Below are 54,450 nucleotides of genomic sequence, written 5' to 3'. Positions count from 1 at the left end.
CCTCGACCTCGTGCCGCTGGTCGGCGTGGAGCACACCGAGGGCGTACGCGGTGGCCGGTGCGATCCGGGGCGTACGGGCGGCAGCCGCGGCCGCCTCGGACGCCTCGGCGGCGTCGCGGTGGTGGTCCAGCACCAGCCCGGCGTGGCACAGGACCGGGGCGGCGGCGGGGTGCAGTACCTCCTGGGCGTAGCGGTGCAGCCGCACCAGCCTGCGGACCTCGTGCCAGGGGGCGTCCTGCTCCTCGCCGGCAGTGGCGGCCGCGAGGCCGTTGACCAGGGCGTCCGCGTTGTACGGGTGGGCCGCGCGGCCCAGGGGGAGCTGGGCGACGGCGTCCAGCAGGCGACGCTCCGCGACCTCGGCGAGCAGGCCGAGCGTCTCGGCGGCCGGGCCGGCGGCTGCGGGGGCCAGCGGGAGGTCGGAGGCCAGTAAGGCGACGGCGTCGGCGACGGCGTGGAACCGGGAGGAGCCGAGGGCCTGCAGCGCGGCGGAGTGCGCCCTCGTCCGGGCGAGGGTGAGCTGCCGCTCCAGCAGGGCGCCGGCCCGCGCGGCCCCGACGTTGAGCACGCCACCGCGCGGGGCCTGGGCCCCGCCGCGCGCCGGGCCGCCGGGGCTTCCGCCGGCCCGGGCAGCCTCACCTGCGCCGAAGGCGTCGTCCGGGGACCCCCCGCCGCCCACGGCGCTCGACCCCGGGCTCCCCGCCTCGTTCACGCTGTGCCCGGCGGCATCGCCCGTGCTCGGCGCGGTCGTCGACGAGCAGGGCCCGGTGCCCGTGGCGCCCGGTCCGGACCCCGTGGTGCACCGGCCGCCCGGGACGGCGTAGCGCGGGAAGAGCTCCGTCCGCGCCGGCGGGAGCGGGGACGTGCCCGACAGGCGGGACAGGGCGTCCAGCAGGCGGGACAGGCGGGCGGTGCAGGCGTGTTCCAGCGCCAGCGTCGAGGAGAGCCAGCCCAGCTCCGTACGCAGGCTGTCCGCCCACGCCGAATCCAGCAGCGGACGGAAGGTGTACAGCGTCCCGCTGATCCGGCGCGACGCCGCCCGCAGGGCGCGCGCCGCCTCCGAGGCGCCCGCCGTGTCCGCACCGCTCTCGCCGTGCAGCCGCAGGCTGCGCAGGAAGTCCCCCGCCTGCGCGTGGAGGTAGTGGGCCACCGCCTCGCCCGCCGTGGCGGTGTCGCGGGATAGTTCAGGGCTGTGCACGCCGGCGCCTCCGGGCGTCTATGAGCATCTCCTGTACGTGCCGCAGCGGCTGACCGTCGGAGTCCGTGGCGTGCCGGGTCCACGCGCCGTCCGGGCCGAGGTGCCAGGACGACGTGGTGTCGGACATGCCCGTCTCCAGCAGCCGGGTCAGGGCCGCGCGGTGGGCCGGGTCGGTGACCCGTACCAGTGCCTCGATACGGCGATCGAGGTTGCGGTGCATCATGTCGGCGCTTCCGAACCACACCTCCGGCTCGCCCCCGTTGCCGAAGGCGAAGATGCGGGAGTGCTCCAGGAAGCGGCCGAGTATCGAGCGCACCCGGATGTTCTCCGAGAGGCCGGCCACGCCGGGGCGGATCGCGCAGATGCCGCGTACCCAGATGTCGACCGGGACACCCGCCGTCGCCGCCCGGTAGCAGGCGTCGATGATCGCCTCGTCCACCATGGAGTTGACCTTGATGCGGACGTAGGCGGGGCGTCCGGCGCGGTGGTGGGTGATCTCCTTGTTGATCCGCGAGATCAGCCCGTCCCGCAGCGACTTGGGCGCGACCAGCAGCCTGCGGTAGGTCTCGCGGCGCGAGTAGCCGGAGAGCCGGTTGAAGAGGTCGGAGAGGTCCGCGCCGACCTGCGGGTCCGCCGTCAGCAGCCCCAGGTCCTCGTAGAGCCGGGCGGTCTTGGGGTGGTAGTTGCCGGTGCCGACGTGCGAGTAGCGCCGCAGCGTCTCGCCCTCCTGGCGTACGACGAGCGACAGCTTGCAGTGCGTCTTGAGGCCCACGAGCCCGTAGACCACATGGCAGCCGGCCTCCTCCAGCTTGCGCGCCCACTTGATGTTGGCCTGCTCGTCGAAGCGGGCCTTGATCTCGACGAGGACGAGGACCTGCTTGCCGGACTCGGCGGCGTCGATGAGCGCGTCGACGATCGGCGAGTCGCCGGAGGTGCGGTACAGCGTCTGCTTGATGGCGAGGACGTCGGGGTCGGCAGCTGCCTGCTCCAGGAAGGCCTGGACGGAGGTGGAGAACGAGTCGTACGGGTGGTGCAGCAGCACGTCCCGTTCGCGCAGGGCCATGAAGATGTCGGGCGCGGACGCGGACTCGACCTCGGCCAGGTCCCGGTGCGTGCCCGCGACGAACTTCGGGAACTTCAGCTCGGGCCTGTCCAGCGCCGAGATCCCGAACAGGCCGGTGAGGTCCAGCGGCCCGGGCAGCGGGTACACCTCGGCGTCGGACACCTTCAGCTCGCGCACCAGCAGGTCGAGCACGTACGGGTCGATGGACTCCTCGACCTCCAGGCGGACCGGCGGGCCGAAGCGGCGCCGCATGAGCTCCTTCTCCAGGGCCTGGAGCAGGTTCTCGGCGTCGTCCTCCTCGACTTCCAGGTCCTCGTTCCGGGTCACCCGGAACATGTGGTGGGCGAGGACCTCCATGCCGGGGAACAGCTCTTCGAGGTGCGCCGCGATGACGTCCTCCAGCGGCACGTACCGCTGCGGGCTGGCCTCCAGGAAGCGGGAGAGCAGCGGCGGCACCTTGACACGGGCGAAGTGGCGGTGGCCGCTGACCGGGTTGCGCACGACGACGGCGAGGTTCAGCGACAGTCCCGAGATGTACGGGAACGGGTGCGCGGGGTCCACGGCCAGCGGCGTGAGGACCGGGAAGATCTGCTGCCGGAACAGGGTGAAGAGGCGGGCCTGCTCCTTCTCGGTGAGCTCGGGCCAGCGGATGAGGTGGATGCCCTCGTCGGCGAGCGCGGGGGCCACGTCCTGCTGGAAGCAGGCGGCGTGGCGGGCCATGAGCTCGCGCGAGCGGGTCCAGATCAGGTCGAGGACCTCGCGGGGCTGGAGGCCCGAGGCCGAGCGGGTGGCGACACCGGTGGCGATGCGGCGCTTCAGTCCGGCCACCCGGACCATGAAGAACTCGTCAAGGTTGGACGCGAAGATGGCGAGGAAGTTGGCCCGCTCCAGCAGGGGCGTGGCCGGATCCTCGGCGAGTTCCAGGACACGTTCGTTGAACGCGAGCCAGCTGCGCTCGCGGTCGAGGAACCGCCCCTGGGGCAGCTCGCCGGCGAGCGCGTGCTCCGCGTCCTCGACGTACGTGTCGAGATCCGCGTCGATGTCGGGTTCGAGATCGGAGACGGTGGCGGCCACGGTGTGCGGCCGGTGCGCGGCTATGGACGCGACGGACGGCTGGGGGTGCTGGACCGGGACCTCGGCGGGCTGCTGGCTCATGGACCCATTCTTCCGCGCGGAAAGAGTCACCGGCGCGTCGGAGAGGGCCGGGGCGAGGGCTTTTCTCCCGTGGGGGGAGTCGGGCACAGCGGGCTGCATTGGCCGAGGGTCGCAAGGGTGTCTGAATGGCCGGTAACGACGACATGACGTGAGGGAAAGCGTGGCGGGGCCCCGGGGCGACGCCGGGGCCCCGCCGGGGCGTCAGCCGTGCCGCCGGCGGAAGATCCCGAACGCGGCCCATGCCGCGACCGCGGCGACGGCCAGGACGATGCCCGTCTCGACGAGCTGGAGCGGCCACAGGTGCGATGCCGGATGGTAGTCGAACCAGCGGCCGACGATGTCGTGCTCGGCGAAGCAGGCGGGGCGGTCGAGGACGAGGCACATGTCGCCGAGGCGCTCGCCGGACGAGGTGAGCAGCCCGGTGCCGGTGACCAGCCAGTCGCCCATGAGCGGGAAGTCGTCCGGGTTGGTCCGGGTGGCGGTCGTGGTCGTCCACAGGCTGCCCCTCAGCGACGACATGACCAGCAGGACGGCTCCCGTCACCGTGCCCGCGACGGACATGGCGACCAGCGTGCGGCGCACCAGCAGCCCGGTGAGCGCGCCCACCGCGACCGCGAGCAGGCCGTACGCGATCACCGTCGGCCCGATGGCGAGGAAGACATGACGCGAGTGCCAGCGCAGGTGCGTGTTCGGGGACACCGGTGCCCAGGCCAGGCGGAAGACGCCGATCAGGGCCGCAGTGAGGGCCGTGACGGTCACGGCGGGAACCGTCACCTTGGCCGCGAACCACCGCACCGGTGTCACCGACTGCGACCAGGCCAGCTTGTACGTCCCGCTCTCCAGCTCCCGGGCGACGACCGGACCCGCCACGGCGGCCGCGACCAGCAGCGGCAGCAGCATGGCGCCCAGGCCCGCGTAGTCGACGATCACCACGAGCGCGCTGCGTACGTCGGAACGCGGGTACAGGTTGCGCTCGAAGTCGTCGGGCGGAGTCGCCTCGAACCAGATCCGCAGGCCCGCGGAGACGGCGGCGGACAGCACCAGCGCCCCGGCCGCGACGCCGATGACGGTGCGGTGCTGGCGGACGACGACCCAGGCGGTGCCGCGCAGGCGCGAGGCGGGAGCGGGTGTGGTGAGCGTGCTCATGCCGTCACCGCCGCGTCCGGCGTCAGCAGGGCGGGAGCCGTGGGGGAGCGGAGATGGGCCATGAGCAGCTCCTCCAGGGAGGGATGAGACGTCTGCCAGTCGGGGGCGAGCGAGCCCTCGGGGCGTATCAGCGCGGTGAGCTGACGCCCCGTCGTACGGGATTCGACGACGGTGTGCGGCGCGAGGTCGGTGACCGGGCCGGTGAGCAGGGTGTGCGCGGCGAGCAGGTCCTCGGTGTCGCCGGCGAGGCGGATGCGGCCGCCGTCGACGAGCAGGACGTAGTCGCAGGTCGACTCCAGCTCGGACAGGATGTGCGAGGAGATCACGACGGTCGTGCCGTGCTCGGCGGCCTCGGCCATGAGGGTGCCCATGAGGCGGTGGCGCGCGAGGGGGTCGAGGTCGGCCATCGGCTCGTCCAGCAGCATCAGTTCGGGGCGCTTGCCGAGCGCGAGGGCGAGCGCGACGCGGGTGCGCTGGCCGCCGGAGAGCGTACGGACACGGGTGCCGGCGCCGAGACCGCCCTCCTCGACGATCCGCTCGGCGAGGGCCTGGTCCCAGCGGCCCGGGTTGAGTTCGCGGCCCAGGCGGAGGGTGTCGGCGACGGTCAGCTTGGGGTAGAGGGGCTTTTCCTGGGCGACGTAGGCGATGCGTTCGCGTACGGACGCGGGGTCGGCGCCGAGCACCCGCAGGACGCCCTCGCCGGGACGCGCGAGTCCCGCGGCAAGGGCGAGCAGCGTGGATTTCCCGGCGCCGTTGGGTCCGGCCACGGCGCACACCCGCCCTGCGGGCACCCGGAACGAGCAGTCGCGCAGGGCCGGGCGGCCCTGTCGGCGGTAGGTCTTGCCGAGGCCGTGCGCCTCGATCGCGGTCGCGGTCATGCGCCGCCCCCCTCGTGTTCGTGCGGTTCCTCTTCCTCCAGCACGGAGGCGAGGAGCGCGGTGATGTCGTCCCTCTCCAGTCCCGTCGCCCGGGCCCTTGCGACCCAGTCGGCGAGCTCCGCGCGCAGCGGTGTGCCGGCCGCCCGGCCGCCGAGGGTCCGGGTCACGAAGGTGCCGAGGCCGCGGCGGGGCTCGACGAGTCCCTCGCGTTCGAGTTCGCGGTAGGCCTTGAGCACGGTGTTCGGGTTGATCGCCGTGGCCTCGACGACCTCGCGTGCCGTGGGCAGGCGGTCGCCGGGCCGCAGCAGTCCGAGGCGCAGGGCCTGTCTGGTCTGCTGGACGATCTGGAGATAGGTGGCGACGCCACTGCGCCGGTCGATGCGGAACTCGACCACGTCACTGCACCACCCTTTCACTAATCGAGTAGTGAAAGGGTGGTGCAAGAAAGGGGGCGGTGTCAACGACGCCGCCCCCTTTGCCCGTTGAGGGGCCGGATCAGGTCTCGGTGCGGTACATGAGGTCCACCTCGTGGGTCACGAAGCCGAGTCGTTCGTACACCCGCAGTGCTGCCTGGTTGTCCGCGTCCACATAGAGCATCGCCGTCGGCAGGCCCTCGGCAGCGAGGTGGCGCAGGCCGGTCGCCGTGAGGGCCCTGCCGAGGCCGCCGCCCTGGGCGTCGGGGCTGATGCCGACGACGTAGACCTCGCCGAGCTGTTCCTCCGCGTGCACCTTCGTCCAGTGGAAGCCGACGATCCTGCCCTCCCGCTCGGCCAGGAAGAAGCCCTTGGGGTCGAACCACGGCTCGGCCTTGCGGTCGTCCAGGTCCCGCTGCGTCAGCGAGCCCTGCTCGGGGTGGTGGGCGAACGCCGCGGCGTTCACCGCGAGCCATTCGGCGTCGTCCTGCCCCGGCACGAAGGTCCGTACGGTGACACCCGGCGGGTACGTCGGCTCGGGGATGCTCTGGGGGCTCAACGGGCGGCGCAACTGGCGCAGTTCGCGGAAGAGCGTCAGGCCGAGGACCTGGGCCATGTGCCGGGCCGCGGACTTCCCGCCGTGCGCCCACATCCGCAGCCGCTTGCCCGAGGCGTCGAGGAGTGTCGTCCCCAGGGCCCGTCCGTGGCCGCGTCCCCGGTGGCTCGGGTGGACGACGAGCTCGGCGGCCGGGGCCTCGACGGGGTCGGTGTCCTCCAGCTGCGCGTAGCCGACGAGCTGTCCCTCGACGGAGACCAGGAAGTGCTGTACGCCTTCCCGCCGGCCGCCGCGCAGCTGCAGCCGGCCCTGCTCGGACACGGCCTGCATCCCGTCGGACCGGGCGGCCTCGGCGAGCAGCTCGGACACGGCCTCGGCCTGCTCGGCGGTGAGTTCTTCCAGGGACTGGATCTGCCGGCCGGGCTCCGGAATCACTGCGTCGATCGTCATGTGTCGAGGGTACGGCGGCGGATGGCGCCGCGGGCAGCGTCCGCCACGGCATGTGTCACCCGACGGGGGTGGCCTCCGGCCGCGTGGCCCAGTCATGCGCCCGGGCTGGGGCGGCGCAGGCGGCGGCCGTGCCGTCGGGGCCGCCGCGGCCGCCGATGCGGTGCGCCCCGCGACGGGCTTGGCCGCGATGCTCCCGGCCGTGACGCGCCCGCCGTGCGGCATGCCCGGACACGCCCCGCCTGCGAGGCGGGCCCGCCCGTGAACGTGCCACCCCGTGACGCCCGCGAGGCGGGCCCGTCCGTAACGTGCCACCCCGTGGCGCACGCCATGTGCGACGCGCGCCTACTCGCGACACGCGTCCGCCCGGGGCACGCGTCCGCCCGGGGCACGTCGCACGCGCAGGGCTCCGGCCTGCGACGGGGCCTGGCCTCGATGCCCGGGCTGTGACGCGCCTGCACGCGACGCCGCTCGCCCTGCGGCATGCCCGCACACCCCCCGCCCGTCCGTGAACGCGCCACCCAACGACGCACGCCCGCCCGCGACGCGGGCCCGTCCGTGCATGCCACCCCGTGGCGTACGCCACGTGCGACACACGCCCGCCCAGGACGCGTCGCGCCCGCCCGCGCCCCACCCCCGCCCGTGAACGCGCCCCCCGACACCACCTGCGACGCCCACCCGCCCGCGACGCGTCCCGGGCGCCGATGCACCCCGAGTGGGGGGCCGTCGCGGGCCCCGGCAGAGGCAATTCGACCGGTACGTACCGTTCCTGAGTGATGGCAACCAGGTCGTAACCCATACCCCCCTGTCGCGCTACGCGCGTTGACTCTAGGCTGCCGCTCGCCCCTCTCTCCCCACAGGACCTGACAAGGAGACAGATGTCAGCGACACCACCTCATCACCGCGCGGACAGACGGACCCGGCGCGTGCTCGTCGCCGCCGCCGGCCTGGCCACGGTCGGCGCGCTCGCGGCCGCGTTGCCGGCCGGCGCCACCGACGCCGACCGGCAGGGCTCCGGTCACCACCACCCGCGCACCGTCGATGTGCAGCTGCTCTCCTTCAACGACCTGCACGGCAACCTGGAGCCGCCGGCCGGCTCGGCCGGCACCGTCTCCGAGAAGCAGGCCGACGGCACGGTCAAGACGATCCCGGCCGGTGGTGTCGAGTACCTCGCGACCTCGCTGCGCACCGCGCGCCAGAGCCACCCGTACTCCGTCACCGCCGCCGCGGGCGACCTGGTGGGCGCGAGCCCGCTGCTGTCCGGCCTCTTCCACGACGAGCCGACCGTCGAGGCGCTGAACAAGCTGGACCTCGACGTGGCGGGCGTGGGCAACCACGAGTTCGACGAGGGCGCCGTCGAGCTGGCCCGCCTGCAGAACGGCGGCTGCCACCCGACCGACGGCTGTTTCGAGGAGGGCAAGGAGTTCGAGGGCGCGGACTTCCCCTACCTCGCGGCGAACGTCACCAAGGAGTCGACCGGCCGGCCGATCCTCAAGCCGTACACCGTCTGGAAGAAGAACGGTGTCAAGATCGGTTTCATCGGGGTGACCCTGGAGGGCACGCCGGACATCGTCAGCGCCAACGGCATCAAGGGCCTGAAGTTCCACGACGAGATCGAGACCGTCAACAAATACGCCCGCGAGCTGGACCGCAAGGGCGTGAAGTCGATCGTCGCGCTGATCCACGAGGGCGGCTCGCCCGCCTCCACCTCGTACAACTACGACTGCGACTCGCCGGGCGTGGGCGACGGCGTCTCGGGCCCGATCGTCGACATCGCCAAGGGCATCACGCCCAAGGTCGACGCCCTGGTCACCGGCCACACCCACCAGGCGTACGTGTGCACGATCCCGGACCCGTCCGGCAAGCCGCGCATGGTCACCTCGGCGTCCTCGTACGGCAAGCTCTACACGGACACCACGCTCACCTACGACCGGCTGACCGGCGACATCGTCCGCACGTCGGTGCAGTCGGCGAACCACGTCGTCAGCCGTGACCAGCCCAAGGCCCAGGACATGACGGACCTGATCGCGCGCTGGAACAAGCTGGCCGCCCCGATCGCGAACCGCCCCCAGGGCTTCATCTCCGCCGACATCAACGGCCGCGGCGCCACCACCCCGGAGAAGCCGCTCGGCGACCTGATCGCGGACGCGCAGCTCGCGGGCCTCGCCCCGGCCGACAAGGGCGGCGCCCAGCTGGCGCTGATGAACCCGGGCGGAATCCGCTCCGACCTGGTCTACAAGGCGTCGGGCAGCGAGGGCGACGGTGTGGTGACGTACGGCGAGGCCTTCACGGTCCAGCCGTTCACCAACATGATGAACGTGGTGGACCTGACCGGCGCGCAGCTGATCACCGCGCTCCAGCAGCAGGTCAGCGGCCCGAACGAGGCGTCGCCGAAGATCCTCCAGGTCTCGAAGGGCTTCACCTACACGCTGGACCTGACGAAGACCGGGGCCGACCGGGTCGTCGTGAGCTCGGTGAAGCTCAACGGCGAGGCGATCGACCCGGCGAAGACGTACCGGGTCGCGATGAACGAGTTCCTCGCGGGCGGCGGTGACGGCTTCACGGTCCTCAAGGAGCACACCAACAAGCTGGTGGGCGCCTCCGACCTGGACGTCTTCAACGCCTACCTGGCGGCCAACTCCTCGGCGTCGGCGCCGATCGCGCCGCCGGCGGCGGACCGGATCACGGTCATCCGGTAAGCGGTCGGTGGTGGACGGTGGGGCGGCGGGCCGGGGGGCCCGCCGCCCCACCGGCGTTTCCGGGACGCTTTCCGGCCGGTCAGACCTCTGGGCGGAGCGAGGCGTCCGACCCCTGGCCGTCTTGTCGTGAACGCGTCATACTCCGGGCCATGGACCGACGGAGATTTCTCGCGAGCGCGGCGGCCTTCTCCGCCGCCGCCCTCATCGGCGCCCCCCACGCCGCCGCCGCACCGCGCCGCACCCTGTCCGCGCAGGACTGGATGGCCGGCGCGGCCGACTCGACTCCCCTCCAGCGCCTGACGATCCCCGGCACCCACGACTCGGGCGCCCGGTTCGGCGGGCTGTGGACGGAGTGCCAGAACACGACCGTCGCCGAGCAACTGAGCAGCGGCATCCGCTTCCTCGACGTACGGTGCCGGGTGACCGGCGGTTCGTTCGCCGTCCACCACGGGCCGTACTACCAGAACCTGATGTTCGGCGACGTCCTCATCGCCTGCCGCGACTTCCTCGCGTCGCACCCGTCCGAGACGGTGCTGATGCGGGTCAAGCAGGAGTACTCGACGGAGAGCGACGCGACCTTCCGCGCGGTCTTCGACGACTACCTCGACCGCCGGGGCTGGCGTTCGCTGTTCCGCATCGGTGACGGCGTCCCCGCGCTCGGCGAGGCACGCGGCAGGGTCGTCCTGCTCGGCGACAACGGCGGCCTGCCCGGCGTGCGGTACGCGGACGGCGCGCTCTTCGACATCCAGGACGACTGGAACGCGGCGCCGAACACCAAGTACCCAAGGATCGAGGCGCACTTCCGCAAAGCCGTGGAGCAGCCGGGGAAGCTGTTCGTCAACTACGTCAGCACGGCGGCGTATCTGCCGCCGCGGTGGAACTCCGACAACCTCAACCCGCGCGTCCACGCCTTCCTCGACGGCTCGGTCGCGAGCGGCTGGCGCGGACTGGGAATCGTCCCCATGGACTTCCCCAACACCCGTGCGGGACTGGTCGGCTCCCTCATCCGCCACAACGGCTGACGGGGCGGCGGGGACCACGAACGGCCGTCGGCCTACGGAACGGCCGACGGCGGCGGCGTCGCGGCCCCCGGCAGGCGGATCACCGCGCGCGTGCCGCCGCCCTCCGCCGCGGCGAGCGCCACCTCGCCGCCCGTCTGGTGGACCGTACGGGCCACGATCGACAGCCCGAGACCCGAGCCCGGCAGCGACCGCGCCGACGGCGAGCGCCAGAACCGCTCGAAGACGTGCGGCAGTTCCTCACGGGGGATGCCCGGCCCGTGGTCCCGGACGGTGAGTTCGCCGTCCCGCAGGCGCACCTCGATCGCGCCGCCCGTCGGCGAGAACTTCACGGCGTTGTCCAGGACGTTGACCAGCGCCCGTTCCAGGGCCGCCTGATCGCCGCGTACGTACCAGGGCCGGACGTCGGCCTCGAAGCTCAGCTCCGGCCCGCGCAGCCGGGCCCGCTCCAGCGCGCCGTCGACGATCTCGTGCAGCGCCACGACCTGCACCTGGCGGCCGTGGGCCGCGCTGTCCGGGCGGGACAGCTCCTGGAGGTCGCCGATCAGCGACGCCAGTTCCGTCATCTGCGCCTTGACCGACGCGAGCAGGGCCCGGCGGTCGTCCGGCGGGATCGCGCGTCCGGTGTCCTCACTGCGGGCGAGCAGTTCGATGTTCGTCCGCAGCGAGGTCAGCGGCGTGCGCAGCTCGTGACCGGCGTCGGCGATGAGCTGCTGCTGGAGGTCGCGCGAGGAGGCGAGCGCGGCGGTCATCGCGTTGAAAGAGCGCGACAGCCGGGCGATCTCGTCGTTCCCGTCGACCGGAATGCGCACGCTCAGGTCCTCGGTGCGGGCCACGTGCTCGACGGCGCCGGTCAGCCGGTCCACGGGCGCGAGCCCGGTCCGCGCGACCCACAGCCCGGCCGCGCCCGCGCCGAACACCCCGACGCCGGAGACGACGAGCAGGAGCAGGGCCAGCTCGCGCAGCGTGTTCTCGGTCTCGGCGAGCGGGAACGCGTACATGACGGCCGTGTCCTGGACCACCCCGCCGCCCGGCGGGGCCGCGACGGCCGCGACGGTCAGCACCCGCACCGACCTGCCTTCCGTGTCCCTGCCGTTGCGATACGCCTCGACGGCCGGGTCCCCGGCCCTTGCCACGTCCCGGTCGGCCGCGGTGACGCGGACCGTGCCGGCGTAGTTCCTGGCGAAGACGCAGGGCCGGTCGTCGTCGGCACGCGCGAGCTGGAAGTAGTAGTCGGACCTCGGCCCCTGGAAATCGGCCGGGTCGGTGGTCTCCCGGGCGCAGCTGCTCAGCGTGGTGGCGATGTCGATGGCCCGCAGCGGCGTGCTCTCGTTCGCCGCGTGCAGCTTGCCGTCCACCTCGTCGTACAGCTTGCCGCGCACGACGAACCAGCACACGGTCGAGACGACAGCGACCGCCGCCGCGACCGCCGTCGCCACCAGCAGCGCGAGCCGGGAGCGCAGCGGCAGGGCACGGAAGCGTGTGATCACTCCGGACCGCCCGACCGCAGCACGTAGCCCACGCCGCGCACGGTGTGCACGAGCCGCGGCTCACCGGCCGCCTCGGTCTTGCGCCGCAGGTACATGACGTAGACGTCCAGCGAGTTGGAACTGGGCTCGAAGTCGAAGCCCCACACGGACTTGAGGATCTGCTCACGGGTGAGGACCTGACGCGGATGGGCCAGGAACAGTTCGAGGAGGGTGAACTCGGTACGGGTCAGCTCGACGCGGCGGGTGCCCCGGGTGACCTCCCGGGTCGCGAGGTCCATGCGCAGATCGGCGAACGACAGCACGTCCTCGTCGCCCGCGGCCTCGGTCGCGGCGGCGTACGAGCTGCGCCGCAGCAGGGCGCGGATACGGGCGAACAGCTCGTCCAGCTCGAACGGCTTGACCAGGTAGTCGTCGGCGCCCGCGTCCAGCCCGGTGACGCGGTCGCCGACGGTGTCGCGGGCCGTCAGCATCAGGATCGGCACCCGGGACCCGGCTGACCGCAGCCTGCGGGCCGCGGTCAGCCCGTCCATCCGGGGCATCTGGATGTCGAGGACGACGAGGTCGGGGGCGTACGACTCCGCCTTGGCGAGCGCGTCGACACCGTCGACGGCGACCTCGGTGCCGTACCCCTCGAAGGCGAGGGAACGCTGCAGGGCCTCGCGCACGGCGGGCTCGTCGTCGACGATGAGGATGCGGTCGCCTTCAGTCATGGATCCAGCCTCGCACGCGATCAGTTGTCCCCGCCGGAGCGCAGACTGTCCAGGTCGGCCTTGACCGTGTCGATGGGGATCGCGAAGCCGAGCCCGACGCTTCCGGCCGTGGAGTCGGTGGCGGAACTGGGCGCGTACATGGCCGAGTTGATGCCGATGACCTCGCCGTTCATGTCGATGAGCGCGCCTCCGGAGTTGCCGGGGTTGAGGGAGGCGTCGGTCTGGATCGCCTTGTAGGTGGTCCTGGAGTCGCCGGTGTCGCCGTTGAACTGCTGCCCGCCGAATTCGAAGGGCCAGTTCTCGCGGGGGTCCTGCCGGCCCGGGTCCTCCTCCTTGGCGACCGTCACGTCACGGTCGAGCGCGGAGACGATGCCGCTCGTGACGGTGCCGGTCAGGCCCTCGGGGGAGCCGATCGCGACGACCTCGTCGCCGACCTGCACGCTGCCGGAGTCCCCGAGGGTGGCGGCCTTCAGGCCCTTGGCGCCGTTCAGCTCGATGAGGGCGAGGTCCTTGCCGGGGTCGGTGCCGACGATGCCGGCGGTGTACGTCCTGCCGTCGCTGAGACGCACCTCGATCGTCTCGGCGCCGGAGACGACGTGGTTGTTGGTGACGATCTGCCCGCCGGAGGTGACGATCACGCCGGAGCCGGTGGACTGCCCGGCGGCGGAGGTGGCGTCGATCTCGACGATGCTGGGCGAGACGGCCTGTGCGACGCCGGCGACGGTGCCCTTGCTGCTCTGGGCGACGTTGGTGCCTGAGGCGACGGAGCCGCCGGTGGTGCCGCTGCCGCCGCCGGCGAACCGGTCGACGAGGGCGGAGGCGCCGCCGCCGACGACCGCGGCGGCGATGGCGACGGCGGCGATGAGCGCGACGGGCCGCTTGGCCCGGTCCGCCCGATGCGCGGCCGGCGGGAGCGGGGGCACGGGCGGGGGCGGGCCCTGCTGCGCGGGCGGCTCGAAGCCGGGTCCGCCGCCACCGGGCCAGACGGTGACCGTCCCGGCCGGCTGGTGCGGCGGGGCCGGCGGACGGCCTCCGCCGGCCTGGGTGGGGGGCGCTTCGTACGGCTGCTGGGTGCCGGTGTCGTCGTGGACGCCGCGGCGGTAGTGGTCGCTCATGGCATCGACTGTCGCCGGGCCGGATGAGAGCGGTCTGAGACGGCGCTGAGAAGCCCGGCAGAACCGTGTATGCCCGATACCAGGACCCGGGCGCGCACCCTGGCGCCGCACAGGGCAACCCTGGCGGGCGCTCGTCGGTCTGACTGGCGCAGCCATATGCCCCGCGGGGCGTCAGAAGGGGGATCGAATGCACCAGGGGATCAGACGCGTTCTCACCGCGGTGACGGGGCTCGTCACGGCCGGTCTGCTGACGGCCACGCTGCCCGCCCAGACCGCCCGGGCCGCGGACGGCGCCTACCGCTGCCCCAGCGGCTACTTCTGCGGCTTCACCGGCACGTCCGGCGACGGCGAGATGTTCACGACGAACCGGAGCATGGCGACGCTCGGCAGCTGGGACAACAGGATCCGCTCGCTCGTGAACCGCACCTCCGGCTATGCGTGCGCGTACAGCGAGCCCGACTACTCCCTCGCCGCGCCGGACGCCGACTTCCTCCGCGAGGAGCCGGGCGCCGACGCGGGTGAGTACAGCTTCACGCCGTACATGGACCGCAGGATCAGCTCGATCAAGTTCGTCAGGACCGAGCGTGAGTGCCACATGCCGGCCTACCCGCAGTGGGTGGCGGCCCCCGCCGGCGCGGCGCCCGGATTCGGCGACCTCAACCACGACCTGGTCCCGGACGTCCTCGTCCGGGACCTCGCCGGACGCCTGTGGCGCCTGCCCGGCGACCACTCGGGCCGGCTGGTCGGCGGCGGCTGGAACGGCATGACCGCCATGACCCGGCACGGCGACCTGACCGGCGACGGCAACGAGGACCTGCTCGCCCGAGACAGGGCGGGACAGCTGTGGCTGTACCCGGGCACGGGCCGCGGCGGGTTCGGCACCCGCAGGCTGGTCGGCGGCGGCTGGCAGGTCATGCGCCAGATCGCGGCCGCGGGCGACCTGACCGGTGACGGGCGGGGCGACCTGCTGGCCCGGGACTCGGCGGGGCAGTTGTGGATGTACCCGGGGAACGGACGCGCCTTCGGGACGCGCAGGCTGGTCGGCGGCGGCTGGCAGGTCATGAACGCCCTCACCGGGCCGGGCGACCTGAACAGCGACTCCCGGCCCGACCTCCTGGCGCGCGACACCGCGGGCCGGCTGTGGCTCTACCCGGGCAACGGCCGTGGCGCGTTCGGGACGCGCAAGCTGGTCGGCGGCGGCTGGCAGGTGATGGACACGTTCATCAGCGTCGGCTCGTACGACGGAGGCACGCTCAACGACGTCCTGACGCTCACCAACGACGGGTACATGGGCGACAGCCCCGGCTGGCTGCTCGGCTACCGGGGCACCGGCGGCAGCACGCCCTTCCGGGCCGCCGAGTCGCTCAACGGCGACTGGTACGGACTCAACGGCGCCTGGTGAACCGGTGTCCGGACCGGGGGGCGACCCCCCGGTCCGGGCCCGCGCGTCAGGCGTTGCAGCCGCAGGAGCGGCGGATCACCAGGCCCGACGGGAACAGCTTCACGCGCTCCCGGCGCGAGCCCGCCACCCGCAGGCCGTCGTCCAGGACGAGGTCCACCGCCGCACGGGCCATCGCGGGCCGGTCCGAGGAGATCGTCGTCAGCGGCGGATCGGTGAGCGCCGCTTCCTTCACGTCGTCGAAGCCCGCCACCGCCAGCTCGCCCGGCACGTCTATCCGCAGCTCCCGCGCCGCCCGCAGCACGCCGAAGGCCTGGTCGTCCGTCGAGCAGAAGATCGCCGGGGGCCGGTCGGGCCCGGACAGGATCTTCAGCGCGATCTGATACGCGTCGTAGCGGTTGTACGGCGCCTCGAAGAGCCGGCCGTCGATCGAGCGCCCGGACTCCTTCATCGCCCGGCGCCAGCCCTCGACGTGGTCGGCGACCGGGTCGCCGACCGCGGGGGTGTTCGGGACGCCGCCGAGACAGGCGACGTACTCGTGGCCGTGCTCCAGCAGATGCCGGGTCGCGAGCTGAGCGCCGCCGATGTCGTCCGTGACGACCGCGACGTCGTCGATCGCCTCGGGCCGCTCGTGCAGCAGCACGACCCGCGCGTCCCACGCCTCGATCTCGGCCGCGGCCCGCTCGCTCATGCCCTGGCTGACCAGGATCAGACCCGAGACGCGCATACCGAGGAACGCCCGCAGATAGTGGACCTCGCGCTCGTCGCGGTAGTCCGAATTGCCGACGAGCACCATTTTCCCGCGCTCGGCGGCGGCCTGTTCGACCGCGTGCGCCATTTCGGCGAAGAACGGCTGCCGGGCGTCCGGCACGATCATGCCTATGAGATCCGTCCGTCGCGAGGCCATCGCCTGCGCGACCCGGTCGGGCCGGTACCCCAGCTCCTTGATCGCTGCGAGAACCCGCTCGCGCGTGGCCGGGGCGACCGGCCGGGGTCCGTTGTTGATGACGTAGCTGACGACGGCGGTCGAAGTACCCGCCAGTCGCGCAACGTCGTCCCGCGTCACCTTGGCCACGGCGCGAAGTCTACGCGGGGTGACCTACCTCTGGGCAGGGCGTACGGCTGCTTCCTCGATCACAGGGGCGTCCTCCGAGTGGGTGACGGCCGCCGGAGCCTTCGCCTTGGCCTCCTCCGCCGCCCGTTCGACCTTCTCCGGGGCGACGAAGCGGTAGCCCACGTTCCGTACGGTTCCGATGAGGGACTCGTGCTCGGGGCCGAGCTTGGCGCGCAGCCGCCGTACGTGGACGTCGACCGTGCGCGTGCCGCCGAAGTAGTCGTAGCCCCAGACCTCCTGGAGCAGCTGGGCGCGGGTGAAGACCCGGCCGGGGTGCTGGGCGAGGTACTTGAGCAGCTCGAACTCCTTGAAGGTCAGGTCCAGGACCCTGCCCTTCAGCTTCGCGCTGTAGGTCGCCTCGTCCACCGACAGGTCGCCGTTGCGGATCTCCATGGGGGAGTCGTCGGCGGTGATCTGCTGGCGGCCCATGGCGAGCCGCAGCCGCGCCTCGACCTCGGCCGGTCCGGCGGTGTCGAGCAGGACGTCGTCGATGCCCCAGTCGGCGGTGACGGCGGCGAGGCCGCCCTCGGTGACGACCAGGACGAGCGGGCAGCCCGGTCCGGTGGAGCGCAGCAGCTGGCACAGCGACCGCACCTGCGGCAGATCGCGGCGGCCGTCGACGAGGATGACGTCGGCGCCGGGGGTGTCGACGAGGGCCGGTCCCTCGGCGGGGGCCACCCGTACGTTGTGCAGCAGCAGTCCGAGGGCGGGGAGAACCTCCGTCGAAGGCTGGAGGGCATTGGTCAGGAGCAGCAGAGAGCTCATCGGATTCCACCCGTCCGGATCGTCGTGCGGTGCGTGTCTTCGGATCGGTTCTCGGATCGGTGCTCGGTTCGCTCGTCCATGACGTCGGTTCCTCCTCGGTCCCTGCGAGGACGCCTGCGGCACTGCTTCGTACGGCGGCTCTCTCGCGCCCGAGAGCCTTGGTGAGCTTTTGTTCACCAGGCTGTAACAACGCCCGGAAAACACAAAAGGACCCGGGGGCGGCATTGCCCGGATCCTCTGCCCAGCAGAATAGCCCACATGAGTTGCGCCGAAGAGGGCCGATTTCACACTGTGGACGTGTCCTCGATCTCTCCCCGCCCCCAGCGCGCAATGTTGCGAGCTCTCGACGGCGTCCCGATCGAGGCGTTCCACGAGCCGTGCTCGGCCGGTCCGGCCGCGACGGCGATCGTCGTGGCGCACGGTTTCACGGGCTCCGTGGACCGCCCCGCGGTGCGGCGCGCGGCCGGGGTCTTCGCGCGGCGGGCCGGTGTGGTGACCTTCTCGTTCCGGGGCCACGGCCGCTCGGGAGGACGTTCCACCGTGGGCGACCGCGAGGTGCTCGATCTGGCCGCCGCCGTGGAGTGGGCCCGCTCGCTCGGCTACGCCAGGGTGGTGACGGTCGGGTTCTCCATGGGGGGCTCCGTCGTCCTGTGCCACGCGGCCGTGCTGAAGCGCGAGGGGCGCACGGAGGCACGGACCGATGCGGTGGCAGCCGTGAGCGCCCCCGCGCGCTGGTACTACCGGGGTACGGCGCCGATGCGCCGCCTCCACTGGGTCGTCACGCGCCCGGTCGGACGGCTGGTGGGCCGCTACGGTTTCCGCACCCGTATCCACCACCGGGACTGGGACCCGATTCCCCTCTCACCCGTCGAGTCCGTGCCGCTGATCGCGCCCACCCCGCTGCTGATCGTCCACGGCGACAGCGATCCCTATTTCCCGCTCGACCATCCGCGCATGCTGGCCGCGGCCGCCGGGGGCGCGGCCGAGCTGTGGCTGGAAGCGGGCATGGGCCACGCCGAGAACGCAGCGGACGAGGCGCTGCTCCTCCGCCTCGCGGACTGGCTGGTCGCGGCATGACCCATGATGGAGGGCGGCGCGACACGAATGAGAGGAGTGCCGCTATGGCAGCGGGAACCATCCGCTACTGGGCCGCGGCCAAGGCTGCGGCCGGCGTCGCGGAGGAGCCGTACGCCGCGCAGACGCTCGCCGAGGCGCTCGACGCGGTGCGTGAACGGCACCCGGGCGAGCTGACGCGGGTACTCCGTCGGTGTTCGTTCCTCGTCGACGGTGACCCCGTCGGGACCCGGAGCCATGAGACCGTACGGCTTGCCGAGGGCGGCACGGTCGAGGTGCTCCCGCCGTTCGCAGGAGGGTGAAGGGCACAGCATGAGCAGCGATCAGCAGTATCCGTACGGCTCCCACGGACCGTACGAGCCCTACGGGCAGCAGCAGCCGGAGCCGTACCCGGCGCACCAGGACGCGTACGCGCAGCAGCCCTACCCGGACGCTGGCGCCACCCAGACCTGGCAGGGCGACACCTGGGACACCCAGTACCAGCCGGTCGTGCAGCCCGCTGCCGTGACCGGCACCGCCTACCCGCCGCCGCACCCCGCCCGGGCGGCCGCTCCGCTGCCGCCCGAGTCCTCCGCGGCCCCGGCGGCCCCGGCGGCTCCGGCGGGCGAGAGCCGTGACGGAAACGGCGCGACCCCGGACGCTCCCGAGCCTCCGCTCACGGCAGCCCAGCGGGCCCGTGCCGAAGGCCGCTCGCCGATCATCGCGCCCGGTCTGCAGCCCGCCGGGCTCACCGCCCTGCTGGGTCTCCTGGTCGCGGGCGGCGCCGCCCTCGGCACGTACGCGCTGCTCGTACCCCTCGTGCTGCTCCAGGCGGTCACCGCGGCGGGCTGGTTCCGGCTGAACGGTATGTGGCCCGCGCGGCAGGGCATCGCCCTGGCCTTCGCGGGCGGCCTCGCCGCCGACGCCGCGCTGCTCGCGGCGGGCCCCGGCAACGCCCCGGCCGCGATCATCGGCGCGCTCGGCGTGTGGGTGCTGCTCACGCTCGTGCTGCAGCTGCGCAGCCACGCCGGTGCGGACGAGCGGATGGCCGGGCTGATGGCGACGGTCACCGCGGCCGCGCTGGCGATCCTCGCCACGGGGCTCCTCGCGGCGGACGCCGACGCGGTGACGATCGGCGCGATCGCCGTCGCCGTGGCCGTCGTCGCCCGTGCGCTGCCGCTGCCGGGCGTGGTCTCCGTCGTGGTCTCGCTGCTCGCTGCCACCGGAGCGGGCATCGCCGCGGGCGGGCTGACGGGCGCGGGGTCCGGGGACGCGCTGCTCGGGTGCGCGGCCGGTGTCTGCGCGCTGATCGGGCTGCGGGTGGCGAGCTACGACTATCCGTCCCGCTTCGTGCACATGACGGCGGGTGTGGCGCTGCCGCTGACGGCCGCGGCTCCCGTGGTGCATCTGCTCGGCCGCGCCCTGGCCTGAGCGCGCGGCGGCCCGCCGGCGCCCGTGCGCGACGCGGGCCCCTGCGGAACCAATGCCGGGTCCCGGACGTCGATCATTGAGCAGACGGCGTCGTCCGGACCATTCACGCCCGCGGGCGGCCGCGGGCGAGAAGGACAGCGTCAGGACAGGGTGGGGGACTCCGAGCAATGCGTGCACTGCGGATACTGCTGATCGTCGGCGTGATCCTCGGCGGCCTCTTCGTCGCCGCCGACCGGCTGGCGGTCAACCTGGCCGAGTCCGAGGCGGCGGACAGGATCAAGAGCAGTCAGGGGCTGTCCGAGACCCCCGAGGTGTCCATCGGCGGCTTCCCGTTCCTCACCCAGGTGCTGGCCAGGGAGCTGGACGAGGTCGACGTGAGCCTCTCGGGCGTCACCGCCACCGCGGGCGGGCGCGAGGTCAACGTCACCGAGGTGAAGGCCGAGTTGCGCCAGGTGCGTGTCGACGGGAGCTTCTCCTCCGTCGTCGCCGGCCGGGCCGACGGGTCGGCCAACATCTCGTACGCGGACCTGACCGAGGCGGCCCCCAGAGGCGCCACCGTCGGATACGCCGGTCCCGAGCGGGCCGCGAAGGGGCAGGTCAAGGTGACCGGTCCGCTGACCGGGCTGCTGGAGGGCGCGGGCGTCCCGGTGCCCGCCACGCTGAAGGCGCTGCTCGGCGACCGCCAGGTCAGCACGTTCAGCACGGTCGGCTTGAGCGACGGGACGACGGTGCGGCTGAAGGCGGAGGAGCTTCCGCGGCTGCCCCTGCCGGGACTCGACGCCAAGCTGCGCGACGCCGTGGACTACGACCTGAAGATCGACGGGCTGCCGTCGAGCATCACCCTGGACAAGGTCGAGGTGACCGACGAGGGACTGCGGTTCTCGGGCACCGGCACGGACGTCGCGCTGACCGGCTGAGACCGGCACGAAGAGGCCGGAGAGAACGCGCCGGACGGGTCGGCGGCCGCATGGTGAGACGGCTGCGTCCGAGGGGCAGGAGAGGCCGGTCCGCCGTCCTCGGCGACGGCACGGCCGTGTGTCCCCCGGGAGTCTTTCGTCCCGCATAGTGGATGATCGCGTCTCATTATCCGACACACCGGTGACATGGCAGCCGACTCGTCCCTACGATCGGTTCCATGAAGCAGCGACAGGCGGATCTCACGAAGCGGCGGGCAGTAGACCTGTGCCGCGTCGCCGCCATGCTCTGTCGCCCTGTCTGAGCGGGCCCCGACTCCCGTATTCCTCAGGCCCTTCGACCTCTGTCGGGGCCGCCACCGTGCGCCATGCGCCTTCCGCGCACCCGCACACCCTCTCGCGCACAACCCCTCGCGCACCACCGCCGCACACTGCCCCGGAGGAGAAGAAGCATGAGCCGCAGCGACGTCCTGGTAGACGCCGACTGGGTCGAGGCCCACATCGACGACCCGAAGGTCGTCATCGTCGAGGTCGACGAGGACACCTCGGCCTACGACAAGAACCACATCAAGAACGCGGTCCGCATCGACTGGACCAAGGACCTGCAGGACCCGGTCCGCCGTGACTTCATCGACCAGGAGGGCTTCGAGAAGCTCCTGTCGGCGAAGGGGATCGCGAACGACTCCACGGTCGTCCTCTACGGCGGCAACAACAACTGGTTCGCCTCCTACGCCTTCTGGTACTTCAAGCTCTACGGCCACAGCGACGTCCGTCTCCTCGACGGCGGCCGCAAGAAGTGGGAGCTCGACTCCCGCGACCTGGTCGACGGCGCCCAGGTGCCCGACCGTCCGGCCACCGAGTACAAGGCCCAGCCGCAGGACACGTCCATCCGCGCCTTCCGCGACGACGTCGTCGCCGCGATCGGCAGCCAGAACCTGGTCGACGTGCGGTCGCCCGACGAGTTCAGCGGCAAGCTGCTCGCCCCGGCGCACCTGCCGCAGGAGCAGTCGCAGCGCCCCGGCCACGTGCCGAGCGCCCGCAACATCCCGTGGTCCAAGAACGCCAACGACGACGGCACCTTCAAGTCGGACGAGGAGCTCCGCGAGCTCTACGCCGACGAGCAGGTCGACCTGGCGAAGGACACCATCGCGTACTGCCGTATCGGTGAGCGTTCCGCGCTGACCTGGTTCGTGCTGCACGAGCTGCTCGGTGTCGAGAACGTCAAGAACTACGACGGCTCCTGGACCGAGTACGGCTCCCTCGTCGGCGTGCCGATCGAGCTCGGCGCCAACAAGTAATCCGCCCCGACCCGACCCATAAGAAGGACGAAAGACATGTGTGGAGCGAAGGCCGGCGGCCCCGACGCCTCGACGATCAAGCCCGGTGAGACCACCATCCAGGGCCAGGTGACCCGCAACGGCGAGCCGGTCACCGGCTACGTGCGCCTGCTGGACTCGACCGGCGAGTTCACCGCCGAGGTCCCGACCTCGGCGACCGGACAGTTCCGTTTCTACGCGGCCGAGGGCACGTGGACCGTGCGCGCCCTGGTCCCGGGCGCCACGGCGGACCGCACCGTCGTCGCCCAGACGGGCGGACTCTCCGAGGTCGCGATCGCCGTCTGATCGCCGACTGACCGGCCGAAGGGCCGCACCTCCTGGGGGTTGGACGCTTACCGGGAACGAGGTGCGGCCCTTCGGTCGTACGCTGAAGACATGTACGCGCGGCGGCGTCGCAACTACTTGCTGATGATGGGCGGATGCCTCGTCCTGTTCGTCTCCGCCTGGGCCGTCGTGCGGCTGTGGTCGGTCCCGGTGGCCGTCGGCATGTGCCTCGTCGCCATGGTCATCCCGCCGGTCGCGGCGATGATCGCCAACCGGCGGGGCCCGGACGACCGCTGGTGGGACGACCCGTCCGGGGACCCGCAGTCCGACGAGTGGTGGGACGAGATCGACGGAAAGCGCAGGCCGCGTCAGTAGACGAGGGCCTGCACGTCGTCCTGGACGGCCTCGCTGACGAAGACCTGGGCGCCCGCGATCCGCACGCCCTCCAGCACGTCCTTCTCCGTGATCTCGCGCCGGGCCGCGCACTGGGTGCACAGGGTGACGCGCCCGCCGGCCAGGATCGACTCGAGCAGATCGGGCAGCGGCGCGGCGTGCGGCAGCTCGAACTCGGCCGCACGCCCGGGCAGGGCGAACCACGAGGACTCGCCGGTCAGCCAGAGCGAGACCTCGACCCCGCTGGCCACGGCGACGGCCGCCACGGTGAAGGCCTGGGAGCAGCGTTCGGGTGCGTCGGCACCTGCGGTCACCTTGATCACGAGCTTCTTCGCCATATGCGGAACTGTAATGCTCCCCGCCACAACCCCCGGCCGGCACACCTCGGCCCCCGCCCCGGCCGACCCGCCCACGGATCCGGCGGCCGCTGGGAAGCGCGTCGATCGCTGCCGAAACGCGTCGGCCACGGCCGAACCCGCTCCCGGACGCGGACCTCACAGAACCCGCCCGGTCCCGGCCTACTAAGCTGGACTCCGGCCCGTTCCGCCTTCACCGCTCATTCGAGGAGCACTCCGTGATCGTTTTCTTCGAAGCCCTGCTGGTCCTGGTCTGCGTCGGCGTCCTCGCCTTCACCGGTCTGGCTGTGAAGAAGCTGTACCAGGGCCAGCGCTGACCTCCCGTACCGTCACCGACCCACAGAGCTGCTCATGATCGAGATCCCGTCCGACCTGAACCCGGACCTCGTCCCCCTCGCGTTCCTCCTCGGCACGTGGGAGGGCGCGGGCGTATCGGACTTCCCCGGTGCCGAGAAGTGCAACTTCGGCCAGTCCGTGACCTTCAGCCATGACGGCCGCGACTTCATCGAGTACGTCTCGCACTCGTGGGTCCTCGACGGCGAGGGCAACAAGGTCAAGCCGCTGGAGAGCGAGAGCGGCTACTGGCGCGTCGACAAGGACCGCAAGGTCGAGGTCGTCATGGTCCGCGACCAGGGCATCGTGGAGATCTGGTACGGCGAGCTCGCCGACCAGAAGCCGCAGATCGACCTGGTGACGGACGCCGTCGCGCGCACCGCGGCCTCGGGCGCGTACAGCGGCGGCAAGCGGCTCTACGGCTATGTGAAGAGCGACCTGATGTGGGTGGGCGAGAAGGCCACCCCCGAGGTCCCGCTGCGGCCGTACATGTCGGCGCACCTGAAGAAGGTCGTCACCCCGGAGCAGGTCGAGTCCTGGGCCAAGGACCTCGGCGACCTGCCCGACGACGGCATCGCGTTCTTCAAGTAGGCAGGGCCTTCGGGCCAGGGGTACGGCCGGATCCGTGGCCGACCAGGGCAGGGGCCGTCACGGTCCTGCCGCTGGGCGGTTTCCATGCGCCCGGCCGGGGCCGGGCGGCGTGCCGCTGCCTAGACTGGGGGCTGTGGTGAGCACCGACTGGAAGAGCGATCTGCGGCAGCGCGGCTACCGGCTGACCCCGCAGCGCCAGCTTGTCCTGGAGGCCGTGGAAACCCTCGAGCACGCCACCCCGGACGACATCCTGGGCGAGGTGCGCAAGACGGCGTCCGGGGTGAACATCTCCACGGTCTACCGGACGCTGGAGCTGCTGGAGGAGCTGGGCCTGGTCTCACACGCCCATCTCGGGCACGGCGCCCCCACCTACCACCTCGCGGACCGCCACCACCACCTGCATCTGGTGTGCCGGGACTGCGGGGACGTGATCGAGGCGGACGTCGAGGTGGCCGCCGACTTCACCGCCAAGCTGCGCGCGACGTTCGGCTTCGACACGGACATGAAGCACTTCGCGATCTTCGGCCGGTGCGCGGACTGCACGGCGAAGGCGCAGGCCAAGGCGCAGGCCAAGGCGTCCGGTGGGACGCCGTCCGCCGAGTCGTAGTCTTGCTCGTATGAAGAGCCCTCTCCTGTCCCTGCCCGGCGCGGTCCCCGCCGAGGGGCGCGACGAAGGGGTCGCCGCGCACTACGGCGACCTGTTCCGTGAGCAGCGCGCACTCGCCGACGGCAAGGGTCTCGTCGACCTCTCGCACCGCGGCGTCGTCACCGTCACCGGCGACGACCGGCTGAGCTGGCTGCACCTGCTGCTCACGCAGCACGTGAGCGAGCTGCCGGCCGGGCAGGCCACCGAGGCGCTGATCCTCTCCGCGCACGGCCACATCGAGCACGCCCTGTACCTCGTCGACGACGGCGAGACGGTGTGGGCCCATGTGGAGCCGGGCACCCAGGAGTCGCTGATCGCCTACCTGGAGTCGATGAAGTTCTTCTACCGGGTCGAGGTCGCCGACCGCACCGACGAGTTCGCCGTCGTCCACCTGCCGGCCGGTTCGATAGCCGAGGTGCCGGACGGCGTGGTCGTCCGGGAGACCGCGTACGGCCGCGACCTCTTCCTGCCGCGCGCGGACCTGGAGGCCTACGCGGCGCAGCACGGTCCGGTGGCCGGGATCCTCGCGTACGAGGCGCTGCGGATCGAGCAGCACCGGCCGCGGCTCGGTTTCGAGACCGACCACCGCACCATCCCGCACGAGCTGGGCTGGATCGGCAGCGCGGTCCATCTGCAGAAGGGCTGCTACCGCGGCCAGGAGACGGTGGCGCGTGTCCACAACCTGGGGAAACCGCCGCGCCGGCTGGTCTTCCTCCACCTGGACGGCAGCGAGGTGCACCTGCCGGCCCCCGGCACGCCGGTGCGGCTGGCCGCGGAGGGCGACGAGGGCCGCCAGCTGGGCTTCGTCACCACGTCCGGCCGCCACCACGAGCTGGGGCCGATCGCGCTCGCGCTGGTGAAGCGGAACGTACCGGTGGACGCGGAGCTGATGGCCGGCGACACGGCCGCCGCCCAGGAGACGGTCGTCGAGCCGTAGGCCCGCCCGCTACACCTCGACGACGATCGTGAACGGGCCGTTGTTCGTCAGCGAGACACGCATCTGCGCTCCGAACCGGCCCGTCTCCACGTGCGCGCCCAGCGCCCGCAGCTGGGCGACGACCTCGTCGACCAGCGGTTCGGCGACGGGGCCCGGCGCCGCCGCGTTCCAGGTGGGGCGGCGGCCCTTGCGGGCGTCCCCGTAGAGGGTGAACTGCGAGATCACCAGCAGCGGCGCCCCCGTGTCCGAGCAGGACTTCTCGCCCTCCAGCAACCGTACGGACCAGAGCTTGCGGGCCAGTTGGGCCGCCTTCTCCTTGGTGTCCTCGTGAGTGACCCCCACCAGCACACACAGCCCCTCGCCGACGATCTCGCCGACCGTCTCGGGCCCCGACTCACCGGGCACCACGACGCTCGCGCCGTCCACTCTCTGCACCACTGCACGCATGCTGAGAAAACTACCTGGCCGCCATTCGGGGCCGAACAGGTGCAGACCGCCTGCGACGGGACGTATCGGGATGGCACGATGCACGCAGGCGGTGCATCCCCGGGCCCTCCGCGCCGGGAAAGGGCCCATGCACCGGTTGCGAGGGGACGGTCAACGCACATGAGCACATCTGGCGCCGGGCGGTCGCTCGGCCCCGTATCGGTTTCCGCGCCGGTCTCAGCGACGGTCTCCGTGGCGGACCGGCGGGCGGTGTCCGCGACGGAAGCCGCCCCGGCCTCCCGGCCACCCCACCAGCGCACCGGCGTCGAGCTGCCCGAGCCCGTCCGGCACGATCTGGCCACGCTGAAGCTGCCGGAGCTGCGCGCCCTGCGCCGGGACTCGCAGCGCGACGAGGCCGACCTCAGCTATGTGCGGCGGCTGGTGCAGGGCCGGATCGACATCCTGCGTGCCGAACTGGAGCGCAGGGCCGACCCGGAGGCGCCGGTCGTCGACCGGCTTTCCGAGATCCTCGCCGACACCCCGTCGCGGCGGGGCTCGTCCGCCCGGCACGTCACGCTGTCGACGCCGCACGGGGAGGAGTACCGCCGCCTCGCGTCCGACATGCTCGACGAGGTCGGCCTGTCCGACCTCGACGCCCGCACGGACGACGAACTGCACACCGCGATGGGGCGGCTGCTGGCCTACGAGCAGCAGGTCTCGCGGCGCCGGCAGCAGTTGCAGCGGACCGCCGACGACTGCAGCGCCGAGATCACCCGCAGGTACCGGGAGGGCGAAGCCCAGGTCGACGACCTGCTGACCTGACACCGGCCTGCGGCGGTCCTCGGGCGCCGCGCCCCGGCGGCTGCGCGTCACCACCCGGGGCCCGCGGGTCCCGGCATCCGAGGGCGGGCGGAGCGTCACCACCCCGGGCCGCCGGTCCCGGCATCCGAGGGCGGGTGGAGCGTCACCACCCCGGGCCGCCGGTCCCGGCATCCGAGGGCGGGTGGAGCGTCACCACCCCGGGCCGCCGGTCCCGGCATCCGAGGGCGGGGGCGGCGCTGCGCGCGCCGGACGCCCGCCCGAAAAGGGCATGCGGGGGGCTCGGCGGGCGGCCTAGCGTGGGACGCATGAGTGCCGAGACACGTCGGATCGCCGAGACCGAGTTCCCCGACTGGCTGAGGGCGCTGGCCACCGGCTTCCTGCGGCCGCCGGTCGTCACCGACGAGGAGGTCGCGAGCCGCCTCCCGCACACCGATCTCACCCGCACCCGGGGCGCGTTCGACGAGGGCCGCTGTGTGGCGACGTACCGCTCGTTCGCCCAGGAACTCACCGTCGTGGGCGGCGCCCGGATCACGGCGAGCGCCGTGTCCAACGTGACCGTCTCGCCGACCCACCGCCGCCGGGGCCTGCTCACCCGGATGATCACGGACGACCTGGCGGAGGCCAGGGAGCGCGGCGAGGCGGTGTCCACGCTGATCGCCGCGGAGTACCCGATCTACGGGCGGTACGGCTACGGCCCCGCCTCCTCGCTCACCGAGTGGTCCGTCGACGTACCGCGCGCCGGCCTGGACGGCCGCTGGTCGCGCCCGGACGACGGCGGCCGTGTCGACCTGGTCGACGGCTCGGACGTCCGCAAGCTGGGCCCGGAACTGCACGGGCGGCTGGCGGCGCGGCAGCACGGCGTGGTCAGCCGCGACGAGCGGTGGTGGCAGGTCAACACGGGCCAGGCGGTGACGTCCGCGTTCCCGTGGACGGAGCCGTTCTACGCGGTGTACCGGTCGGCCGCCGGTGACGTGGAGGGCCTGCTGACGTACGCGGCCGACGACAAGTGGGGCGACGCCAAGCAGCCGCTGAACACGGCCACGGTCCGGGATCTGATCGCGGTGACGCCGGCGGCGGAGCGGGCGCTGTGGCACTTCGTGTGCTCGGTGGACTGGGTCACCACGGTCCGTTCGGGCGGGCGCGCCCCCGACGACCTGCTCCCGGATCTGCTGCCCGACCCGAGGGCGGCCCGGGTGGTCACACAGGCGGACTTCCTGTGGGTGCGCGTGCTGGACGTCGTACGGGCGCTGGAGGCGCGGACGTACGCGGTGCCGGCGTCGCTGGTGCTGGAGGTCGTCGACGCCTCGGGTCTCGCGGGCGGCCGTTTCGGCCTGACGGCGTCACCGGACGGGGCGGCCTGCGCCCCGTCCTCGTCCGCACCCGATCTGACGCTGGACGTACGGGAGCTGGGTGCGCTGTACCTGGGGGACGCCTCGGCGCTGCGGCTGGCGGCGCTGGGCCGCGTGGAGGAGCACAGCCCGGGAGCGGCGGCGCTGGCGGACAGGGTGTTCCGCACGGCACGCCGCGCGTGGTGTCCGGACGTCTTCTGAGGGGGACGGTCAGGCGCCGGGAGCCACGGCGGGCTCACTGACCCGGACCGGTCAGCAGCATCAAGAGGATGATCGAGCCGATGGCGGTGCAGGTCGCGTTCCTGGCCTTCACCCCGATGGTCAGCATGGCCAGGCCCACCACGCCCATGGCGCCGAACTGCCATTGGATCAGCTGCTCGAAGCCGAGAGCGAAGACGGCCAGTACAAGGGCGAGCAGAGGCATGGGGGTCCCCTCCTTCACGATGGCGGGGAGCGCCGGTGCCCGCACGCCGTTGTACCTGCTGGGCGCCCCGTGAGAGTCGGTCAAGAAGTCAAGTGCCGTACAAATCCTTCTGGTTGACCTAGTTGTTGTCTTCCCTGAGCTGACCGACCAGTAAACTTGTATGAATATTTGCTCGCTTACTTGACTGGAAAGATGCGGTCAAGTGGAAGCTGGCCGAATGGCGTCGCTCAGGACGTCGTGATCTGTCTGATGTGACAAGGCAATTACGCACCTGGTTCGTCTGGTTGTACGGTGGTTGTGTGGCGGTACAGGGAACAGCAGGCGATGACACCACCAAGTACGAGTACGTCGCAGGCAAGTTGCGGGGCGACATCCTGGACGGTGTGTACGGAGCCGGCAAACTGCTGCCGCCGCAGCGTGAGTTGATGGAGAAGTTCGATGTCTCCCGCGCGACCGTGACGAAGGCGCTGCGGGTACTCCGCCAGGAGGGCCTGATCGCGTCACGGCAGGGCAGCGGGGCCCGCGTCCTGGTCCCCGGCGGCAGGTTGCCCCCCGCTCCACAGCCCGCGGCACACGTCGAGCCCCGCCAGGCCCTGGAGACGCTGCAGCCTCACCTCCAGGCAGCTTTCGAGGCGGACGACATCACCATGGATGTCTTCTCGCTGACGTCGGAGACGATGAACCGCCAGCTGGGTGCCCAGATCACCCGGATCCATGACGGCGAAATCCGGCCACGGAGCATTGCGCTGCGGCTGATGGTGCCGGACCCGAGCATCAAGCTCGCCTTTCCGGCATCGCTGGACGACCCCGAGGACGACAGGCCGCGCAGGCGCCATCGCGACACCCTGATCCGCTGTTCCGAGTCGCTGAAGGACGAATTGCGTACTCTCAGGCGACAGCGGCTGGTGCCCCAGGTCTCGGTCCGGATCCGGACGGTCGCCCTGACGCCGATCAGCAAGATGTACCTGCTCAACAAGGATCTGCTCCTCGAGGGCTACTACACCCTGGAAGGAACGGATCCGCAGACCGCCGAGGGCGAGGAGCCGGAGGGCACAACCCTCAACTCGCTCGGCCTCGGTGCCACGCTCTTTCCGTACTCCAAGCCCGACCAGGCACTGAAGGTGGAGACAGCGCAGGCGTTCTTCGACTCCTACTGGGACCTCCTGGCCCGAGATGCGGACTTTGGCGACTGATCGTGTTGCTCACCTCCACTTCCTCCCCCTCCAAGCGGCTGCGGGAGCTGTTCTCCCGTGCCCGGCTCGTCCTGCTGGACTTCGACGGACCGGTGTGCGACCTCTTCGCGCAGCGCAGCGCTCCGGAGATCGCCCGGCGGCTGTGCGAGCGCATCGGCCCTGACGGGCTCCGCCGGGCAGGTATCGACGCGGGCGTCACCGACCCCCTGCGAGTGCTGATCGCCACCCATCGCGCCGACCCCGGCGACGAGTCCGGCCTGGTCCTCGCCGTGCGCAAGCTGCTGGCCGAGGAGGAGACCCTGGCCGCCGCCGGCGCCGTGCCCACTCCCGGGGCCGTTCCCCTCATGGAGCGCCTGGTCACGGCCGGGAAGCTGCTGGGCGTCGCGTCCAACAACTGCGCTGACGCCATCCGTACCCATCTCGTCCTGCACGGTCTCATCGGGTACTTCTCCGATCCAGGCCGTCCGGGCGACGGGCACCGCATCGTGGGCCGGCACGACGATCCGGAGATGATGAAGCCCCATCCGTACGCGCTGGAGGCGCTGCTCAAGGCAACGGGCACAACCCCGGGCGACGGTCTGATGATCGGTGACTCGCCCAACGACGCGCTGGCCGCCGCCGAGGCGGGAGTGCGGTTCATCGGGGTACATCCGGACGCGGCCAAGCGCGCGGCGTTGCGGGACGCGGGTGCCGAACACCTCGTCGACTCCGTGCGCGAACTGCTGGCGGCTGCGCCCTGACCGGTGGATCTGTCTGACGGCTATTCAACTTTCCTGCTGCGCAAGTGGTTTGAGGCTGCAGCTACTCTTGGGTATGAAGGTGTTCGGCGGCCGGCGCGGCCCGCCCGTTGGTGCCATCGGCCTCGAGAGCGCAGGACCCGCATGCCCGATGTAGCCCGTAGTGCCTCCGGACGTGTCGTGGACAGCTGGGAGTCGCTGTACCGAGCAGCAGGCGAGGGCACCCCCCTGGCCGGTTACTACCACCGCAATTACTGCGTGGAACTGCCGCATCCGCTGGCGCGCTCCCTCGCGCTGCCCTCCGGCACCCTCGTCAAGGTGCGGGCCCCGATCCATGGTGCCGGGCAGTTCAACCTGCGGATCTGGCCCGAGGAGGAGCTGCTCTTCGCGATCGAGGGGCGCGTGCAGGGCAGCCCACGCGTGCTCGCCGACCGTCCGGGCTTCACCGTGCACTCGTTCACCGAGGGGGTCGCGCTGTCGGAGCGGCTGGGCCGGGGCGGGCGGCTCGGCCGCGCGCACATCGACGCGCTCGGCGAGTTGTTCCGCCAGACGACCGCCGTGCCCTCCCGGCTGCTTCCGCCCTGCCCCGACGGGTGGCCGGCGGACGGCGACTGCCCCGGCTTCCTCCGGGCGCTGATCGACTTCACCCGCAGCGAGGTGAAGGGCCGGCACGGCAAGGACTTCGGAGCGTTGTTCGACGCGCTGAAAGTGCCGGACGACGCCTTCGAGCGGCTCGCACACCGCGCCGACGGGCTCGGCCGCCGCCCTTTCGTACTCCTCCACACCGACATCCACGGCGGAAACCTCATCGTCGGCTCGGACGGCGGTCTCTCACTGATCGACTGGGAGCTCGCCCTGTTCGGGGACCCGGTGTACGAGATCGCCTCCCACCTTGCCCGGATGCGGTACGCCAGGTGGGCGGAGCGGCGGGCGGCGCTGCAAGCCTGGGGTGCCGCCCTGGCCCGCAGCCGCCCCGAGGCACTGCTGGGGTATCGCAGGGCACTGCGGATCTACCTCGACTTCGAACGTCTCCAGTCGGTCTACATCGATGTCATCCGGCTGGCACAGGGCTTCGCCCGCCGCCCGGACCGGGTCGGCAGGGAACGGGCCGCCGCAGGGATCGAAACGGTCCTGCGGGCCGCGCGCCGACCGCTCGGAGTGCGGCGGACACCGCACCGGCGGCGTATAGAGGAGGCCCTGACACGTACGGCACCCGCGGTGCAGGGTGGCGGGTTCGCGGCCTGATCTGGCCGTCACCTCTTCCGCGGTCCCGAGAGTGACATGGCCGACGGCGTCGGCCACGGCGTCCGCACCGGCCTCGGCTCTGCCGCCGGGCGGAGGCCGAGACGTCCGGCGCCAGGACACGCTGGCTAGGCTCACCCGCATGAACTCCCTTCAGTCGAACGGTATTTCGATCGGTTACGACGACCGCGGCCCGGCGGACGGCCTGCCGGTCGTCCTCGTCCACGGGCACCCGTTCAACCGCGGCATGTGGGACCGGCAGGCCGATGTGCTCACCCGTGCCGGTCACCGCGTCGTCTCCGCGGACCTGCGCGGGTACGGCACGAGCGACGTCGTCCCCGGCACGGTGCCGCTCTCCGTGTTCGCACAGGACACCGCCGCCCTGATGGACGGGCTCGGTATCGAACGGGCCGTGATCGGCGGTCTGTCGATGGGCGGGCAGATCACGATGGAGTTCCACCGGCAGTTCCCCGAGCGGGTGCGCGCCCTGATCCTCGCCGACACCTCGCCGGTCGCCGAGACGCAGGAGGGCAAGGCGTTCCGCAGCGCGATGGCCGACCGGCTGCTGGCCGAGGGGCTCGACGGATACGCCGACGAGGTGATCGACAAGATGGTCGCCCCGTACAACGTCACCGGCATGCCCGAAGTGGCCCGGCACGTCCTCGCGATGATGCGCGCGACCTCCCCGCAGGGAGCCGCGGCCGCCCTGCGGGGCCGGGCCGAACGCCCCGACTACCGCGCCTCGCTGGCCGCGGCCCAGGTGCCCGCGCTGGTGGTGGTCGGCGCGGACGACACGTACACGCCGGTCGCAGAGGCGCGTGCCCTGCACGCCCTGCTGCCGGACGCGTCGCTGGCGATCGTCGAAGGCGCCGCCCACATGCCCAATCTGGAACGCCCGGAGGACTTCAACGCCGCGGTGCTGGAGTTCCTGGGGCGCGTCGCACGGTAGGCGCAGGCCCCGCTACCAGGTCGGGCCGGCGACCTGGCGGGTCGTGGCGTTGATCCGGTTGAAGAGGTTGGTCACGCCGATCATCAACGTGATCGAGGCGAGCTGACGCTCGTCGTAGTGCCTGGCGGCCTCGTCCCACACGGCGTCCGGCACGCCCTCGGAGCTGTCCGCGAGACGGGTCGCGGCCTCGGTGAGCGCGAGGGCGGCCCGCTCGGCGTCGGTGAAGAACGGCGCCTCGCGCCAGGCCGCCACCGCGAAGAGCCGCTCGTCGCTCTCCCCGGCCTTGCGGGCACTCTGGGCACCGCCGACGACGCAGTAGCTGCACCCGTTGATCTGACTCGCCCGCAGGTGCACCAACTCCAGCGTGGTCTCCGGCACGCCGCCCGTGCGGGCGGCCTTGAGCAGGTCGAGGACGGGCTGCATGGCCTCGGGAATGACGACTGCGGGGTTCTTCATACGTGCCTGCATGACTGCTGTCTCCTCTTCGTGTCGTGCTCCGTCACTGCACTGACGGAGCGCGGGGAGCAGATGTGACACGAGGGCGGGAGGATCTTCTGCGGACACTGATCAGAGGCCCTTCGCGCAGACCACGCGCCGGCCCCGAGGGGAGCGTCAGTTCTCCGCGGCCAGGCGCAGCGCGATCCACGGCACGGTGTCGCCGGGCAGCAGGTACCGCTCGATCTCGACGAAACCGTGTTCGAGGGCGAACCGCAGGCCGTCGGGGTTGGATTCCAGGACGACCGTCTCGATCGCCTCGCCGCCGAGCTCGCGCGCCCGTACCAGGCCGCGTGCGTAGATCTCCGTGCCGAAGCCCTGCCCGCGGTGGGCGGCGAGCACGCGCGCGATCACGGTGACCACCGGTTCCTCGCTCGTGGGCGGGCGCACCGTCGAGCAGCCCACGAGCTCGTCACCGAGGTACGCGACCTCCAGGTGATAGCGCCCGGAACGCTCGCGCACCTCGTCGAGCGACAGGGTGGCGGTCGGGATGATCACGTTGTGGACGTACCTCCAGTCCCGGAGCAGGGCGTCGCCGTCGGCCTTCTCGATGCGGAGATCGGTCATCGCAGCAGACAACCGGCTGCATGACGGGGCGTCAACCGGGCACGCGACCCGGGTCCCCGCATCGCCCCGACGCCGCGCATCCCGTCGAGGTCCCGCCCCGCGTGGAGCACTCCCTCACTCTGCTGGACGCGACCTCGTGGAGCACCTGGTTCCGCACCGCCGGGCGAATCGACGGTGTGCCGACGCCCTCGGCCCGGGGTGGCATGAAACACTTTTGCAAGCAGGTGCTTGCAATTGTTAGCACCCGTCGGGCACCATCGAGGCATGGCATCGCTCAACGTCGGCAACCTCGGTGACTACCTCCGCGAGCAGCGGCGCAGTGCGCAGCTCTCGCTGCGGCAGCTCGCCGACGCCGCCGGGGTGTCCAATCCGTATCTGAGCCAGATCGAGCGCGGACTGCGCAAGCCGAGCGCGGAAGTGCTCCAGCAGGTCGCCAAGGCCCTGCGGATCTCCGCCGAGACCCTCTACGTCAGGGCGGGAATCCTCGACGAGCAGGAGCGGGACGAGCTGGAGACGCGTGCCGTGATCCTTGCCGACCCCTCGATCAACGAGCGGCAGAAGCAGGTGCTGCTGCAGATCTACGAGTCCTTCCGCAAGGAGAACGGGCTCGACAGCGCGAGCGCACCCGCGAGCGCCCCCGAGAACACCCCCGTTGACGGCCCCCGCACGGCCGGCGCGGGCGATGCCGATCCGAAGAACGACTGAGACGTACCGATCTGCCTTCCGGGAGGACGACAGTCATGGCCATCACCGATGACCTGCGCAAGACCTTCAGCGACCCGACTCCCCTCTACTTCGCCGCCGGCACCGCCGACCTCGCCGTGCAGCAGGCGAAGAAGGTGCCCGCGCTGCTCGAGCAGCTCGCGGCCGAGGCGCCGGGCCGCTTCGAGGCCGTGCGCAACACCGATCCCAAGGCCGTGCAGGAGAAGGTGACCGCGCAGGCCAAGGAGGCGCAGGCCACCGTGCAGGCCAAGGTCACCGAGGTGCTCGGCAACATCGACACCGACCTGAAGAAGCTCGGCGAGAACGCCCAGGACCTCGCGCTGCGTGGTGTCGGCGTCGCCGCCGAGTACGTCGTCAAGGCGCGTGAGACGTACGAGAAGGTCGCCGAGCACGGCGAGCAGACCGTGCGCGCCTGGCGCGGCGAGGCAGCCGAGGAGCTCACCGAGATCGCCGTGGCCGTCGAGCCGGAGCCCGCGAAGCCCGCGGAGTCGGCGCAGGACGCGAAGCCCGGGGAGGCCAAGGCCGAGACCGGGAAGCCGGCCGCGGCGCGCAAGCCGGCCCCCCGCAAGGCCGCGGCGAAAAAGTCGACGCCTTCGGCCGGGTGACGCCAGGGAGCACGGGCGCCGCGGCGGCGCGGCGCCCCGCCTCCGGCGGGCTCATCGCCTCGGAGGTGTTCGCGGAGGTACCTTGGCCGCGAGGCGCCACAAACCACTGACTAGGCGGTGTTCGGGATGCTGGCTGACAACTTCGACTTCGGGCTCTGGATGATCACCAGGCTCGTCTTCCTCGTGACGTCCGTGACCGCCCTGGTCATGGCAGCTGTTGCCCGTGAGGACGCCTACCGGGCGGCGGACAAGAAGACGAAGTCCTTCTGGCTGATCATCCTCGGTGTCGCGGTCGCCGTGAACCTCTTCATCCCGATGCTGTTCCTGTCGATCGCCGGACTGATCGCCGCGATCGTCTTCTTCGTGGACGTGCGCCCGGCGCTGGCGCAGGTGTCCGGTGGCGGCCGCCGCCGGGGCGGATCCAGCAGCGACGGTCCGTACGGGCCGTACAACGGGGGCCGCTAGCCCGCTGGGCGCGGCGCGCCCGGTCGGCGCTTCTCCTTTGTTCGGACGGGCCTGGTCCACCGAGGACCAGGCCCGTCCGTGCTGCGCGCGGCATGCCGCGGTGGCCTCGCGCGGCCGGCCGCTCCTCCGACGTCGTGGACCGGTGCCTCATGCGTGCTTGTTTGTGTGTGCCGGTGGTCTCTGCCCGCGGGTCAGCGCTCCGCGCGGGCGGATCGGCGGCCCGAGGCCGCTTGGCCGGCCGTCGCCTGGCGCCCGGGGGCGTGCCGCCCGTCCGCGTGGATGCCTGTGCGGTCCGCCCGCAGAAACCGGGCCGGGGCAGGCCCGCCCGAGGTCGGCCGGTCGTCGGAGAATGGTTCCGCGCCCCGCGGCAACGAAGAATGGTTCCGCGCTCCGCGGCAACGCCGTCGGCTCTCGTCGGGGGTCCCGGAATTCTGCCCGTGGTGCCGACCGGTCAGCCGCCCGCCCCGGAACACGCCCGGAAAGCCCCCCCGGGAAGCGGCAACGCCGTCGGCTGCGCGCCTGCTGCTGCGTCAGTCTCCGCGTGGACGCCTGTGCAGCCCGCCCACGCCCCTCGCCGAGAGGCGCGCCCCCGTTGCCTCAGGCCCGGGCGCCGCGGCTCAGGAGCAGGACGGCGACGTCGTCCGTCAGATCGCCGCCGTTCAGGTCGCGCACCTCGCCGACCGCCGCCTCCAGCAGCGACTCGCCGTCCAGCCCCGCCGCCAGCTGGCGGTTGATCATCGCGACCATGCCGTCCTGGCCGAGGCGCTGCTTGGTGTCGGGGCCCTGGCGGCCCTCGATCAGGCCGTCCGTGTACATCATCAAACTCCACGAGCCGCCGAGCTCCACCTGGCGGCGCGGCCAGCGGGCGCGCGGCAGCAGGCCCAGCGCCGGGCCGCCGTCGTCGTACGGCAGCAGCTGCGCCGCCCGGCCATGGCGGGCGATCAGCGGGCTCGGGTGGCCGGCCAGGCAGAGCCCGGCCCGTCGGCCGTCCGGCGCGATGTCCACCGTGCAGAGCGTCGCGAAGATCTCGTCGCTCTCCCGCTCGTGCTCCAGCACCTGCTGGAGCGTGGACAGCAGCTCGTCCCCGCACAGCCCGGCGAAGGTCAGGGCCCGCCAGGCGATGCGCAGCTCCACACCGAGCGCCGCCTCGTCCGGGCCGTGGCCGCAGACGTCGCCGATCATCGCGTGGACCGTGCCGTCGGGTGTGCGGACCGTGTCGTAGAAGTCGCCGCCGAGCAGCGCGCGGGAGCGCCCGGGGCGGTAGCGGGCGGCGAAACGCAGGTCCGAGCCCTCAAGGAGGGGGGTGGGCAGCAGACCGCGCTCCAGGCGGGCGTTCTCCTGCGCGCGCATGCGGGACTCGGCGAGCTTCACCTGGGCGGTGTCGGCGCGCTTGCGCTCCACCGCGTAGCGCACGGCACGGCTCAGCAGACGTCCGTCGAGCTCTTCGCGGACGAGGTGGTCCTGGGCGCCGACCCGTACCGCCTCAGCCGCCAGTCGGCTGTCGCCGGACCCGGTCAGGGCCAGCACCGCGTGGCGCGGCGCGAGACGCAGGACGTGCTTGAGGGTGCCCAGCTCGTCGTCCGCGGTGCGACCGGGCAGGGCGAGGTCGACGAGCACGCAGTGCACGTCGTCGGTGAGCAGTCGCTCGGCCTCGGTGAGATTCCGGGCGGTCCGGATTCGCACGCGGGCGCCGGCCGCGTCGAGCAGCTCCGGGACGCTGATGGTGCCCGCCGGGTCGTCCTCGATGATCAGGAGCGTGAGGTCGCCGCCGCTGGTCGTCCCGCCGGGGGCGGTCTCCGCGACGGGGACGTTCCTCTGTCGCGGTACGGGTACGGGCATCGGTTCTGTTTCCTTCCCTCCCCCCGAGGGCGGCAGGGCGACGAACGACGTCCCGCCAGACGGGGACCATAGCGGTATGCGGTGGCCGAACGGAATGCCGATCAACGAAGAGCCACTGGCATATGCCGCGCATGGGGAGGTAGTTACCGGGCGCGCCATGACGAACATCACGCCGTCATCGCCCGGGCCACCCCTTTCGCCCCATGTGCCGGGTGGCGCACGTCACTTGCGCCGCGGAGCCGGTGTCCGGCCGGCGCCGGGGCGTGCGCGGGCATGGGACGCACATCACGCCCCGGCCCGCGGAGGGCGACCCACGTCACTTGTCCGGGCGCACGACTCCGAGGATGCTCATCGACCCGGCTCCGGCGACGGTGACGTTCCTTCCCGGGCGGGGGGCGTGGATGATCGCGCCGTCGCCGACGTACATCCCGACGTGGCTCGCGTCGGCGTGGTAGATGATCAGATCGCCGGGGCGCATGTCCTTGATCGCGATCCGGGGCAGCAGCCTCCACTGCTCCTGCGAGGTGCGCGGAATGCCGCGTCCGGCGGCCGCCCAGGCCTGTGAGGTCAGCCCCGAGCAGTCGTACGACCCCGGGCCCTCGGCTCCCCACACGTACGGCTTGCCGAGCTGCGCGGTGGCGAACTCGACCGCCTTCCTGCCCTGTTCGCTCGCGCGGCCGTTGATCTCGTCGAGTATGCCCGAGTCGAGCCACTGGCTCTGGGCCCTGTACTGCGCCTGCTGCTCCAGCTGGAGGAGGCGCTGGAGCTCCTCCTTCTCCAGCTTGTCCTCGAGCTTCCTGGCCGCCGCGATCTTGGCCTTGATCTGCTTCCTGGCCTTCTCCTGCTTGAGCCTGTTCTCCTCCAGCCGCTCCCAGTGGGCGCTGGCGTCCTTGCTGTACGCGGCCAAGTCGGCCTGGGTCTGCGTCAGTTCGGCGATGAGGTCCTTCGTGGCCTTCTGGCCCTGCTGGATGCGGCCGACTCCGTCCAGGAAGAGCTGGGGGTCGTCGACGAGCGCCAGCTGCGCCTCGGGCGGCAGGCCGCCTGCGCGGTACTGAGCGCGGGCGGCGGCGCCTGCGCGGTTCTTCAGGTCCTCGATACGGGCCTGGCCCTTGGCCATCTCCTGGGCCAGCTTCACGATTTCGGCCGACTGCTTCTCGGTCCGCTCCTTGGCCAGGTTGTACGCGTCGGTGGCGGACGCGGCCTGGCGGTAGAGCGCGTCGATCTGCAGCCGCACCGCTTCGAGCGAGGCGCTCGGCGGGGGAGGGGCCATCGGTCCGGGCACGGTGACCGAGGCAGGCGGCTGCGGATCCGGGGCCGCGAGCGCGTGGCCGGGAAGCGCGAGCACGGTCAGCGCGCAGACCAGGCTGATCGCTGCGGCAGTGGCACAGCGGCGTCGGTTCACGACTCCCCCTCCGGGCGATCGCCGGCCAATCCCATGTGATTGACCGTCAGTAACTTGGGCGCAACGTCGTGATGGTGTCATGGCAACCGCCAAAACGACAGGCGCGACCGGCACTTCGTCCTCCGCGGATTCCCCACCCCGGCGATGCCTGCCGCTCGTCCCCACCGTCACGACGAGCGGGCCCGTCCCGGTGTTCCCGTGGCCGGATCCGTTCACCCGTCACGGGGTCCGGTTCACAGCAAACCAGGATGTGTTCACCCGTACTGCCGGTTTGTCCCGGTCGGTGGCGAGGATCAGCGCCTGCGAGGTGCGCCGGCCGGCGTCGGGCGCCTCCCGGCGCCTCAGCCGGTGTCGGGTGCCAGTGCTTCCCATGCGACGGTGACCTCGCCCTGCCGCCACCGCCGCCGGTCGTCCCTCAGGGGCCACTCGCCCGCCAGGTCGCCCACCGCCCGGATCCAGCGCTGGCGCGCTCCCAGCGAGGCGTACGGCGCGGCAGCGGCCCAGGCGCGGTCGAAGTCCCGCAGGAACGCGTGCACCGGCTCGCCGGGCACATTGCGGTGGATGAGCGCCTTCGGCAGCCGTTCGGCCAGGTCGGAGGGGCGCTCCAGGGAGCCGAGCCGGGTCGCGAACGTCACCGTCCGCGGCCCCTCCGGTCCGAGCGCCACCCAGACGTGCCGCCGCCCGATCTCGTCGCACGTGCCCTCGACGAGCAGCCCGTCGGGCGCCAGTCGCCCGCACAGCCGCGACCAGACCGCAGCGACCTGGTCCTCGTCGTACTGGCGCAGCACATTGGCCGCCCTGATCAGCGTCGGCCGCTCCTGGGTCGGCACCTCGAAGCCGCCGTGCCGGAAGGTGAGCCCGGCGCGTCGGTACGGCGTCGCGGCGGCGACCCGGGCCGGGTCGATCTCGATGCCGACGACCTCGCACCGCGGCTCGGCGGTGCGCAGCCGCTGGAGCAGCTCCACGGCGGTCCAGGGGGCCGCCCCGTACCCGAGGTCGACGGCGAGGGGGACCGTGGCGCTGCGGCGCAGGGCGGGGCCGTGCGTTGCGGCGATCCAGCGGTCCATGCGGCGCAGCCGGTTGGGGTTGGTCGTCCCGCGGGTCGCGGTGCCGACGGGGCGATTCATGTCACCGAGGGTAAGCGTTCGCGCCGCAGGCCCCGAAACCGGCCGCCCCGGCCTCGGAGACCGGCTTCTCTGGCTTCGAAAACCGGCCGCCCCCGCCTCCGAAGCGGCCGCCCAGCCATGAGAACGGCCGCCCCGGCCTCGGAAACGGGGTGCCCGGCCTCGGAGACCGGCTGCTCGGCCCGGCGAACGGCCGCCCCGCCGGGCGGGCACCGGCCCCCCGGCGCCGGGGCGCCTGCCCGGGCCGGGCCGGCAGGCGGAGGCGCCCTGCGGGACCAGCGCACCTGCCGTACCGGTCCGCGAGGACGGCAATGTTTTGGCAAAGTGGGAGCGGCCTGGAAATGGAAGCTTCCGCTCCGCTGTTGTGCAGGCGTGCGGGACCCCAGCCCCGCAGTTTGTCGTGCCCGCAGCGAGAGGACCGCCGACGTGAGCCAGTACGTCTCCCGCCTCGGCAGCAGCCGGATGGCCCCCCGCCTCCGGTTCCCCGGCGGCCACCGCAAGCCGCGCAGGGTCGCGATGCTCAGCGTCCACACCTCACCGCTGCACCAGCCGGGCACGGGCGACGCGGGCGGCATGAACGTCTACATCGTCGAGCTCGCCAAGCGGCTCGCGGCCATCAACATCGAGGTCGAGATCTTCACCCGGGCCACCACCGGCGGTCTGCGGCCGGTCGTCGAGCTCGCCCCCGGCGTCCTCGTCCGGCACGTCGACGCGGGCCCCTACGAGGGGCTGGCGAAGGAGGACCTGCCGCCCCAGCTGTGCGCCTTCACGCACGGCGTCATGCAGGCGTGGGCGGGCCACCGGCCCGGGCACTACGACCTCGTCCACTCGCACTACTGGCTCTCCGGCCACGTCGGCTGGCTCGCCGCCGAACGCTGGGGCGTTCCCCTCGTCCACGCCATGCACACCATGGCCAAGGTCAAGAACGCCGCGCTCGCCGAGGGCGACACCCCCGAGCCCCCCTCCCGCGTCATCGGCGAGACCCAGATAGTGGGCGCCGCGGACCGGCTGATCGCCAACACGGCGGAGGAGGCCGACGAACTCGCCCGCTTCTACGACGCCGACCCGGCGAAGGTCGCCGTCGTCCACCCGGGCGTCAACCTCGACGTCTTCCGGCCGGACGACGGGCGCGCCGCGGCACGGGCGAGGCTCGGGCTGCCGCAGGACGCGTTCATCCCGCTGTTCGCGGGCCGCATCCAGCCGCTCAAGGCCCCCGACGTCCTGCTGCGCGCCGTCGCGCTGCTGCTGGAGCGCGACCCGTCCCTGCGTCACCGCATCCATGTGCCCGTCGTCGGCGGCCCCAGCGGCAGCGGACTGGCCAGGCCCGAGGGGCTGCAGAAGCTCGCCGCCCGGCTCGGCATCGCGGACGTCGTCCACTTCCGGCCCCCCGTCGGGCAGGTGCAGCTCGCGGACTGGTTCCGGGCCGCGTCGGTCCTCGTCATGCCCTCGCACAGCGAGTCCTTCGGGCTGGTGGCGATCGAGGCCCAGGCGGCAGGAACCCCGGTCGTGGCCGCCGCGGTCGGCGGGCTGCCGGTGGCGGTGCGCGACGAGGAGACGGGTTTCCTGGTCCCCGGTCACGACCCCGCCCACTACGCGGACGTCCTGGCGAGTTTCGTGCGCGACCCGTCGCTGACCGACCGCATGGGCGGGGCCGCCGCCCGGCACGCGCAGTCTTTCGGCTGGGGCACGGCGGCGTCGGCGACGGCGGACGTGTACACGGCGGCGATGTACGAGCACCGCCACCGCACGCGGGCCCATCACCACTGACGTACGCTCCCTGCATGGCTGACGCAGAGCGCGCGACGCAGGTCATCGAGCAGACCCTGAAGGACGCGGAACTCGAATGGGAGAGCCCGGACGCGGGCTCGTACGTCGTCAAACTCCCCGGCACCCGCAAGCTATCGACGACCTGCTCCCTCCTGGTCGGCAGGCACTCGCTCTCCGTCAACGCCTTCGTCATCCGCCACCCCGACGAGAACGACGCGGCCGTCCACCGCTGGCTGCTGGAGCGCAACCTCAAGCTGTACGGGGTCAGTTACGCCATCGACCGGCTCGGCGACATCTATCTCGTCGGCAAACTCCCGCTGTCCGTGGTCACTCCCGAGGAGCTGGACCGGCTGCTCGGGACGATCCTGGAGGCGGCGGACGGCTCCTTCAACACGCTTCTCGAACTGGGCTTCGCGAGCGCCATCCGCCGTGAGTACGCGTGGCGCGTGTCGCGCGGCGAATCCACGCGGAACCTGGACGCGTTCACCAACCTGACCCAGCGGCCCGCCGACTGATCCGGCCCGCCGGTGCCGCCGGCGCGCGACCGCTGCACGGAGCGTGCTGCACGCACGGGACCGTGACCGACGTGCCGGACTTCGTGGGGGATCCACGCACCCGGCTCGAGGCGTACGGCTCTGGGGGCGCCCGACGGAACCCCACGCGGCCCAGCGCGAACTGACCTGGTGACGACCCGTGTTGCCGTTCCCCGTATCCTGACGTCCGTCGACCAGACGGCCGTCTCCGTCACCGCCCCGGCCTCGTCGGCGCGGGGGCCGCCGCCCGGGTGAGGACCGGGCGGGACCCCTCAGGCGTCGACGGGCTCGGTCTTCCCGGGGGCGGGCTCCGCAGCCTCGGGCCGGACGTTCTCGGCCAGCGCCCGGCGCAGCAGGAGTGTGTACCCGGCCGCCGCGACGCAGCCCACGGCCGCGCAGCCGATCCACAGGACGTCCGGACCCGGGCCGTCGACCACCCAGCCGGCCAGGATCGGCGCGACGAATCCGGCGACCGCCCAGGACATGCCCATCACGCCCTGGTAGCGGCCGCGGGCGTGCTCGGGGGCCAGGCGGGCCGTCGCGGCGGCGTTGGTCGGCACGTGCACCATTTCGCCGACGGTCCACACCACCACGGTGGCCGCGAACAGCAGAGGCGTGCCGGCGAGGGCCGTGACTCCCGTACCGGCCGCGAAGAGCAGCGAGGAGACGGTGAGCAGCGCGGCCGGCGAACGCTTGTCGGTGATCTTGTTGACCAGCAGCTGGAACGCGACGATCACCACGCCGTTGACCGCGATGACCATGCCGTACGAGTCGGCCGACAGGCCCTCGGCCGCCATGGTCAGCGGCAGGCCCACCCAGGGGGCGGTGAAGATCAGGCAGACGAGCAGGTTGAGCAGGACCAGCGTCCTGAAAGGCCCGTCCTTCAACACGTCGACCACGGTCATCCGCTCGGCCTCCGAGGTGCCCGCGGTGGCGTCGGACGGCTTCTCGGGACGCGTCTCCGGCAGCCGCAGGAAGACGATCAGCGCGCACAGGGAAGTGGCGAGGGCGTCGACCACGAACAGGGTCCGGTACCCGAGGAAGATCGCGGCGCCGCCGCCGAGAGCGGCGATGGCGAAGCCGAGGTTGAGCGCCCAGTAGTTCAGCGCGTAGGCCCGGCGCAGCCCCGACTCGGGCACGAGGTCGGCGATGGTGGCGCTGATCGCGGGGCGTACGGCCTGCATCGCCACGCCCATCAGCAGCACCACGGCCGCGATGCCCCAGGCGCTGGTCACCACGGCGAGCCCGGCGGCGCACGCGCCGCCGGCCAGATGCATCGAGATCATCGTGGGGCGCCGGCCCCACCGGTCGGTCAGCATGCCGCCCAGCGGCGACCCGGCGACGCCCCCGAGTCCGTGCAGCGCGACGACGAGGCCCGCGTACCAGGCGGAGTAGCCCAGCTCCTGGGTGAGATAGAGCGACAGGAAGGTGAGGACGAAAGCGCCGGTACGGTTCACCAACGTCGAGGTCCACAGCCACCAGAAGCCCCCGGGCAGTCCCGAGACGGTCCCGCGCAACGCGCGTCTGAACGAGGCGACGGACATGACGGAGACCCCCGGGTGTAAGCAGCTCAAGCAGCATCCGTAACTTACTGAGCCGCCTCGTCACGCCGCCACTCATTTGACGGCGGCCGTCGATCGAGTCCGCCCCTCGGGCACCCGCGCCGGGGACGCGGGCCGTCGATTAGGCTCGGGCCCATGGCCGACGCACCGTACAAGCTGATCCTCCTCCGCCACGGCGAGAGCGAATGGAACGCGAAGAACCTGTTCACCGGCTGGGTGGACGTCAACCTCACGGAGAAGGGCGAGAAGGAGGCAGTCCGCGGCGGTGAGCTGCTCAAGGACGCCGGCCTGCTCCCCGACGTTCTCCACACCTCGCTCCAGAAGCGGGCCATCCGCACCGCGCAGCTCGCGCTGGAGGCCGCGGACCGTCACTGGATCCCGGTCCACCGCTCCTGGCGCCTGAACGAGCGCCACTACGGCGCGCTGCAGGGCAAGGACAAGGCCCAGACGCTGGCCGAGTTCGGCGAGGAGCAGTTCATGCTCTGGCGCCGCTCGTACGACACGCCGCCGCCGGTCCTCGCCGACGACAGCGAGTTCTCGCAGGCCAACGACGCCCGCTACGCGACGATCCCGAGCGAGCTGCGCCCGCGCACCGAGTGCCTCAAGGACGTCGTCGAGCGCATGCTGCCGTACTGGTACGACGGCATCGTCCCCGACCTGCTGGCCGGCCGCACGGTCCTGATCGCCGCCCACGGCAACAGCCTGCGCGCGCTGGTCAAGCACCTCGACGGCATCTCCGACGCGGACATCGCGGGCCTGAACATCCCGACGGGCATCCCGCTGGTCTACGAGCTCGACGCCGACTTCAACCCGGTCACGCGGGGCGGCACCTACCTCGACCCGGACGCGGCGGCGGCGGCGATCGAGGCCGTGAAGAACCAGGGCAAGAAGAAGTAGCCCACGTGCGCAAGCCCCCTGCCTGCGGTTTCCCCGCCGGGAGGGGGCTTGTTGCTGTGTCGGGCCGTCGCTGGGATTGATCACGTCGTGGTCAGCGCCGGACGAAGCCCGATCGCGGCCGGCTCCTCACCAGTGCCTGCGCTCCGCATCGCAGGGGTACTTCTCGGCGGCGTGCTCGTCATGAATAGAAGCCGACCCAGTACTCGTCATGACCGCATGCGAAATCGCCTGGACGCTCCACCCGCAGTGCCTCGTACCGCGCAGCGAACACATCCAGAGCCTCGTGGAGCGAGCAGCCGAGGTGCTCACGGAGTGCAATGAGGCCGAGGATGATCTGCTTCTTGAGGATGTGGTCGTCGGCAACGTCGACTGCGGCACCATCGGTCATGCCGTGATCGAAGCTGATCAGGGCCTCGTCGGCAACAAGGTTTGATGCTGTGCCCCACCCCGACGGGAGAAGGAATCGCATCGCCGCTCGTCCGTCGATGCACCGAGGACCGGCCCGAGCCACCGGCGCGGACGTACACCGCGCCGGCGCCCCGGAGCGCGGAAGGTCCCGGTCCCTTCTTTCGGGGCGGGACCTCGTCCGCGTGCCGATGTCGGCTAGCCGCAGCAGCCGCCGCACTGGCAGGGCGCGCCCGACTGGCAGCCGCAGCCGCAGCCCGAGCCGCACCCGCAGGCGCCGAGGACGGGCAGGAAGACGACTTCGACGGAGCTCGCTTCCTGCGGGGAGTCGGTCATGGGGGACTCGGCCATGGGTGCCTCCTCAAGGGCGCGCGCTGTCGGGCGCACGCGTCACCGGCATACGGAAATGCCGCCTTCGCCCATTGCATCCCCGGCAGGCCCGGCGCATCAACGGCGCACATGCGCAAGAGCCCCCAGTGCGCCGCCGAATGCCGCCATGCGCCCTCGGCTACGCGCCCTCGACCGCGGTCTGCTGCTGGAGCTCGTCCGCGTGCTCGCCCGTCACCAGGTACACCACGCGCTTGGCCACCGACACCGCGTGGTCCGCGAAACGCTCGTAGTAGCGGCCGAGCAGCGTCACGTCCACGGCCGTCTCGATGCCGTGCTTCCAGCGGTCGTCCATCAGGTGCTGGAAGAGCGTGCGGTGCAGCAGGTCCATCTCGTCGTCGTCCTGCTCCAGCTGGAGCGCCAGGTCGACGTCCTTGGTGATGATGACCTCCGCCGCCTTCGCCATCAGGCGCTGCGCCAGCTGCCCCATCTGCAGAATCGTCGCGTGCAGGTCGTTCGGCACCGCGCGGTCAGGGAAGCGCAGCCGCGCCAGCTTCGCCACGTGCTGCGCGAGGTCGCCCGAGCGCTCCAGGTCGGCGCTCATCCGCAGCGACGTCACCACGATCCGCAGATCCGTGGCGACCGGCTGCTGCCGGGCCAGCAGGGCGATCGCACGCGCCTCCAGGTCGTGCTGGAGGTCGTCGACCTTCTGGTCGGCGGCGATCACGCTCTCGGCCAGCTTGAGGTCGGCGTCGAGCATGGCCGTCGTGGCGCGCCCGATCGCCGACCCGACCAGCCGGGCCATCTCGACCAGGCCCTCGCCGATCGAGTCAAGTTCCTCGTGGTACGCGTCACGCATTGGGTGTCCCTCTCTTGATGCGACCGGGTTCGGGTGGGCTCCGAACCCCCACGCTCCCACGTTCGGCCCTTTAGTGGTCCTAACGCTCCCCCGCAAATGAACCACCACTATCCCCTTGGTGAACTCTGAGCGACGACTGTTCGAGGTGCCACTCGTTTGGCTGGGAGCGGGTCCGGGACCCCGCATAACCTGGGATGCATGGACGTGAACGCGGCGGTCGCCGCAGCAGCAGCGATCGCCGGGCTGTGCACCGGCGTCATCGCGGTGCTGGCGTTCCGCTGGAGCGAGCGGGAACAGAAGCGCCCCACGCGCACCTCGCTCCACACCGACGCCGTGCTGCCGCCCGGCGTCGACACCGTGCTGTCCGTGCTCCGTTCCTCCGCGGTCGTCCTCGACGAGTCCGACTCGGTCGTCAAGGCCAGCTCCGCGGCGTACGCGCTCGGTCTGGTCCGCGGCGGGAAGCTCGCCGTCGAACCGATGCTGCACATGGCCCGTGACACCCGGCGCGACGGCGAGATACGGCAGGTCGAGCTGGACCTGCCCCGGCGCGGCACCGGCCGCGGCGAAGCCCTGGCCGTCTCCGCACGCGTCGCCCCGCTCGGCTCGCGCCTCGTCCTCCTCCTCGTCGAGGACCTCACCGAGGCACGCCGGATAGAGGCGGTGCGGCGCGACTTCGTCGCCAACGTCAGCCATGAGCTCAAGACCCCGGTCGGTGCGCTCTCCCTGCTCTCCGAGGCGGTCATGGACGCCTCGGACGACCCCGAGGCGGTCATGCGCTTCGCCGGCCGCATGCAGATCGAGGCGACCCGGCTCACCAACCTCGTACAGGAGCTCATCGACCTCTCCAGGGTCCAGAACGACGACCCGCTGGAGGACTCCGAGCCCGTGCGCGTGGACGAACTGGTCGCCGAGGCCATCGACCGCTCCCGGCACACCGCGTCCACCAAGCAGATCACCATGGCCGCGGGAGGAGCCGCCGACCTCAGCATCTGGGGAAACCGCGGTCAGCTCGCCGCCGCCCTCGGCAACCTCGTCGAGAACGCGGTCAACTACTCACCGGCCCGTACGCGCGTCGGCATCTCCGCCCGCCGGGTCAGCGCACCCGGGGGCGACCTCATCGAGATCGCCGTCACCGACCAGGGCATCGGCATCTCCGAGAAGGACCGCGAGCGGATCTTCGAGCGGTTCTACCGCGTCGACCCCGCCCGCTCCCGTGCCACCGGAGGGACCGGCCTCGGTCTCGCCATCGTCAAGCACGTGGCCGCCTCGCACGGCGGGGAGGTCACGGTGTGGAGCTCGGAGGGACAGGGCTCCACGTTCACCCTGCGGCTGCCCGAGGCGGGCGCCGCACGGGACCGCTCCACCAGCACCGGCCCGGATCGCGTCGACGAGGACGACGACCGGCCCTACGACACCGATCCGAACAGTGAAATTCCTGCCCCGGAGGTCCTTCCGTGACCCGAGTGCTCGTCGTCGAGGATGAGGAATCCTTCAGCGACGCCCTGTCCTACATGCTCCGCAAGGAGGGCTTCGAGGTCGCAGTGGCGACCACGGGTCCCGAGGGTCTCGACGAGTTCGAGCGCAACGGCGCCGACCTCGTGCTCCTCGACCTGATGCTGCCCGGCCTGCCCGGTACCGAGGTCTGCCGCCAGCTGCGCGGCCGCTCGAACGTCCCGGTCATCATGGTGACCGCGAAGGACAGCGAGATCGATAAGGTCGTCGGGCTGGAGATAGGAGCCGACGACTACGTGACCAAGCCCTTCTCCTCGCGGGAGCTGGTCGCCCGCATCCGCGCGGTGCTGCGCCGCCGCGGTGAGCCGGAGGAGGTCACCCCGGCGGCCCTGGAGGCCGGCCCCGTCCGCATGGACGTGGACCGCCACGTCGTCACCGTCTCCGGCGGCAAGGTCGACCTGCCGCTGAAGGAGTTCGACCTGCTGGAGATGCTGCTGCGCAACGCGGGCCGGGTCCTGACCCGTATGCAGCTCATCGACCGGGTCTGGGGCGCTGACTACGTCGGCGACACCAAGACCCTCGACGTCCACGTCAAGCGCCTGCGCGCGAAGATCGAGCCGGACCCGGGAGCCCCGCGCTACCTGGTGACGGTCCGCGGCCTGGGCTACAAGTTCGAGCCGTAGACAGCGCGAGCGGAACGCGTACCACGTGCACCGGCGCCGGCACCGGCGCTTCGAGCGCGTCCGGCACGCATGCCGGAAGGGCGCCCACCGATCTCGGTGGGCGCCCTTCCCGTACGCCTGGTGCGCGGTGCCTCAGTGACCCGAGCCGTGCGACGCCGACGCCGAGTCCGACGGGGACGCCGCCTCGCCGCCCGCGGCCTCGCGCTGCGCGTCCGAACCGGCCGGAGAGCCCGACGGGGAACCGGCGGGAGAGCCGGACGGCGACTGGGCGGCCGGCTGCTTGGCCGGCGGCTTCGGCGACGAGGACGGGCCGAAGCCCGCGTAGTAGCCGGTGGCCGGGACGACGAACGCCAGCATCTTCACGTCGCCGGTCTCGCTGAAGCGGAAGACGACCTCCTGCGTGTTGCCGTCCTTCACCGCCTCGTGGCCGCCCGAGATCACGGCGGACGCGTTGCCCTTGCCGCCGACGATCACCGAGCCGCCCGCCGGGACCGTGATCGGGCCCGAGCCCTTGGCCGCCTTGAGCTCGACCTTCGCGTCGGTGCCCGGGAGCGTGATCGAGTCGAGGGTCTGCTTCTGGAGGCCGTCGTTGAAGATCGTCAGGCTGACGACCGCCTGGCCGTCGGCCGCGGCCTCGGGCTGCGTGATGACGGTCGCGTTCTGGAGCTTGAGGTCGTCGACGGCCGTCGCGGCGTTGTCCGGCTTGACGCCGAGGGTCTGCGCGTCGTTGCCCGCACCGCAGGCGGAGAGCGAGGCGATCGAGAAGACGATGGCAGCGCCGGCGAGGGCACCGCGTCGAAGGCTGCTGCTCACGGCGGCGGCATCTCCTTGGACGTACGGACTGTTGGGTGGCTGTCACCGGCCTGTGGCGTCAGCTCGCGCTCAGGTTACCGAGCCGCAGGTCGGGCCCCGCACCCGACCCGCCCTTTGCCCGCGCCGCCCGCGTACCGGGGGGCCACGGGCGGCGGCGGGAGCACGCTTTCGGACTTCGGAGGCTGCTCCGATCATGCCGATACGGGCACCGTTCACATAACGGCGGTGATCAATTTCCCGGGCGGCCACGCTTTCCTTACGAATAGCCCGAGGTGATCAATTTTGGATTCGGTGGCGTCTGGGCCGTACGAGTGACCGATCCTCGAACGGACTACATCAACTCGGCCATCGAGAACCCGGCAAATCAGGACGTTCAACCCCTTGGAAGGAGGGTGCGCGGTGTGTAACGTGTGCGTTTCTGTGTGCCCGCGCAGCCGCTCCGACCTGCGAATACCCCCCTCCGCGAGCTGTCCGCAGCACGTCCGTGTCGCTGTTGTCAAGCCCCGAGATATGCCCTGACCTGCGAAAACGCCATTCAGAAGAAGCTGTATCCGTGTTACCCTGGATAGCCACGGAAGGGGTACCTGTCACATGACGTTCAAGGTTGGCGACACCGTGGTCTATCCCCATCACGGGGCCGCGCTGATCGAGGCCATCGAAACTCGCCAGATCAAAGGCGTGGACAAGACCTACTTGGTGCTCAAGGTCGCCCAGGGCGACCTGACGGTTCGCGTACCGGCGGACAATGCGGAGTTCGTCGGCGTTCGCGATGTGGTCGGTCAGGACGGGCTCGACCGGGTCTTCGAGGTTCTTCGCGCACCTTACGCGGAGGAGCCGACGAACTGGTCCCGGCGCTACAAGGCAAATCTCGAGAAGCTCGCCTCCGGCGATGTCATCAAGGTCGCCGAAGTGGTACGTGACCTGTGGCGACGCGAGCGTGAGCGTGGGCTTTCCGCCGGTGAGAAGCGGATGCTCGCGAAGGCGCGCCAGATCCTGGTGAGCGAACTCGCTCTCGCGGAGAACACCAACGAGGACAAGGCCGAGGCCCTGCTCGACGAGGTCCTCGCGTCCTGACGGACGACTGATGCCGCGGTGCCCGCTGACACGCTGGATGATCCAGCCTGTCGCCGGGCGCTGCGGCATGTTCGTCCACGAGTGTCATGTCGACGTCTCACGTCGACCACCCGCCGCTCGCACATCACACCGCGCCTCGCACATCACACCGTGCGCTGTTGTGGTGTGCCGGGCCCGGGCGGCTGGCGCAGACCAGTGGTCACGGAAGGGTCCGGTCAAGGCGTCGCGCTCGGCACTCCCCCCACCTGACGGCCGGGGGCATGCCCAGGCCATACCCATGTCGGCCGAGGAAACAAACCTGCCGGAGTGCAACCGATGCCAGACCAACCGCGCCCCTACCGCACCGCAGCCGTGATCCCGGCCGCCGGCCGGGGCGTGCGCCTCGGACCGGGCGCCCCCAAGGCCCTGCGCACGCTGAGCGGCACCCCCATGCTCGTTCACGCCGTCCGCGCCATGGCCGCGTCCCGCGCCGTCTCCCTCGTCGTCGTCGTGGCGCCCCCGGACGGTGCCCCCGAGGTCAAGCGCCTCCTCGACGCCCACGCCCTGCCGGAGACGACGGACTACCTCGTCGTACCCGGCGGCGACAGCCGCCAGGAATCCGTACGCCTCGGGCTCGACGCCCTCCCCGACGGCATCGACATCGTCCTGGTCCACGACGCGGCGCGCCCGCTCGTGCCCGTCGACACCGTGGACGCCGTCATCGAGGCCGTGCGCGACGGCGCGCCCGCCGTCGTACCGGCGCTGCCGCTGGCCGACACCGTCAAGGAGGTCGAGCCGGCACCGCAGGGCGAGCCCGAGCCGGTCGTCGCCACCCCCGACCGCGCCCGTCTGCGCGCCGTCCAGACCCCGCAGGGCTTCGACCACGACACCCTCGTCCGCGCACACCGGACCGTGACCGGCGACGTCACCGACGACGCGAGCATGGTCGAGCAGCTCGGACTGAAGGTCGTCGTCGTGCCCGGCCACGAAGAGGCCTTCAAGGTGACCCGGCCGCTCGACCTCGTCCTCGCCGAGGCCGTACTCGCCCGCAGGAGGGCCAACGATGGCTTCTGAGCCGCTCAGCCTCCCCCTCGTCGGCATCGGCACCGATGTGCACGCCTTCGAGAAGGGCCGCGAACTGTGGTGCGCGGGTCTGCTCTGGGAGGACGCCGACGGCTACGGGCTCGCCGGCCACTCGGACGGTGACGTCGCCGCGCACGCCGCCTGCGACGCCCTGTTCTCCGCCGCCGGCATCGGCGACCTCGGCGCCCACTTCGGCACCTCCCGGCCCGAGTGGTCCGGCGCCTCCGGCGTCACCCTCCTCGCGGAGGCCGCGCGGATCGTGCGTGCCGAGGGTTTCGAGATCGGCAATGTCTCCGTTCAGGTGATCGGCGTGCGCCCGAAGATCGGCAAGCGGCGCGACGAGGCGCAGAAGGCGCTCTCGGCCGCCGCGGGCGCCCCCGTCTCCGTGTCCGGCACCACCACCGACGGGCTCGGCCTGACGGGACGTGCCGAGGGGCTCGCCGCCGTCGCGACCGCGCTCATCGTGCGGAGGGGCTGAATCCGCTCCCCGGGCGATATCACAAGTTGCCCCGCGAAACCCACAGGGGGCGCGGGGCACTGCCATCCGCCCACTACCCTTGATGCGTGACTATTCGCCTGTACGACACCAGCGCCCGGCAGATCCGTGACTTCACCCCCCTCGTACCGGGTTGCGTCTCGATCTACCTGTGTGGCGCCACCGTGCAGGCCGCACCGCACATCGGGCACATCAGGTCCGGCCTCAACTTCGACATCATGCGCCGCTGGTTCGAGTACCGCGGCTACGACGTGACGTTCATCCGCAACGTCACGGACATCGACGACAAGATCATCCACAAGTCGGCCGAGCAGGACCGGCCGTGGTGGTCCATCGGCTACGAGAACGAGCGCGCGTTCAACGACGGCTACGAGGCACTCGGGTGCCTCCCGCCCACCTACGAACCGCGCGCCACCGGCCACGTCACCGAAATGGTCGAGATGATGCGCGGTCTCATCGAGCGCGGCCACGCGTACGAGGCGGACGGCAGCGTCTACTTCGACGTGCGCTCCTTCCCCGACTACCTGGCGCTGTCCAACCAGGACATCGACGACCTGCGCCAGCCCGCCGAGGAAGGCATCACCGGCAAGCGCGATCCGCGCGACTTCGCCATGTGGAAGGCGACCAAGCCGGGCGAGCCCGACTGGGAGACGCCCTGGGGGCGCGGCCGCCCCGGCTGGCACCTCGAGTGCTCGGCCATGGCCCACAAGTACCTGGGCTCCGCTTTCGACATCCACGGCGGCGGCCTCGACCTGATCTTCCCGCACCACGAGAACGAGATCGCCCAGGCCAAGGCCTTCGGTGACGACTTCGCCTCCTACTGGGTGCACAACGCCTGGGTCACCATGAGCGGCGAGAAGATGTCCAAGTCGCTCGGCAACTCGGTGCTCGTCAGCGAGATGGTCAAGAACTGGCGCCCCATCGTGCTGCGTTACTACCTCGGCACCCCGCACTACCGCTCGATGATCGAGTACAGCGAGGAGGCACTGCGGGAGGCCGAGTCCGCGTTCGCCCGCATCGAGGGCTTCGTGCAGCGCGTCGTGGAGAAGGCGGGGGGCGTCGTCGCGCCCGCCGACGAGGTGCCGCTCGCGTTCGCCGAGGCCATGGACGACGACCTCGGGGTGCCCCAGGCCCTGGCCGTCATCCACACCACCGTCCGCCAGGGCAACTCCGCCCTGGCCGCCGACGACAAGGAAGCCGCCGTGGCGCGCCTCGCCGAGGTCCGTGCCATGCTCGGCGTCCTCGGCCTCGACCCGCTCGACGAGCGGTGGGCGGGCGAGGGAGACCGCGGCGACGACCTCCATGGCGTGGTCGACTCCCTGGTGCGCCTGGTGCTCGAGCAGCGCGAGGCCGCCCGCTCCCGCAAGGACTGGGCCACCGCCGACGCCATCCGCGACCAGCTCGGTCAGTCCGGGCTCGTCATCGAGGACAGCCCCGACGGACCGCGGTGGACCCTCGGGCCCCGCTGAGCCGCAGGCGCGATGTGCCGCCCGGACCGCCGGGCGGCACACTTCCTTACGTACACACTTTTGTTTGAGCGAGCTTTACAGAAACAGGTAGGTCATGGCCGGGAACAGCCAGCGCAGGAACCGCCGCACGTCCAACAAGAAGGGCGCGCAGGTCGGCAGCGGTGGCAAGCGGCGCCGCTCACTCGAGGGCAAGGGGCCGACGCCGCCCGCGTCCGCGCGCAAGGGACACGTCAAGAACCGCATCGCCAACGCCAAGGCCAAGCAGGCCCAGCGCCGTCCCGTCGCCCGCCGCGGCGGCAAGGGCACCTCGGAGATGGTCGTCGGCCGCAATCCGGTCTTCGAGGCGCTGCGCGACGGCGTGCCCGCCTCCACGCTCTACGTGCAGCAGTTCATCGACAACGACGAGCGCGTCCGTGAGGCGCTCCAGCTCGCCACCGGCCGCGGCAACATCAACATCATGGAGGCGCCGCGCCCCGAGCTCGACCGCATGACGAACGGGCTCAACCACCAGGGCCTGGTGCTCCAGGTCCCGCCGTACGAGTACGCCCACCCCGAGGACCTCGCGGCCGCCGCCTTCGACGACGGCGACGACCCGCTGATCGTCGCGCTCGACGGCGTGACCGACCCGCGCAACCTGGGAGCGGTCGTCCGCTCCGTGTCGGCGTTCGGCGGCCACGGCGTCGTCGTGCCCGAGCGCCGGGCGGCCGGCATGACCGCCGGCGCCTGGAAGACCTCGGCCGGCACGGCCGCGCGCACGCCGGTCGCGCGCGCCACCAACCTGACCCGCGCACTGGAGTCGTACCAGAAGGCCGGTCTGACCGTCGTCGGCCTCGCCGCCGACGGCGACACCGAGGTCGGCGAGCTGGAGGCGCTCGGCGGCCCGGTGGTGATCGTGGTCGGCAGTGAGGGCAAGGGCCTGTCCCGCCTGGTCGGGGAGACCTGCGACTACCTGGTCCGCATCCCCATGCCCGGTGGCGCGGAGTCCCTGAACGCGGGCGTCGCGGCGGGCGTCGTGCTGTACGAGGCGGCCAAGCGCCGCTGACCGGCACGGCCGGGGCCCAAGCCGGCCAGGGCAGGGGCCGTTGGTGGTTGTGGTTCGGGGTGGTTTCCTCGGGTGGGGCCGGGGCGCGGCCGGGGCCCAAGCCGGCCAGGGCAGGGGCCGTTGGTGGTTGTTGTTCGGGGTGGTTTCCTCGGGTGGGGCCGGGGCGCGGCCGGGGCCCAAGCCGGCCAGGGCAGGGGCCGTTGGTGGTTGTTGTTCGGGGTGGTTTCC

Annotated in this window: 57 protein-coding genes (1 of these 57 running past the window's edge); 34 read left to right on the top strand and 23 right to left on the bottom strand. The window is 71.8% G+C overall.

Features of this window, described 5'->3' with window-relative positions:
• The 6 genes from AB0K02_RS22590 to mshD all read right to left on the bottom strand — a co-directional run.
• Positions 1–1,195, bottom strand: the 5' portion of a protein-coding gene (locus AB0K02_RS22590; protein ID WP_365994293.1) for a CHAD domain-containing protein. It extends 62 nt beyond the left edge of the window; the window shows 1,195 of its 1,257 coding nt (coding positions 1–1,195); the start codon lies at positions 1,193–1,195; its stop codon lies beyond the left edge, outside the window.
• Positions 1,182–3,413 (bottom strand): RNA degradosome polyphosphate kinase, encoded by a 2,232-nt coding sequence (locus AB0K02_RS22585; protein ID WP_365994291.1) that lies wholly within the window; start codon positions 3,411–3,413, stop codon positions 1,182–1,184. Before AB0K02_RS22585 ends, AB0K02_RS22590 begins: the two co-directional genes overlap by 14 nt.
• A gap of 201 nt (positions 3,414–3,614) precedes the next feature.
• On the bottom strand, positions 3,615–4,559 hold the full coding sequence (locus tag AB0K02_RS22580) for an ABC transporter permease (RefSeq protein ID WP_365994290.1): 945 nt from the start codon (positions 4,557–4,559) through the stop codon (positions 3,615–3,617).
• Positions 4,556–5,437: an ABC transporter ATP-binding protein gene (locus tag AB0K02_RS22575; protein ID WP_365994289.1), complete on the bottom strand. Its 882-nt coding sequence runs from the start codon at positions 5,435–5,437 to the stop codon at positions 4,556–4,558. Before AB0K02_RS22575 ends, AB0K02_RS22580 begins: the two co-directional genes overlap by 4 nt.
• Positions 5,434–5,832, bottom strand: coding sequence for a GntR family transcriptional regulator (locus AB0K02_RS22570; protein WP_365994288.1), 399 nt, complete (start codon positions 5,830–5,832; stop codon positions 5,434–5,436). The genes AB0K02_RS22575 and AB0K02_RS22570 overlap by 4 nt, the downstream gene beginning before the upstream one ends.
• A gap of 100 nt (positions 5,833–5,932) precedes the next feature.
• A complete protein-coding gene (gene mshD / locus AB0K02_RS22565) occupies positions 5,933–6,856 on the bottom strand; it encodes a mycothiol synthase (protein WP_365994287.1) in 924 nt (307 codons plus the stop codon).
• An 875-nt stretch (positions 6,857–7,731) separates the two neighbouring features.
• Here mshD and AB0K02_RS22560 point away from each other — a divergent pair.
• Together AB0K02_RS22560 and AB0K02_RS22555 are read left to right on the top strand one after the other, a co-directional pair.
• Complete coding sequence (locus tag AB0K02_RS22560) at positions 7,732–9,552, top strand: bifunctional metallophosphatase/5'-nucleotidase (RefSeq protein WP_365994286.1); 1,821 nt, start codon at positions 7,732–7,734, stop codon at positions 9,550–9,552.
• 149 nt (positions 9,553–9,701) lie between these two features.
• Positions 9,702–10,574, top strand: a complete 873-nt coding sequence (locus AB0K02_RS22555) for a phosphatidylinositol-specific phospholipase C (RefSeq protein WP_365994285.1) — start codon at positions 9,702–9,704, stop codon at positions 10,572–10,574.
• A gap of 32 nt (positions 10,575–10,606) precedes the next feature.
• Here the strand turns inward: AB0K02_RS22555 and AB0K02_RS22550 are convergent, their stop codons facing one another.
• The 3 genes from AB0K02_RS22550 to AB0K02_RS22540 are packed head-to-tail and all read right to left on the bottom strand — an operon-like array spanning position 10,607 to position 13,886.
• A complete protein-coding gene (locus tag AB0K02_RS22550; protein WP_365994284.1) occupies positions 10,607–12,061 on the bottom strand; it encodes a HAMP domain-containing sensor histidine kinase in 1,455 nt (484 codons plus the stop codon).
• Complete coding sequence (locus AB0K02_RS22545) at positions 12,058–12,771, bottom strand: response regulator transcription factor (RefSeq protein WP_365994283.1); 714 nt, start codon at positions 12,769–12,771, stop codon at positions 12,058–12,060. Before AB0K02_RS22545 ends, AB0K02_RS22550 begins: the two co-directional genes overlap by 4 nt.
• A gap of 20 nt (positions 12,772–12,791) precedes the next feature.
• Positions 12,792–13,886, bottom strand: a complete 1,095-nt coding sequence (locus AB0K02_RS22540; protein WP_365994282.1) for a trypsin-like peptidase domain-containing protein — start codon at positions 13,884–13,886, stop codon at positions 12,792–12,794.
• A 187-nt stretch (positions 13,887–14,073) separates the two neighbouring features.
• Here AB0K02_RS22540 and AB0K02_RS22535 point away from each other — a divergent pair, with 187 nt between their 5' ends.
• The gene (locus tag AB0K02_RS22535) at positions 14,074–15,288 is read left to right on the top strand and encodes a peptidase inhibitor family I36 protein (RefSeq protein WP_365994281.1); all 1,215 of its coding nucleotides are present in this window, start codon (positions 14,074–14,076) and stop codon (positions 15,286–15,288) included.
• A gap of 46 nt (positions 15,289–15,334) precedes the next feature.
• On the opposite strand, the gene AB0K02_RS22530 is transcribed toward AB0K02_RS22535, so the two are convergent.
• On the bottom strand, positions 15,335–16,360 hold the full coding sequence (locus tag AB0K02_RS22530) for a LacI family DNA-binding transcriptional regulator (protein ID WP_365994280.1): 1,026 nt from the start codon (positions 16,358–16,360) through the stop codon (positions 15,335–15,337).
• Positions 16,361–16,384: 24 nt separating this feature from the next.
• The gene (locus tag AB0K02_RS22525) at positions 16,385–17,164 is read right to left on the bottom strand and encodes a response regulator transcription factor (RefSeq protein ID WP_365994279.1); all 780 of its coding nucleotides are present in this window, start codon (positions 17,162–17,164) and stop codon (positions 16,385–16,387) included.
• 258 nt (positions 17,165–17,422) lie between these two features.
• Here AB0K02_RS22525 and AB0K02_RS22520 point away from each other — a divergent pair, with 258 nt between their 5' ends.
• The 8 genes from AB0K02_RS22520 (at position 17,423) to AB0K02_RS22485 (ending at position 22,538) form a co-directional block, all read left to right on the top strand.
• A complete protein-coding gene (locus tag AB0K02_RS22520) occupies positions 17,423–18,241 on the top strand; it encodes an alpha/beta fold hydrolase (RefSeq protein WP_365994278.1) in 819 nt (272 codons plus the stop codon).
• 44 nt (positions 18,242–18,285) lie between these two features.
• Positions 18,286–18,540, top strand: coding sequence for a MoaD/ThiS family protein (locus tag AB0K02_RS22515; protein WP_365994277.1), 255 nt, complete (start codon positions 18,286–18,288; stop codon positions 18,538–18,540).
• Positions 18,541–18,550: 10 nt separating this feature from the next.
• A complete protein-coding gene (locus AB0K02_RS22510) occupies positions 18,551–19,648 on the top strand; it encodes a hypothetical protein (protein ID WP_365994276.1) in 1,098 nt (365 codons plus the stop codon).
• A gap of 167 nt (positions 19,649–19,815) precedes the next feature.
• A complete protein-coding gene (locus tag AB0K02_RS22505; protein ID WP_365994275.1) occupies positions 19,816–20,565 on the top strand; it encodes a DUF2993 domain-containing protein in 750 nt (249 codons plus the stop codon).
• A 218-nt stretch (positions 20,566–20,783) separates the two neighbouring features.
• Positions 20,784–20,867 (top strand): Ms5788A family Cys-rich leader peptide, encoded by an 84-nt coding sequence (locus tag AB0K02_RS22500; protein ID WP_353850233.1) that lies wholly within the window; start codon positions 20,784–20,786, stop codon positions 20,865–20,867.
• A 147-nt stretch (positions 20,868–21,014) separates the two neighbouring features.
• On the top strand, positions 21,015–21,860 hold the full coding sequence (locus AB0K02_RS22495; protein ID WP_365994274.1) for a sulfurtransferase: 846 nt from the start codon (positions 21,015–21,017) through the stop codon (positions 21,858–21,860).
• A gap of 36 nt (positions 21,861–21,896) precedes the next feature.
• The gene (locus tag AB0K02_RS22490; RefSeq protein WP_365994273.1) at positions 21,897–22,184 is read left to right on the top strand and encodes a DUF1416 domain-containing protein; all 288 of its coding nucleotides are present in this window, start codon (positions 21,897–21,899) and stop codon (positions 22,182–22,184) included.
• 39 nt (positions 22,185–22,223) lie between these two features.
• Positions 22,224–22,538 (top strand): DUF3099 domain-containing protein, encoded by a 315-nt coding sequence (locus tag AB0K02_RS22485; RefSeq protein ID WP_365994272.1) that lies wholly within the window; start codon positions 22,224–22,226, stop codon positions 22,536–22,538.
• Here the strand turns inward: AB0K02_RS22485 and AB0K02_RS22480 are convergent.
• Positions 22,532–22,894 carry a DsrE family protein gene (locus AB0K02_RS22480; RefSeq protein ID WP_365994271.1) on the bottom strand — a complete coding sequence of 121 codons (363 nt, stop codon included), beginning with the start codon at positions 22,892–22,894 and terminating at the stop codon, positions 22,532–22,534. The two genes, AB0K02_RS22485 and AB0K02_RS22480, sit on opposite strands and share 7 nt — an antisense overlap.
• A 369-nt stretch (positions 22,895–23,263) precedes the next feature.
• Here AB0K02_RS22480 and AB0K02_RS22475 point away from each other — a divergent pair, with 369 nt between their 5' ends.
• The 3 genes from AB0K02_RS22475 to AB0K02_RS22465 all read left to right on the top strand — a co-directional run bounded on the left by AB0K02_RS22475 (position 23,264) and on the right by AB0K02_RS22465 (position 25,419).
• Positions 23,264–23,836, top strand: coding sequence for an FABP family protein (locus tag AB0K02_RS22475; RefSeq protein WP_365994270.1), 573 nt, complete (start codon positions 23,264–23,266; stop codon positions 23,834–23,836).
• A gap of 133 nt (positions 23,837–23,969) precedes the next feature.
• Positions 23,970–24,443 carry a transcriptional repressor gene (locus tag AB0K02_RS22470; protein ID WP_365994269.1) on the top strand — a complete coding sequence of 158 codons (474 nt, stop codon included), beginning with the start codon at positions 23,970–23,972 and terminating at the stop codon, positions 24,441–24,443.
• A 10-nt stretch (positions 24,444–24,453) separates the two neighbouring features.
• The gene (locus tag AB0K02_RS22465) at positions 24,454–25,419 is read left to right on the top strand and encodes a folate-binding protein (protein ID WP_365994268.1); all 966 of its coding nucleotides are present in this window, start codon (positions 24,454–24,456) and stop codon (positions 25,417–25,419) included.
• Positions 25,420–25,428: 9 nt separating this feature from the next.
• Here the strand turns inward: AB0K02_RS22465 and dtd are convergent, their stop codons facing one another.
• Positions 25,429–25,866 (bottom strand): D-aminoacyl-tRNA deacylase, encoded by a 438-nt coding sequence (gene dtd, locus AB0K02_RS22460; RefSeq protein WP_365994267.1) that lies wholly within the window; start codon positions 25,864–25,866, stop codon positions 25,429–25,431.
• A 159-nt stretch (positions 25,867–26,025) separates the two neighbouring features.
• On the opposite strand from dtd, the gene AB0K02_RS22455 reads away from it, so the two are divergent.
• Both AB0K02_RS22455 and AB0K02_RS22450 read left to right on the top strand, forming a co-directional pair.
• Positions 26,026–26,667: an AmfC protein gene (locus tag AB0K02_RS22455; protein WP_365994266.1), complete on the top strand. Its 642-nt coding sequence runs from the start codon at positions 26,026–26,028 to the stop codon at positions 26,665–26,667.
• A gap of 305 nt (positions 26,668–26,972) precedes the next feature.
• The gene (locus AB0K02_RS22450; protein ID WP_365994265.1) at positions 26,973–28,217 is read left to right on the top strand and encodes a GNAT family N-acetyltransferase; all 1,245 of its coding nucleotides are present in this window, start codon (positions 26,973–26,975) and stop codon (positions 28,215–28,217) included.
• Between the two features lie 34 nt (positions 28,218–28,251).
• Here AB0K02_RS22450 and AB0K02_RS22445 read toward each other — a convergent pair whose 3' ends face one another.
• The gene (locus AB0K02_RS22445) at positions 28,252–28,440 is read right to left on the bottom strand and encodes a hypothetical protein (protein ID WP_365994264.1); all 189 of its coding nucleotides are present in this window, start codon (positions 28,438–28,440) and stop codon (positions 28,252–28,254) included.
• Positions 28,441–28,739: 299 nt separating this feature from the next.
• Between AB0K02_RS22445 and AB0K02_RS22440 the strand changes: the two genes are divergently transcribed.
• From AB0K02_RS22440 to AB0K02_RS22425, 4 genes are all read left to right on the top strand, one after another.
• The gene (locus AB0K02_RS22440) at positions 28,740–29,633 is read left to right on the top strand and encodes a winged helix-turn-helix domain-containing protein (RefSeq protein WP_365994263.1); all 894 of its coding nucleotides are present in this window, start codon (positions 28,740–28,742) and stop codon (positions 29,631–29,633) included.
• A gap of 5 nt (positions 29,634–29,638) precedes the next feature.
• Positions 29,639–30,373, top strand: a complete 735-nt coding sequence (locus AB0K02_RS22435) for an HAD family hydrolase (protein ID WP_365994262.1) — start codon at positions 29,639–29,641, stop codon at positions 30,371–30,373.
• A gap of 141 nt (positions 30,374–30,514) precedes the next feature.
• Complete coding sequence (locus tag AB0K02_RS22430) at positions 30,515–31,615, top strand: aminoglycoside phosphotransferase family protein (RefSeq protein WP_365994261.1); 1,101 nt, start codon at positions 30,515–30,517, stop codon at positions 31,613–31,615.
• Positions 31,616–31,754: 139 nt separating this feature from the next.
• Positions 31,755–32,561, top strand: a complete 807-nt coding sequence (locus tag AB0K02_RS22425) for an alpha/beta hydrolase (protein WP_365994260.1) — start codon at positions 31,755–31,757, stop codon at positions 32,559–32,561.
• 12 nt (positions 32,562–32,573) lie between these two features.
• On the opposite strand, the gene AB0K02_RS22420 is transcribed toward AB0K02_RS22425, so the two are convergent.
• Both AB0K02_RS22420 and AB0K02_RS22415 read right to left on the bottom strand, forming a co-directional pair.
• Entirely contained in the window at positions 32,574–33,029 is a 456-nt protein-coding gene (locus AB0K02_RS22420) for a carboxymuconolactone decarboxylase family protein (protein WP_365994259.1), read from the bottom strand.
• A gap of 144 nt (positions 33,030–33,173) precedes the next feature.
• On the bottom strand, positions 33,174–33,623 hold the full coding sequence (locus tag AB0K02_RS22415; protein WP_365994258.1) for a GNAT family N-acetyltransferase: 450 nt from the start codon (positions 33,621–33,623) through the stop codon (positions 33,174–33,176).
• 264 nt (positions 33,624–33,887) lie between these two features.
• On the opposite strand from AB0K02_RS22415, the gene AB0K02_RS22410 reads away from it, so the two are divergent.
• The 3 genes from AB0K02_RS22410 to AB0K02_RS22400 all read left to right on the top strand — a co-directional run bounded on the left by AB0K02_RS22410 (position 33,888) and on the right by AB0K02_RS22400 (position 35,416).
• Entirely contained in the window at positions 33,888–34,328 is a 441-nt protein-coding gene (locus AB0K02_RS22410) for a helix-turn-helix transcriptional regulator (protein ID WP_365994257.1), read from the top strand.
• A gap of 35 nt (positions 34,329–34,363) precedes the next feature.
• Entirely contained in the window at positions 34,364–34,951 is a 588-nt protein-coding gene (locus AB0K02_RS22405; protein ID WP_365994256.1) for a hypothetical protein, read from the top strand.
• Between the two features lie 126 nt (positions 34,952–35,077).
• Entirely contained in the window at positions 35,078–35,416 is a 339-nt protein-coding gene (locus AB0K02_RS22400; protein WP_177150248.1) for a DUF2516 family protein, read from the top strand.
• Positions 35,417–36,013: 597 nt separating this feature from the next.
• Here AB0K02_RS22400 and AB0K02_RS22395 read toward each other — a convergent pair.
• The 3 genes from AB0K02_RS22395 to AB0K02_RS22385 all read right to left on the bottom strand — a co-directional run bounded on the left by AB0K02_RS22395 (position 36,014) and on the right by AB0K02_RS22385 (position 39,784).
• Entirely contained in the window at positions 36,014–37,255 is a 1,242-nt protein-coding gene (locus AB0K02_RS22395; protein ID WP_365994255.1) for a fused response regulator/phosphatase, read from the bottom strand.
• 316 nt (positions 37,256–37,571) lie between these two features.
• Positions 37,572–38,657 (bottom strand): NlpC/P60 family protein, encoded by a 1,086-nt coding sequence (locus AB0K02_RS22390; protein ID WP_365994254.1) that lies wholly within the window; start codon positions 38,655–38,657, stop codon positions 37,572–37,574.
• A gap of 341 nt (positions 38,658–38,998) precedes the next feature.
• A complete protein-coding gene (locus AB0K02_RS22385; RefSeq protein ID WP_365994253.1) occupies positions 38,999–39,784 on the bottom strand; it encodes a class I SAM-dependent methyltransferase in 786 nt (261 codons plus the stop codon).
• Positions 39,785–40,207: 423 nt separating this feature from the next.
• Here AB0K02_RS22385 and mshA point away from each other — a divergent pair, with 423 nt between their 5' ends.
• Together mshA and AB0K02_RS22375 are read left to right on the top strand one after the other, a co-directional pair.
• Complete coding sequence (gene mshA, locus AB0K02_RS22380; protein ID WP_365994252.1) at positions 40,208–41,548, top strand: D-inositol-3-phosphate glycosyltransferase; 1,341 nt, start codon at positions 40,208–40,210, stop codon at positions 41,546–41,548.
• 14 nt (positions 41,549–41,562) lie between these two features.
• Positions 41,563–42,063 carry a YbjN domain-containing protein gene (locus tag AB0K02_RS22375; RefSeq protein ID WP_365994251.1) on the top strand — a complete coding sequence of 167 codons (501 nt, stop codon included), beginning with the start codon at positions 41,563–41,565 and terminating at the stop codon, positions 42,061–42,063.
• Between the two features lie 290 nt (positions 42,064–42,353).
• Here AB0K02_RS22375 and AB0K02_RS22370 read toward each other — a convergent pair whose 3' ends face one another.
• Complete coding sequence (locus AB0K02_RS22370; protein ID WP_365994250.1) at positions 42,354–43,625, bottom strand: MFS transporter; 1,272 nt, start codon at positions 43,623–43,625, stop codon at positions 42,354–42,356.
• A gap of 153 nt (positions 43,626–43,778) precedes the next feature.
• Between AB0K02_RS22370 and AB0K02_RS22365 the strand changes: the two genes are divergently transcribed.
• Together AB0K02_RS22365 and AB0K02_RS22360 are read left to right on the top strand one after the other, a co-directional pair.
• Entirely contained in the window at positions 43,779–44,540 is a 762-nt protein-coding gene (locus AB0K02_RS22365) for a phosphoglyceromutase (RefSeq protein ID WP_365994249.1), read from the top strand.
• Positions 44,541–44,748: 208 nt separating this feature from the next.
• On the top strand, positions 44,749–44,973 hold the full coding sequence (locus AB0K02_RS22360; protein ID WP_365994248.1) for a hypothetical protein: 225 nt from the start codon (positions 44,749–44,751) through the stop codon (positions 44,971–44,973).
• Positions 44,974–45,143: 170 nt separating this feature from the next.
• Here the strand turns inward: AB0K02_RS22360 and AB0K02_RS22355 are convergent, their stop codons facing one another.
• Together AB0K02_RS22355 and phoU are read right to left on the bottom strand one after the other, a co-directional pair.
• Complete coding sequence (locus AB0K02_RS22355; RefSeq protein ID WP_307714783.1) at positions 45,144–45,296, bottom strand: hypothetical protein; 153 nt, start codon at positions 45,294–45,296, stop codon at positions 45,144–45,146.
• A gap of 157 nt (positions 45,297–45,453) precedes the next feature.
• A complete protein-coding gene (gene phoU, locus AB0K02_RS22350) occupies positions 45,454–46,131 on the bottom strand; it encodes a phosphate signaling complex protein PhoU (protein ID WP_365994247.1) in 678 nt (225 codons plus the stop codon).
• Positions 46,132–46,329: 198 nt separating this feature from the next.
• On the opposite strand from phoU, the gene AB0K02_RS22345 reads away from it, so the two are divergent.
• Together AB0K02_RS22345 and AB0K02_RS22340 are read left to right on the top strand one after the other, a co-directional pair.
• A complete protein-coding gene (locus AB0K02_RS22345) occupies positions 46,330–47,589 on the top strand; it encodes an ATP-binding protein (RefSeq protein ID WP_365994246.1) in 1,260 nt (419 codons plus the stop codon).
• Entirely contained in the window at positions 47,586–48,266 is a 681-nt protein-coding gene (locus AB0K02_RS22340) for a response regulator transcription factor (RefSeq protein WP_018847140.1), read from the top strand. The genes AB0K02_RS22345 and AB0K02_RS22340 overlap by 4 nt, the downstream gene beginning before the upstream one ends.
• A 132-nt stretch (positions 48,267–48,398) precedes the next feature.
• Here the strand turns inward: AB0K02_RS22340 and AB0K02_RS22335 are convergent, their stop codons facing one another.
• Positions 48,399–49,079 carry a DUF461 domain-containing protein gene (locus tag AB0K02_RS22335; RefSeq protein ID WP_365994245.1) on the bottom strand — a complete coding sequence of 227 codons (681 nt, stop codon included), beginning with the start codon at positions 49,077–49,079 and terminating at the stop codon, positions 48,399–48,401.
• A gap of 591 nt (positions 49,080–49,670) precedes the next feature.
• Here AB0K02_RS22335 and AB0K02_RS22330 point away from each other — a divergent pair.
• From AB0K02_RS22330 to rlmB, 5 genes are all read left to right on the top strand, one after another.
• A complete protein-coding gene (locus tag AB0K02_RS22330) occupies positions 49,671–50,153 on the top strand; it encodes a CarD family transcriptional regulator (protein ID WP_003953493.1) in 483 nt (160 codons plus the stop codon).
• A gap of 315 nt (positions 50,154–50,468) precedes the next feature.
• On the top strand, positions 50,469–51,206 hold the full coding sequence (gene ispD, locus AB0K02_RS22325) for a 2-C-methyl-D-erythritol 4-phosphate cytidylyltransferase (protein ID WP_365994244.1): 738 nt from the start codon (positions 50,469–50,471) through the stop codon (positions 51,204–51,206).
• Positions 51,196–51,693 carry a 2-C-methyl-D-erythritol 2,4-cyclodiphosphate synthase gene (gene ispF, locus AB0K02_RS22320; RefSeq protein ID WP_365994243.1) on the top strand — a complete coding sequence of 166 codons (498 nt, stop codon included), beginning with the start codon at positions 51,196–51,198 and terminating at the stop codon, positions 51,691–51,693. Before ispD ends, ispF begins: the two co-directional genes overlap by 11 nt.
• A gap of 86 nt (positions 51,694–51,779) precedes the next feature.
• A complete protein-coding gene (gene cysS, locus AB0K02_RS22315) occupies positions 51,780–53,180 on the top strand; it encodes a cysteine--tRNA ligase (protein WP_365994242.1) in 1,401 nt (466 codons plus the stop codon).
• Positions 53,181–53,274: 94 nt separating this feature from the next.
• Positions 53,275–54,222 (top strand): 23S rRNA (guanosine(2251)-2'-O)-methyltransferase RlmB, encoded by a 948-nt coding sequence (rlmB, locus tag AB0K02_RS22310; protein WP_365994241.1) that lies wholly within the window; start codon positions 53,275–53,277, stop codon positions 54,220–54,222.
• Positions 54,223–54,450 lie beyond the last annotated feature (228 nt).

This window comes from Streptomyces sp. NPDC049597 (genome assembly GCF_040675505.1).
Classification (GTDB): domain Bacteria; phylum Actinomycetota; class Actinomycetes; order Streptomycetales; family Streptomycetaceae; genus Streptomyces.
Note: the sequence above shows the minus strand (reverse complement) of the source record. Positions and strands in the feature narration are given on the sequence as shown.

What these genes read in the sequence shown, in the direction of transcription:
- AB0K02_RS22355 (WP_307714783.1), bottom strand. Translation starts at nt 45,296, where the DNA reads ATGGCCGAGTCCCCCATGACCGACTCCCCGCAGGAAGCGAGCTCCGTC.
- ispD (WP_365994244.1), top strand. Translation starts at nt 50,469, where the DNA reads ATGCCAGACCAACCGCGCCCCTACCGCACCGCAGCCGTGATCCCGGCC.
- dtd (WP_365994267.1), bottom strand. Translation starts at nt 25,866, where the DNA reads ATGCGTGCAGTGGTGCAGAGAGTGGACGGCGCGAGCGTCGTGGTGCCC.
- AB0K02_RS22575 (WP_365994289.1), bottom strand. Translation starts at nt 5,437, where the DNA reads ATGACCGCGACCGCGATCGAGGCGCACGGCCTCGGCAAGACCTACCGC.
- AB0K02_RS22480 (WP_365994271.1), bottom strand. Translation starts at nt 22,894, where the DNA reads ATGGCGAAGAAGCTCGTGATCAAGGTGACCGCAGGTGCCGACGCACCC.
- AB0K02_RS22465 (WP_365994268.1), top strand. Translation starts at nt 24,454, where the DNA reads ATGAAGAGCCCTCTCCTGTCCCTGCCCGGCGCGGTCCCCGCCGAGGGG.
- mshD (WP_365994287.1), bottom strand. Translation starts at nt 6,856, where the DNA reads ATGACGATCGACGCAGTGATTCCGGAGCCCGGCCGGCAGATCCAGTCC.
- AB0K02_RS22505 (WP_365994275.1), top strand. Translation starts at nt 19,816, where the DNA reads ATGCGTGCACTGCGGATACTGCTGATCGTCGGCGTGATCCTCGGCGGC.
- phoU (WP_365994247.1), bottom strand. Translation starts at nt 46,131, where the DNA reads ATGCGTGACGCGTACCACGAGGAACTTGACTCGATCGGCGAGGGCCTG.
- AB0K02_RS22400 (WP_177150248.1), top strand. Translation starts at nt 35,078, where the DNA reads ATGCTGGCTGACAACTTCGACTTCGGGCTCTGGATGATCACCAGGCTC.
- AB0K02_RS22560 (WP_365994286.1), top strand. Translation starts at nt 7,732, where the DNA reads ATGTCAGCGACACCACCTCATCACCGCGCGGACAGACGGACCCGGCGC.
- AB0K02_RS22420 (WP_365994259.1), bottom strand. Translation starts at nt 33,029, where the DNA reads ATGCAGGCACGTATGAAGAACCCCGCAGTCGTCATTCCCGAGGCCATG.
- AB0K02_RS22520 (WP_365994278.1), top strand. Translation starts at nt 17,423, where the DNA reads ATGAGTTGCGCCGAAGAGGGCCGATTTCACACTGTGGACGTGTCCTCG.
- AB0K02_RS22425 (WP_365994260.1), top strand. Translation starts at nt 31,755, where the DNA reads ATGAACTCCCTTCAGTCGAACGGTATTTCGATCGGTTACGACGACCGC.
- ispF (WP_365994243.1), top strand. Translation starts at nt 51,196, where the DNA reads ATGGCTTCTGAGCCGCTCAGCCTCCCCCTCGTCGGCATCGGCACCGAT.
- AB0K02_RS22525 (WP_365994279.1), bottom strand. Translation starts at nt 17,164, where the DNA reads ATGAGCTCTCTGCTGCTCCTGACCAATGCCCTCCAGCCTTCGACGGAG.
- AB0K02_RS22535 (WP_365994281.1), top strand. Translation starts at nt 14,074, where the DNA reads ATGCACCAGGGGATCAGACGCGTTCTCACCGCGGTGACGGGGCTCGTC.
- AB0K02_RS22365 (WP_365994249.1), top strand. Translation starts at nt 43,779, where the DNA reads ATGGCCGACGCACCGTACAAGCTGATCCTCCTCCGCCACGGCGAGAGC.
- AB0K02_RS22545 (WP_365994283.1), bottom strand. Translation starts at nt 12,771, where the DNA reads ATGACTGAAGGCGACCGCATCCTCATCGTCGACGACGAGCCCGCCGTG.
- AB0K02_RS22510 (WP_365994276.1), top strand. Translation starts at nt 18,551, where the DNA reads ATGAGCAGCGATCAGCAGTATCCGTACGGCTCCCACGGACCGTACGAG.
- AB0K02_RS22330 (WP_003953493.1), top strand. Translation starts at nt 49,671, where the DNA reads ATGACGTTCAAGGTTGGCGACACCGTGGTCTATCCCCATCACGGGGCC.
- AB0K02_RS22490 (WP_365994273.1), top strand. Translation starts at nt 21,897, where the DNA reads ATGTGTGGAGCGAAGGCCGGCGGCCCCGACGCCTCGACGATCAAGCCC.
- AB0K02_RS22375 (WP_365994251.1), top strand. Translation starts at nt 41,563, where the DNA reads ATGGCTGACGCAGAGCGCGCGACGCAGGTCATCGAGCAGACCCTGAAG.
- AB0K02_RS22445 (WP_365994264.1), bottom strand. Translation starts at nt 28,440, where the DNA reads ATGCCTCTGCTCGCCCTTGTACTGGCCGTCTTCGCTCTCGGCTTCGAG.
- AB0K02_RS22495 (WP_365994274.1), top strand. Translation starts at nt 21,015, where the DNA reads ATGAGCCGCAGCGACGTCCTGGTAGACGCCGACTGGGTCGAGGCCCAC.
- AB0K02_RS22540 (WP_365994282.1), bottom strand. Translation starts at nt 13,886, where the DNA reads ATGAGCGACCACTACCGCCGCGGCGTCCACGACGACACCGGCACCCAG.
- AB0K02_RS22455 (WP_365994266.1), top strand. Translation starts at nt 26,026, where the DNA reads ATGAGCACATCTGGCGCCGGGCGGTCGCTCGGCCCCGTATCGGTTTCC.
- AB0K02_RS22395 (WP_365994255.1), bottom strand. Translation starts at nt 37,255, where the DNA reads ATGCCCGTACCCGTACCGCGACAGAGGAACGTCCCCGTCGCGGAGACC.
- AB0K02_RS22515 (WP_365994277.1), top strand. Translation starts at nt 18,286, where the DNA reads ATGGCAGCGGGAACCATCCGCTACTGGGCCGCGGCCAAGGCTGCGGCC.
- AB0K02_RS22475 (WP_365994270.1), top strand. Translation starts at nt 23,264, where the DNA reads ATGATCGAGATCCCGTCCGACCTGAACCCGGACCTCGTCCCCCTCGCG.
- AB0K02_RS22500 (WP_353850233.1), top strand. Translation starts at nt 20,784, where the DNA reads ATGAAGCAGCGACAGGCGGATCTCACGAAGCGGCGGGCAGTAGACCTG.
- AB0K02_RS22450 (WP_365994265.1), top strand. Translation starts at nt 26,973, where the DNA reads ATGAGTGCCGAGACACGTCGGATCGCCGAGACCGAGTTCCCCGACTGG.
- AB0K02_RS22410 (WP_365994257.1), top strand. Translation starts at nt 33,888, where the DNA reads ATGGCATCGCTCAACGTCGGCAACCTCGGTGACTACCTCCGCGAGCAG.
- AB0K02_RS22430 (WP_365994261.1), top strand. Translation starts at nt 30,515, where the DNA reads ATGCCCGATGTAGCCCGTAGTGCCTCCGGACGTGTCGTGGACAGCTGG.
- AB0K02_RS22370 (WP_365994250.1), bottom strand. Translation starts at nt 43,625, where the DNA reads ATGTCCGTCGCCTCGTTCAGACGCGCGTTGCGCGGGACCGTCTCGGGA.
- AB0K02_RS22360 (WP_365994248.1), top strand. Translation starts at nt 44,749, where the DNA reads ATGACCGCATGCGAAATCGCCTGGACGCTCCACCCGCAGTGCCTCGTA.
- AB0K02_RS22580 (WP_365994290.1), bottom strand. Translation starts at nt 4,559, where the DNA reads ATGAGCACGCTCACCACACCCGCTCCCGCCTCGCGCCTGCGCGGCACC.
- AB0K02_RS22385 (WP_365994253.1), bottom strand. Translation starts at nt 39,784, where the DNA reads ATGAATCGCCCCGTCGGCACCGCGACCCGCGGGACGACCAACCCCAAC.
- rlmB (WP_365994241.1), top strand. Translation starts at nt 53,275, where the DNA reads ATGGCCGGGAACAGCCAGCGCAGGAACCGCCGCACGTCCAACAAGAAG.
- AB0K02_RS22555 (WP_365994285.1), top strand. Translation starts at nt 9,702, where the DNA reads ATGGACCGACGGAGATTTCTCGCGAGCGCGGCGGCCTTCTCCGCCGCC.
- AB0K02_RS22345 (WP_365994246.1), top strand. Translation starts at nt 46,330, where the DNA reads ATGGACGTGAACGCGGCGGTCGCCGCAGCAGCAGCGATCGCCGGGCTG.
- AB0K02_RS22405 (WP_365994256.1), top strand. Translation starts at nt 34,364, where the DNA reads ATGGCCATCACCGATGACCTGCGCAAGACCTTCAGCGACCCGACTCCC.
- AB0K02_RS22415 (WP_365994258.1), bottom strand. Translation starts at nt 33,623, where the DNA reads ATGACCGATCTCCGCATCGAGAAGGCCGACGGCGACGCCCTGCTCCGG.
- AB0K02_RS22585 (WP_365994291.1), bottom strand. Translation starts at nt 3,413, where the DNA reads ATGAGCCAGCAGCCCGCCGAGGTCCCGGTCCAGCACCCCCAGCCGTCC.